This is a genomic window from Rhodothermales bacterium, from assembly GCA_039944855.1.
Classification (GTDB): domain Bacteria; phylum Bacteroidota; class Rhodothermia; order Rhodothermales; family JANQRZ01; genus JBBSMX01.
The window spans coordinates 1-47,908 of sequence record JBDUXZ010000035.1 but is presented as its reverse complement, the minus strand read 5'-3'; the positions used below and the strand labels follow the sequence as shown (position 1 = coordinate 47,908).

The 47,908-nt window shown below is 67.6% G+C and carries 37 protein-coding genes; 23 read left to right on the top strand and 14 right to left on the bottom strand.

The genetic code is table 11. The annotated features are described in order from the left end of the window. The coding region (locus ABJF88_17755) for a T9SS type A sorting domain-containing protein (protein ID MEP0548786.1) at positions 1-634 on the top strand (634 nt) is incomplete at its 5' end. A gap of 92 nt (positions 635-726) precedes the next feature. Here the strand turns inward: ABJF88_17755 and ABJF88_17750 are convergent. The 4 genes from ABJF88_17750 to bshA form a co-directional block, all read right to left on the bottom strand. Further along, a complete protein-coding gene (locus tag ABJF88_17750) occupies positions 727-1,089 on the bottom strand; it encodes a DUF5615 family PIN-like protein (protein ID MEP0548785.1) in 363 nt (120 codons plus the stop codon). A gap of 118 nt (positions 1,090-1,207) precedes the next feature. Next, positions 1,208-1,435: a DUF433 domain-containing protein gene (locus ABJF88_17745; GenBank protein ID MEP0548784.1), complete on the bottom strand. Its 228-nt coding sequence runs from the start codon at positions 1,433-1,435 to the stop codon at positions 1,208-1,210. 78 nt (positions 1,436-1,513) lie between these two features. Then, positions 1,514-2,659: a hypothetical protein gene (locus ABJF88_17740; protein MEP0548783.1), complete on the bottom strand. Its 1,146-nt coding sequence runs from the start codon at positions 2,657-2,659 to the stop codon at positions 1,514-1,516. 3 nt (positions 2,660-2,662) lie between these two features. After that, complete coding sequence (gene bshA, locus ABJF88_17735) at positions 2,663-3,841, bottom strand: N-acetyl-alpha-D-glucosaminyl L-malate synthase BshA (GenBank protein MEP0548782.1); 1,179 nt, start codon at positions 3,839-3,841, stop codon at positions 2,663-2,665. 164 nt (positions 3,842-4,005) lie between these two features. Between bshA and ABJF88_17730 the strand changes: the two genes are divergently transcribed. Both ABJF88_17730 and ABJF88_17725 read left to right on the top strand, forming a co-directional pair. After that, positions 4,006-4,584 (top strand): outer membrane beta-barrel protein, encoded by a 579-nt coding sequence (locus tag ABJF88_17730; protein MEP0548781.1) that lies wholly within the window; start codon positions 4,006-4,008, stop codon positions 4,582-4,584. Positions 4,585-4,666: 82 nt separating this feature from the next. Further along, a complete protein-coding gene (locus ABJF88_17725; protein ID MEP0548780.1) occupies positions 4,667-5,821 on the top strand; it encodes a hypothetical protein in 1,155 nt (384 codons plus the stop codon). A gap of 140 nt (positions 5,822-5,961) precedes the next feature. Here ABJF88_17725 and ABJF88_17720 read toward each other — a convergent pair whose 3' ends face one another. From ABJF88_17720 to ABJF88_17695, 6 genes are all read right to left on the bottom strand, one after another. Further along, positions 5,962-9,321, bottom strand: a complete 3,360-nt coding sequence (locus tag ABJF88_17720) for a two-component regulator propeller domain-containing protein (GenBank protein MEP0548779.1) — start codon at positions 9,319-9,321, stop codon at positions 5,962-5,964. A gap of 134 nt (positions 9,322-9,455) precedes the next feature. Continuing rightward, positions 9,456-11,558: a S8 family serine peptidase gene (locus ABJF88_17715; protein ID MEP0548778.1), complete on the bottom strand. Its 2,103-nt coding sequence runs from the start codon at positions 11,556-11,558 to the stop codon at positions 9,456-9,458. Positions 11,559-11,869: 311 nt separating this feature from the next. Beyond that, a complete protein-coding gene (locus ABJF88_17710) occupies positions 11,870-13,060 on the bottom strand; it encodes a peptide chain release factor 1 (protein MEP0548777.1) in 1,191 nt (396 codons plus the stop codon). Next, on the bottom strand, positions 13,057-13,866 hold the full coding sequence (locus tag ABJF88_17705) for an RNA polymerase sigma factor (GenBank protein ID MEP0548776.1): 810 nt from the start codon (positions 13,864-13,866) through the stop codon (positions 13,057-13,059). The genes ABJF88_17710 and ABJF88_17705 overlap by 4 nt, the downstream gene beginning before the upstream one ends. Positions 13,867-14,041: 175 nt before the next feature. Beyond that, complete coding sequence (locus tag ABJF88_17700; protein ID MEP0548775.1) at positions 14,042-15,094, bottom strand: endonuclease/exonuclease/phosphatase family protein; 1,053 nt, start codon at positions 15,092-15,094, stop codon at positions 14,042-14,044. A gap of 150 nt (positions 15,095-15,244) precedes the next feature. Beyond that, positions 15,245-15,868, bottom strand: coding sequence for a hypothetical protein (locus tag ABJF88_17695; protein ID MEP0548774.1), 624 nt, complete (start codon positions 15,866-15,868; stop codon positions 15,245-15,247). 377 nt (positions 15,869-16,245) lie between these two features. Here ABJF88_17695 and ABJF88_17690 point away from each other — a divergent pair, with 377 nt between their 5' ends. Then, complete coding sequence (locus tag ABJF88_17690; GenBank protein ID MEP0548773.1) at positions 16,246-17,415, top strand: 4-phosphoerythronate dehydrogenase; 1,170 nt, start codon at positions 16,246-16,248, stop codon at positions 17,413-17,415. A gap of 3 nt (positions 17,416-17,418) precedes the next feature. On the opposite strand, the gene era is transcribed toward ABJF88_17690, so the two are convergent. Further along, on the bottom strand, positions 17,419-18,417 hold the full coding sequence (gene era, locus ABJF88_17685; protein MEP0548772.1) for a GTPase Era: 999 nt from the start codon (positions 18,415-18,417) through the stop codon (positions 17,419-17,421). A 25-nt stretch (positions 18,418-18,442) separates the two neighbouring features. After that, entirely contained in the window at positions 18,443-19,231 is a 789-nt protein-coding gene (locus tag ABJF88_17680; protein ID MEP0548771.1) for a pyridoxine 5'-phosphate synthase, read from the bottom strand. A gap of 284 nt (positions 19,232-19,515) precedes the next feature. On the opposite strand from ABJF88_17680, the gene ABJF88_17675 reads away from it, so the two are divergent. The 9 genes from ABJF88_17675 (at position 19,516) to phoU (ending at position 27,701) form a co-directional block, all read left to right on the top strand. Next, the gene (locus ABJF88_17675) at positions 19,516-20,004 is read left to right on the top strand and encodes a hypothetical protein (protein ID MEP0548770.1); all 489 of its coding nucleotides are present in this window, start codon (positions 19,516-19,518) and stop codon (positions 20,002-20,004) included. A gap of 20 nt (positions 20,005-20,024) precedes the next feature. Further along, on the top strand, positions 20,025-20,981 hold the full coding sequence (locus ABJF88_17670) for a hypothetical protein (protein MEP0548769.1): 957 nt from the start codon (positions 20,025-20,027) through the stop codon (positions 20,979-20,981). 124 nt (positions 20,982-21,105) lie between these two features. Further along, positions 21,106-21,651 carry a 16S rRNA (guanine(966)-N(2))-methyltransferase RsmD gene (gene rsmD, locus ABJF88_17665; GenBank protein MEP0548768.1) on the top strand — a complete coding sequence of 182 codons (546 nt, stop codon included), beginning with the start codon at positions 21,106-21,108 and terminating at the stop codon, positions 21,649-21,651. 194 nt (positions 21,652-21,845) lie between these two features. After that, a complete protein-coding gene (locus tag ABJF88_17660) occupies positions 21,846-22,880 on the top strand; it encodes a hypothetical protein (protein MEP0548767.1) in 1,035 nt (344 codons plus the stop codon). Positions 22,881-22,932: 52 nt separating this feature from the next. After that, positions 22,933-24,030, top strand: a complete 1,098-nt coding sequence (locus tag ABJF88_17655) for a PstS family phosphate ABC transporter substrate-binding protein (GenBank protein MEP0548766.1) — start codon at positions 22,933-22,935, stop codon at positions 24,028-24,030. A gap of 98 nt (positions 24,031-24,128) precedes the next feature. Beyond that, positions 24,129-25,094: a phosphate ABC transporter permease subunit PstC gene (gene pstC, locus ABJF88_17650; GenBank protein MEP0548765.1), complete on the top strand. Its 966-nt coding sequence runs from the start codon at positions 24,129-24,131 to the stop codon at positions 25,092-25,094. Continuing rightward, positions 25,094-25,984, top strand: coding sequence for a phosphate ABC transporter permease PstA (pstA, locus tag ABJF88_17645; protein ID MEP0548764.1), 891 nt, complete (start codon positions 25,094-25,096; stop codon positions 25,982-25,984). Before pstC ends, pstA begins: the two co-directional genes overlap by 1 nt. A 23-nt stretch (positions 25,985-26,007) precedes the next feature. Beyond that, positions 26,008-26,889 carry a phosphate ABC transporter ATP-binding protein PstB gene (gene pstB, locus ABJF88_17640; protein ID MEP0548763.1) on the top strand — a complete coding sequence of 294 codons (882 nt, stop codon included), beginning with the start codon at positions 26,008-26,010 and terminating at the stop codon, positions 26,887-26,889. 131 nt (positions 26,890-27,020) lie between these two features. Further along, entirely contained in the window at positions 27,021-27,701 is a 681-nt protein-coding gene (gene phoU / locus ABJF88_17635) for a phosphate signaling complex protein PhoU (protein ID MEP0548762.1), read from the top strand. A gap of 97 nt (positions 27,702-27,798) precedes the next feature. On the opposite strand, the gene msrB is transcribed toward phoU, so the two are convergent. Together msrB and thrS are read right to left on the bottom strand one after the other, a co-directional pair. Continuing rightward, positions 27,799-28,275, bottom strand: coding sequence for a peptide-methionine (R)-S-oxide reductase MsrB (msrB, locus tag ABJF88_17630; GenBank protein ID MEP0548761.1), 477 nt, complete (start codon positions 28,273-28,275; stop codon positions 27,799-27,801). Positions 28,276-28,374: 99 nt separating this feature from the next. Next, complete coding sequence (thrS, locus tag ABJF88_17625; GenBank protein ID MEP0548760.1) at positions 28,375-30,363, bottom strand: threonine--tRNA ligase; 1,989 nt, start codon at positions 30,361-30,363, stop codon at positions 28,375-28,377. Positions 30,364-30,836: 473 nt separating this feature from the next. Between thrS and ABJF88_17620 the strand changes: the two genes are divergently transcribed. From ABJF88_17620 to ABJF88_17575, 10 genes are all read left to right on the top strand, one after another. Beyond that, positions 30,837-32,885, top strand: coding sequence for a multiheme c-type cytochrome (locus ABJF88_17620; protein MEP0548759.1), 2,049 nt, complete (start codon positions 30,837-30,839; stop codon positions 32,883-32,885). A gap of 51 nt (positions 32,886-32,936) precedes the next feature. Then, positions 32,937-34,451, top strand: coding sequence for a hypothetical protein (locus tag ABJF88_17615; GenBank protein ID MEP0548758.1), 1,515 nt, complete (start codon positions 32,937-32,939; stop codon positions 34,449-34,451). 57 nt (positions 34,452-34,508) lie between these two features. Continuing rightward, positions 34,509-37,241, top strand: a complete 2,733-nt coding sequence (locus ABJF88_17610; protein MEP0548757.1) for a multiheme c-type cytochrome — start codon at positions 34,509-34,511, stop codon at positions 37,239-37,241. A gap of 1 nt (position 37,242) precedes the next feature. Continuing rightward, entirely contained in the window at positions 37,243-38,919 is a 1,677-nt protein-coding gene (locus tag ABJF88_17605; protein MEP0548756.1) for a cyclic nucleotide-binding domain-containing protein, read from the top strand. Next, positions 38,916-39,791: a hypothetical protein gene (locus tag ABJF88_17600; protein MEP0548755.1), complete on the top strand. Its 876-nt coding sequence runs from the start codon at positions 38,916-38,918 to the stop codon at positions 39,789-39,791. Before ABJF88_17605 ends, ABJF88_17600 begins: the two co-directional genes overlap by 4 nt. Then, a complete protein-coding gene (locus ABJF88_17595; GenBank protein MEP0548754.1) occupies positions 39,791-41,356 on the top strand; it encodes a cytochrome c3 family protein in 1,566 nt (521 codons plus the stop codon). Before ABJF88_17600 ends, ABJF88_17595 begins: the two co-directional genes overlap by 1 nt. A 51-nt stretch (positions 41,357-41,407) precedes the next feature. Then, positions 41,408-42,352, top strand: coding sequence for an FHA domain-containing protein (locus ABJF88_17590; GenBank protein ID MEP0548753.1), 945 nt, complete (start codon positions 41,408-41,410; stop codon positions 42,350-42,352). Between the two features lie 118 nt (positions 42,353-42,470). Next, positions 42,471-44,918 carry an FHA domain-containing protein gene (locus ABJF88_17585; protein MEP0548752.1) on the top strand — a complete coding sequence of 816 codons (2,448 nt, stop codon included), beginning with the start codon at positions 42,471-42,473 and terminating at the stop codon, positions 44,916-44,918. Between the two features lie 168 nt (positions 44,919-45,086). Then, the gene (locus ABJF88_17580) at positions 45,087-47,147 is read left to right on the top strand and encodes a glycoside hydrolase family 97 protein (protein MEP0548751.1); all 2,061 of its coding nucleotides are present in this window, start codon (positions 45,087-45,089) and stop codon (positions 47,145-47,147) included. 338 nt (positions 47,148-47,485) lie between these two features. Then, positions 47,486-47,908: hypothetical protein (locus ABJF88_17575; GenBank protein MEP0548750.1), on the top strand; the 423-nt coding region annotated here is incomplete at its 3' end.

The following is a 47,908-nucleotide window of genomic DNA, read 5'->3' as shown; positions in this document are numbered from 1 at the left end:
CTACGACGGGGACTACGGCCTCCTCGAGCTCCCGGTGACGGTGGCGGCCGACGGGGTGTACACCCTCTCGCTGCTGCAGGAGAACGACGGGTCGGCGCCGGACCCCGACTTCATCAACTTCTTCATCGACGACGTCTCCCTCACGCCTGTGCCTCCGGGGCTCGCCGTCACGGTCTCGCCCGAGAGTGGCACCGTCGACGCAGATGGCTCGGAGAACCTGACCGTGACCGTCGACGCATCCGGCCTCGCGCCGGGGTTATACGAGTACGAGATCACGATCACGACGAACAGCACCGAGACGCCCACGCTCACGGTGCCCCTCTCGGTCGAGGTGCTCCCCACGGTAGCGAACGAGGGCGACGCCGTCCCGACGGCGTTCGCGCTGGAGCCGGCGTACCCGAACCCGTTTGCGGGCTCGACGACGATCCGGTACGCGCTGCCCGAAGCGGCTCGCGTGACGGTCGAGGTCTACGACGCCGTAGGCCGCCGCGTCGCCGTCCTCGTCGATGGTGAGATGGCCGCCGGCAGCCACGAAGCGGAGTGGGACGCCGCCTCGATGGCGAGCGGAGTCTACCTCTACCGGATGCAGGCCGGCGACTTCACGAAGACGCTGAAGGTGTCGCTCGTTCGCTAGCGAACCGTCTGTATTGTATTTGCAACGGAGCCCCGCCCGAGATGAGTTCGGGCGGGGCTCCGTTGGGTTATCCCGTTGCGCGCTCCCGAAGGCTATCGCGGCGGCAGCGGACGCTGGCGAACACGGCCGGGCTGGACGGTGCTGAAATAGCCCATGAGTTCGCGTTCCGGGCTCTGCACCACATCGAGAACCGCGTCGGCCACGGCTTGGGGGCTCGCCGTTCCCATGCGAACGTAGAGCACGCCAGCCGGTGCGTCCTGCCACTCCCCAAAGATTAGCGTGCCGAAGTCGCGGTCGGCGGTGATTAGCAGCCGCGCTTCCGCCCCGGCTTGCTGCAGAACCTGCGGATCTAAGATCCCCGGAGCCGTTTCAGTGATGTGAACAACGTCGAGGCCGGATTGGCGCAGCGCCTCGACTACGACAGCAGGAACGTTTTCGTCAGCGAGCAGGCGCATGGAAGGCATCGACTGGTGTAAGGCCAACCTACGCTAGATCTACCGCGCCCCGCCGAAGCGTGGCTTGACTCGTCCTCGTCCTTCGAAGCCAAGCTGATCGGTCTCGCGAGAAAGCAACTCAGGCAGCAGGGTGGACGGCTTCGTCCTGCACTGCTTCTGCTGCGTAAGCGAACGCCGCCTGTAGCATCTCGGGAGTAAGCGTCGGATAGTTTTCCAACACCTCCTCCTGCGTCCACCCCGCGCCGAGCAGTTCTAGGACGAGCTTGACCGAGATGCGCGTTCCCTTCAGCGTCGGCTTACCGACGAGGATGCGAGGGTCCGAAACGATGTAATCGCGCCAGTTCATGCTCCATGATACGACGTTGCATCCCTTCGGTGCCGCCGACCCACAACGGACCACGAACCACGGATTGCGGACCAATCCTCACCCCATCGGGTCGGTGGTGGGGACGGGGAAGTTGAGGAGGGAAGCCGAGGCGGGCTCGGCGCGCTGGAGGAGCCGTTCGAGCGAGGCGTGGACGAGCTCGCCCATCGTGTCGCAGGCGGCGAAGGCGTCGTCGTGGTAGTGCTCGGCGAGCTGGCGGCCGAGCTTCTGCACGTGCTCGGAGGGGGCGATGAGGTCCTCGCGCATCACGTCCATCACGGCCTGGTAGCGGCCGTGGCTCACGCGGAGCCGGTTCGCGATGAGGGCTCGCTCCTCGCGCTGGTACTGGTCGACCGTCGTCGGCCCCATGAACTCCATGCCGACGGCGATGATGGCGTTGTTCTGGGGGTAGAACTGCGGGAGGTAGACCTGCTTGCGCCAGTGGTGGCTCTGCTGGTCGAAGTCGAGCGGGCGCATCCGGTACTGCATCTTCTCGAAGTCCGGCGTGATGTCGATCACGAAGTTGCCCGAGTGCATATCGCCCAGCAGACGGACGAAGCAGCGCTCGTTGAACTTCACGAACTCCTTGGCGAGGCGGACCTGGTCGAACCGGTTCTCGGGCATCGTCTCGCGCATAAACGCGTCGCCGGGGATGCCGATGATGTGCTCCTCGATGAGCGTCTGCCCGGAGACGAAGTAGTTGATCCGGTTGGGCGAGAGGATGTGCTCGAGCTCGAGCCCGTAGACTCGGTTGGCGTCGACGCGCTTGACGTAGAAGTAGTCGAAGTTCTCGTTGAGCCGGTTGACGATGCGGACGCGGAACGGGAGGGTGTTCCCGTAGAGGCAGAGGTCGATCCGGTCGACGAAGAGGTGCTCGACGGTGGAGAGGTCGCCGTCGGACTTGAGGATGGCGTAGGTGAGGCGGAGGTGCTCGTTGATCTCGCGCATCTCGGCCGGGCCGTAGAACACCGTGCTCCAGAGCGTGTCGTTGCCGTGCTCGTCGTAGAGGGCGACGGCGTTGTCGTAGCGGAGGAGGTTCTCGTAGCGGACGCCGGATTCGTGGAGGCGGTCGTAGCGCTCGAGGTACTCGCCGAAGAAGTCGCTGATGGGGTAGATCTCTTTCTTCTTCGAGATCAGGTTGCGGACGGGCGACGGGCGGCGTCCGCCGCTGCCGTTCTCGCTGACGTGTCGGTCGGTCGTGCTCATGCTTCAGGCGCAGTCGCCGACTGGCTCGGGGCGGGCGAGGGCGGCGTCGACCATCTCCTGGTAGAAGGTCTCGTACTGCGGCACGATGCGGTCGATGTCGAACTCGTCGACGGCGCGGCGGCGGGCGGCGGCGCTCATCCGCTCGTGGAGGTCGTCGTCGCGGAGGATGCGGCGCGTGGCGTCGGTGAGGCAGTCGATGTCGGCGAGGGGGCAGAGGTAGCCGGTCTCGCCGTCGACGTTGAGCTCGGGCAACCCGCCGATGTCGGACGAGACGACGGGCACGCCGCACGCCATCGCTTCGAGCGCGGCGAGGCCGAACGTTTCGGAGCCGGAGGGGATGAGGAACACGTCGGCCACGGAGAGGATCTCCTCGACGGGCTCCTGCTTGCCGAGGAAGCGGACGTCGCCGTAGACGCCGAGCTCGCGGGCGAGCGTCTCGCACGCCGTCCGGTCCGGCCCGTCGCCGACGAGGAGGAGCTTGACGCCGGGCCCGCCGCTCCGGGCCTCCTCGTGGAGCCGGTGGAAGACGCGGACGACGTCGGTGGCGCGCTTGACCTCGCGGAAGTTGGAGACGTGGATGAGCAGCTTCTCGCCGTTCGGCGCGATCGCCTGCTTGAAGTGCCCCTTCTCCTGCCGGTTGAAGCGCTCGGTGTCGACGAAGTTGGGGATCACCTCGATGGGCCGCTCCACGTCGAAGGCGGCGTGCGTCTCGCGGCGGAGGTAGTCGCTCACGGCCGTGACACCGTCGCTCGCGTTGATGGCGTGGGTGACGACGGGGACGAACGAGGGGTCCTGCCCGACGATCGTGATGTCGGTGCCGTGGAGCGTCGTGGCGACGGGGATGTGGATGCCCTCGCAGGCGAGGATCTGCCGGGCGAGGACGGCGCTCGTGGCGTGGGGGATGGCGTAGTGGACGTGGAGGAGGTCGAGCTTCTCGTACTTCACCACGTCGATCATCTTGCTCGTGAGCGCGAGCGAGTACGGCGGGTATTCGAAGAGGGGATACGTGTTGACGCGGACCTCGTGGAAGTAGATGCGCTCGGTGAAGTGGGCGAGCCGCTGCGGCGGGGCGTAGGCGATGAAGTGGATCTCGTGGCCGCGCCGCGCGAGCGCTTTTCCAAGCTCGGTGGCGACGACGCCGGAGCCGCCGTACGTAGGGTAACAGGTGATGCCGATGCGCATGGGGAAGTCGGTCGCTGGGCGGGAGCAGGCCGCGGGGTGAGGGGCGTGGAAACTCCGGGGGGTCGGGATAAGTTGCCTGCACCGACGGTCGCCCCCGCTGCGGCGGGGCGCTGCGCTCCTCAGCCGTCGGCTCACCCATCCTCTCGCCATCCCCCCGTTCCCTCATGCGCTCCTTCCGCTACCTCCTCCTCGCCGCCGTCTTCGTGGCCGCGACGCCGCTCGCCCAGGCCCAGATCATCCCGAAGTTCGGCGTCGCCGGCGGGCTCAACTTCGGCTCCCTCACCGACGCCGCCGGCTTCGACCTCGACAGCTCGACGGGCTACCACGTCGGCGTCTTCGGCGACGTCGGTTTCGGGCCGCTCGCCGCGCGCGTGTCGCTGCTCTACGTCAAGGCCGGTGACATCGGGGAGGGGGATGATGCGGCGAACGTCACGTTCATCGCCGTGCCGGTGGACTTCAAGTTCCGTTTCCCCTCGCCCGTCGTGAAGCCCTACGCCCTCCTCGGTCCCGAGGCCCGCTTCGCCACAGGTGATCTCGCCGACGCCGAAGCTCGGAGCGTAAACCTCGCGCTCAACGCGGGCATCGGTGCTGAACTCAGCGCCATCGTCGGCCCGAGTGTGTTCGCCGAGCTTCGCTATTCCCTCGACGTGACCGGCTTCGCCGACGACGAGTTCTTCGATGTCCCGACCGACGAGTCGTTTAAGGTGAGCGTTTTTTACCTCCGCGTCGGCGTCGGGCTCTGAGCGGATGCCGGCAGTGTTTGAAAAGGGCGGGTCGATGAGCGTATCATCGGCCCGTTTCTTTTTCCGCCGGCCTCCGATACCCATGATCCCATCGCCTCTCCGCGTCGCGCTCGTCTTCGCCCTCCTCCTCGCAACGCCCCTCGCCGCGCAGGCCCAGAGCGATTTTCTGATGCCTCAGGGTCAGCTCCCGGCTGCATTCAGTGGGAGCGGCCTCTCGTCAGCGTTCGGCGTGACCGTGGCCGACGTGGGCGGGGCGAACCCGGCTGCGCTCGGCGGCTTCGAGCAAACGACCGTGGGGGTGTCGTACGGATTGGGAACGGCGGCGGAGGTCGCGAGCGATGTCGAGGTCGGTCCGGCGAACGGGCTGCGTCCGCAGAGCGCGGCCGTCGTCTTCCCGCGCGGCGCGTGGACGTTCGGGGTTAGCTACAGCCAGCGCTATGCGTCGAGCATGGACATGTGCATCCCACGCCAGACTCCATACAACCCCGATGTCGAGTCGTCGGGGTGGTGCGCGGAGCAGACGGCGCGGGCGGAGGTGCTCGCCTCACAGGTGGCTTACCGCACGATCGGCACCTCTGGCAGTACGTTCGATCTCGCTCTCCGGCTCGGCCTCGGGCGCGGTTCGATAAACAGTGAGATCGACAACGTCACCGGGATGTTCTCGGAGTGGGGCCTGCAATTCGCGGCCGGTGTGCGCTACCGCACCGACCGATACGGCCTCGCCGTTCACTACGAGCACGCGCTCCGCGTCGAGGGGGCAACGGATTACGAAGGAGGACTGGAAACGCCGGTCCCGACGACGGGACCGGACGGGCAGGGCGAGATCGCAGGCTTTATCGAAGACTTCTCGTTCAGTGTCGCTGCGATCCCTGCACGCCTCAGCCTCAGCACAACCGTCGATGCTACGCCGACGCTGGACATCGGGGCCGACCTCCACTACGCCTTCTGGCAGATGGAGGACGCCGATCGCTACGAGAACCAGATCGAGGCCGCCGCGTGGGCGCGGCTCGACCTCTCCGACCGCGCTTTGGCCTCGTTCGGCGTGTGGAGGCAGGGCGGGCACCCCTTCTCGCGCAGCGCCTTCGTGGACGACGGGCAGGCCATATACCTTACTCTCGGCGGTGCGCTCACCTTCGACCGACTCCGCCTCGACGCTGCCGTCGCCGACAGTCGCTTGCTCTCGGGTGCCGAGCAGCGGCAGACGCTCGTGAAGGTCGGCGCGAGCGTGCGGCTGTAAGCGGGCGGCTGTAAACGAACGCGGGGGCGACCGGCCGGTCGCCCCCGCGTGATTCCTGTACCGTGCCCTGAAGAACTGGAGCAAGCAGCGGCTTCGATAACCTGCTGCATCCGGTCATCGTGATACGGGAGGGAGGAGGCTTAGCCGATGTAGCTGAAGGTGGCGTCGAGCGCGGCATTAGGAGCCGGCTCGGCGGGCGGGGCAGAGGCAGGCTTCGCCTCGCTTTCCTCGAAGTCCGAGCCGAGGACGAGGGCGTCCTGATAGAGCCAGGCGTCGTCCTCGGCCGTGAGCGCCGCGTCCTCGGACGCGGCGGAGGCTACGGCGTCATCGTATGAGGGCTCGTCTGCGGTAGGGGCTGAGGGGGGAGCCGCGCCGGCGGCTTCGAATTCCACGATGAACGTGCTGCCAACGCCGACCTCGCTCTCCGCCCAAACGCTGCCGTTGTGTCGATTGACGATCCCCTTTACGATGGAGAGTCCGAGCCCCGTCGAGGATTCCTCGGCGGTAGGCTGGGCGGAGAGCTGCTGGAACCGCTCGAACAGCTTGTCCATGTCTTCGCTGGTGAGGCCCGGTCCCTCGTCCTGCACCTCGAAACGGACGTAGCGGCGGCCGTCTTCCTCCCGGTGGGCGACGCGAACGTGAATGCGTTTCCCGAGCGGCGTGTACTTCACGGCGTTGCTTACGAGGTTGTCGAACACCTCCTTGAGCCACGCCGGGTCGCCTTCGATGATATAATCGGCTGGGGACGGAGGCGCGAAGGTGAGCACCTGATCTTTACGCTGGGCTTGTCCCTGGAACCGCTCTACGGCTTCATGTGCGAGGTAGCACATGTCGATGCGTTCGATAGCGAGCAGGACGTTCCCCTGGCTGTCGAGAGCTTCCACGTCGAGGAAGCGGATGACCATCACTAGCATCTCCTCAGCGGCCTTCTCGATGAGGTGGACGAACTCTTGCAGTGGGAGGTCCGGCGGGAGCTCGTCCCGCAACACCTGGGCGAGTCCGTGGACGCCATTGAGCGGGTTCTTGAGGTCGTGGGCGACGACGTGCATGAGCTGCGTCTTCATCTCGCTCGTTGCAGCGAGTTGCTCGTTTGTCCGGCGGAGCTCGTCGGTGCGCGTTTCGACGAGGACTTCCAACTCGCGCTGGCGCGTCTTGAGGAAGCGGATCCGCGCCCCGTAGATCAGGCGCAGCAAGAGGAGCACGGTCAGCACGCACAACGCTCTGAACCACCCCGTTTCGTAGAAGTACGGCTCGATGCGGAGCGGGAGTGAGGCGATCGGGCCGGGGGTGCCGTCGGCGTTGAGGGCTTGGACGAGGAACGTGTAGTCCCCCGGCGCGAGGTTCGTATAGAACGCCTCGCGGCGTGCCCCGGCCCCGATCCACTGCTCGTCGACTCCCTCGAGTTGGTACCGATAGCGGATGCGCTCCGGGGCCAAGAAGCTCGGGGCGGCGTACCGGAAGGTGAGCCGCCGCCGATCCGGAGCCAGATGGTCCGCGCTGCCGAGGTCGACAGCGGCGCCGTTGGCGAGCAGCCCCTCGATGCGGGCAGACGCCAGCGGATAGTCCGGTACGTGCTCGGGGTAGATGGCGACGACGCCATCCGTGGTGGGGAACCAGAGGGCTCCGTCGTGCCCTTGCCAGCCGGCGGGCTGTACACCGCCGTTGAACTCCTCACTGCGGAGCCCGTCGGAGCGGCCGTAGAGCGTCGGCGTCACCTGGTTTCGCTCGCCCCCGGCGACGGCTTCGAAGTCACTGGTGTGGACGCGCGAGAGCCCCCGGTTGGAGCTCATCCAGAGCCAGCCGCGAGTGTCCTCCAGCAACTGGAGTACGGTGCTGCTCTGGAGCCCTTGGGTCGCGGTGAAGGTGTGGACCGCGAAGCCCTCGCCGGCGTCTACGATCCGGCTGAGCCCGTTCTGGGTGCCGGACCAGAGTACGCCGTCCGATCCGGCGTGGAGCGAGAGGATGAGGTTGCTCGGGAGACCGTCCTCAGTGGAAATGTGGGCTACGACCACGTCGCCTTCTAACACGTTGAGACCGCCCTCATAGGTACCCGCCCAGAGCCGGCCCCGTGCGTCCTCCGTCATCACGGTGATGAGGTCGTTCGAGAGCCCGTCGGCGGTCGTGAGCGTCGTAAAACGGCCGTCGCGATAGCGGCCGAGCCCGTTCGAGGTCCCGAACCACAGCGTGCCTGCGCGGTCTTCGTAGAGCGCGAAGACAGAGGCCGAGGGCAGGCCGTCGGCTACGGTGAATGTGGAGATCCGGTCGTTCTTGAGCCGGGCGAGACCGCCGCCATGTGTTCCGATCCAGAGGCTCCCATCCTGTGTCCCTCGTACGGCAAGGACGACGTCGCTAGGCAGCCCGTCGGCCGTCGTGAGCATCGTGATGCGGTTGCCATCGAGCCGCGCGAGGCCGCCGCCTTCCGTCCCCATCCAGACAGCGCCCTGAGCGTCCTCGTAGACGGAGAGCACGACGGGATGAGCCAAGCCTTCCGGCGTCGAGTAGGTGACTACCCGGCCGCCGTGCAGCCGCGCCAGCCCGCCGTCGGTGCCGATCCACAGGCTGCCCTCGAGGTCCTCGTAGAGGAGAGAGATGGCGTCGTGGGGGAGGCCCTCCGCTGCCGTCAGCCGTTCGGCTCGACCGTCGTGGAGCCGGACCAGGCCCTGTTGCTGTGTCCCGACCCAGAGGGTGCCCTCCGTGTCACTGAGGATGGTGCGTGGTGCGTCGTCGGCCAGCACGGCGGCCGGGGTAGCGACGATCTGGCCGCGCACGATGTGGTCGATCCCGTTCTCGGTCGCAACCCAGAGGCTCCCGTCCTCCGCGACGTGGAGCGAGCGGACCTCGTCGGCGCTCAGGCCATCGGCGGCGGTGGAGCGCGTGAAGCGCCCGTCGGCGAAGCGGACGAGACCTTCGGTCAACGTGCCGATCCAGACCGCTCCCGTTGCGTCCGTAGCGAGCGCCGTGATGCCGCTCGTCGGCGCGCCTTCGGCCGTTGCAAACGTCCTGGTCTGTTCGCCGGAGACCCGGACGAGCCCGCCTCCGAACGCCCCGACCCAGAGGCTCCCGTCGGCGGCCGACGCGATGGCGCTGATGTGGCCGTCCGGCACGCCGTCGATGGTCTGCGAGGTGAAGCGCCCATTTTCGTACCGAGCCAGCCCCCCGCCGTAGGTCCCGACCCAGAGGACCCCGGTGGCATCCTCGTGGAGCGCGGAGACGAAGGGGTTCGGGAGCTCCTGCGTGTAGGTCGTGAAGTGCAGCCCGTCGAAGCGGACGAGCCCTTCCTGCGTGCCCAGCCAGAGGTAGCCGTCCTGTGTCTGGGCCAGAGAAACGATGGTATTCTGCGGGAGCCCGTCGTCGGTCGTCCAGACGTCCAGCACGTACTGCGAGAGGGCCCGCCCGGGATCGAGGGTCGGTTGGTCCTGCGCATGGACCTGTACGGAGGCCCCCCACGCTACGACGACGACCCCGGCGACGAGCCAGGACAGGTGCCGGAGCGAGTTCACCGTACGAGGGATGCGATCCAGAACCGACACGAACATGGGGGAAGGTGAGGGAAGGGACCGCATGTGCGCACAGCCCCTTCCCTTGCTATCGGAATGCGAACCGGATGTCTTAACTCATTTCCGGGATTCGCCGATTAGTGCTGGCCCGCCATCGGCCAGAACGGTTCGGTGAGGGCAGGGGAAGCCGTGCGGTAGTGCACGACGGCCCCGGCCGTCTCCACCTGCACGTCGTCGCCGGCGGTCACGCTCCCGTAGATCGTGGTCGGGGCGCGGAGGATGATGTCGCCCGCGCTGAACACCTGCGCGGCTACGTTCGAGCTGGCAGCGGTGACGGTGATGTCTCCGTTGGCGTAGATGCCGAGGCGGGTGCTCCCGTCGGTGGGCGAGGTGATGCGGCTATTCACGTAGACGTTCCCGGTAACGAGCACGATGCCGTAGCCCGTGAAGTGCGCGGGGCCGCTTACGACGAGGTCGCCGTTGACGTACAGGATCGAAGGCTGCTCCGCCGTGCCCATCTGGAGCCGACCTGCGAGGTGGTACGTCCCCGTCGAGGCCGTCGCGAGGTGGGCGTAGTCCTGGGCGCGGAAAGCCGGCACGTCGATGGGCGGCTGTGCCATCGTCGTCGGGAGGCCGCTCGGGTTGTAGGCCGGGCGGAACGAGTAGGGCCGATCGGCGCTCGTTCCGTAATAGCCGAAGCCCTCGAACTCCGACCCTCGGAGCGGGAGGTGGAGCCGGTCGTTCGCGAACACGCTCGCGTTGGGAGCGCCCGAGCCACCCACGCGGACCGAGAGGTTCCCAGAGAGGACTTTCACGTCGTCGCCGGCCGTGAGGGCGTACTGGAAGAACGGGGGGACGCTCGCGCTCATGAGCCCGCGGGGCCCGGCGTACACCGATGCCGACGCCGTGCCGGCGGGGACCCCAGCGATCCCGGGCTGTGCGGTCCCGACGATCGACTGCGCCACGCGGTCGGGGGTGGCTGTGGGGTTGGCCGCGAGGAACGCCGCTGCGGCACCGGAGACGTGGGCCGCCGCCATCGACGTGCCGGACATGACCGCGAGGCCCGTCGACGACGGCGCCGTCGACACGATGTCCACGCCGGGGGCGAGGATGTCGAGGCGAGCGCCGTAGTTCGAGAACGAGGCGAACCGATCGTCCTGCCCGTAGGCGCCGACCGTGATGGCCTCAGCCACGTGGGCCGGCGTCACCGTCGAGGCGTCGATGCCATCGTTGCCCGCGGCGACGACGTAGACCACACCCACGGCCGTCGAGGCCACGATGGCTTCGTCGAGGGCGTTGTACGCCGTCGTGCCGATCTCGGCCCCGAGGCTGAAGTTCACCACGACGGGCCGGTTCGGGTTCGCGAGCTTGTAGGCCGTGACGTGCTCGACGGCCGCGATGGCACGGGAGAGGTCGACGGGGCTCTCGTTGTCGTCGACTTCGTGCCCGGTGAGCACGCGGAGGTCGTGGATGGTGGTGCCTGGGGCGATGCCCACGGAGCCCTGCCCGTTCACGAGGGCGGCGGCGGTGCCCGCGATGTGGGTGCCGTGCCCGTCGAGATCCTGCCCCGAGGCGTTGGCTTCATGGACGAAGTCGAACCCAGGCCCCGTCGTGACGTCCCCGCTGTCGATGCCCGTATCGATCACGAAGAGGTCGACCCCCGAGCCGTCGAGGCCGCCGCCGCCGATGCGGGCGACGCCCCACGGCGTCATCTCCGCGCCGCCTTCGGAGTACGTCATATTGCCGAGCGGCGTCGCGAGGATCTTGATGTCGGGCTCCACCCACGCGATCTCGTCGTCGGCGGCCATGTCATTGAGGAGGGCGTCGGCCTCGTCCTCGTCCACCCAGATGGCGAACCCGGCGAACACGTCGGAATACTGGTAGCGCTCGATGATCCGGTACGGATCCATGTCCTGGTAGCGCTCGATGATCCGGTACGGGTCGATCTCGCCGTAGCGCTCGATGATCCGGTACGGGTCGAGCCCGACGATGAGGCCGATGTAGCCCTCGGCCTCGCCGCCGCGTGCGGCCTCGCCGGTGCGCTTGGCCCGGTCGAGGAGGTGGCTGTGGCGGAGCTTGCTGGCGCCTTGGGGGGCACTGGCAGCGGCGAGGGGTTCCGCGCTGGGCGGACGGGCGTCATCGAGGACGGGGTCCGCGAGGTCGCAGGCGGCGAGGAGTACCGTCGCGAGGAGGAGGACGGCGAGGTGCCGAGTAGGAGTGGAGAGAGAGAAGCTGGGCATCGGGGCGTAGTAGTTGGTGTCACGCCCTGCTGCAGCAACAATGCAGCCCGTAGATAGAGCCGGGGGGTTGCCGTCTCACTCTGGAACGATATCGGCGCTTTGCGAGCGATGTTTGTAATCGCCCGAGGAGCGCCGATCATTGTGAAACAACCCCGATTCTCAATCCGACATCGGCCTTTTTGGGGTGGAGAAGGCGCCTTTTCTCCATCGTCGGGTAAGATCACCCCGCTGCGCACCCGGCCCAAGACAGACAGAGCGGGACGACCGGCAGTCGGTCGTCCCGCTCTGAAACCGTAGGGCGTGAGCCAGCGCTAGAAGCGCAGCAGGGCCGCGGCGGGCCCGAGGTCCTGCATCCGGGCGCGGGCCGCCTCGCTGCGGATGAGCTCGAGCGAGGCGCCCTGTTCGAGCGCGCGCTCCAGCATGATCTCAAAGAGGTCGCTCTCGGGGAAGACCTCGTTGCCCGTCGCGTCGAGCGTGCCCTCGGTCTGCGTCGTGAGCATGCCCGTCTCGCGGTCGAGCCCGCCCGGGATCTGGTGCTCGTCGTCGAGGAGGAGGGTCATCACGCGCTGCTGGTTCAGCATGTCCAGCGTGTCGTCGAGCCCGGCGACGGCGCGGGTCGTGAGGAGGGACTGCACCTTGTCGAGGGTTTCGAGCTCTTCACGCTCCTCCACCTCGCGCTGGATCGGCTCGGCCTTCTCTGCGATCTCCGCCGAGGTGGCGTTGATGTCGCACTGGAAGCTGGCCGCGATCCGCGTCCGCGTACGCTGGTCGAGGCTGTCGAGGAACGGGGCCTCCATGTCGGTCGGGCAGGCGTAGATGAGGTGGCGGATGTCGAGCTTCTGCGCGAGGAGTTCGAAGGCGTGGGCGGCGCGCTTGGCCTGCTCCTTCCGATACTCCGTCTGCTTGTCCTGCCGCTGGTCCTTGCTCTGGTAGTCGGAGGTGAGGATCTCACGGCCCTCGAGCTCGAACACCTCTTCGACGAGGCCGATCTGGCTGAAGAAGAACCGGGTCTGCTTCTGGCTCAGGAGGGCGATGCCGAAGCGGTCGTGCTCGTCGCGGACGCGGACGAGGGGGCGGACGTAGGGCCGCCGGTCCACGTACACCGTGTTCGGGAGCGTGATGGCGACGCCGAACTGCCGGAAGAGGCCGATGTCCTCGCAGGCGTAGAACACGAGCCCGCGCCCCGTGCGTGGGATGCCCTGCCGCAACGCCGCTTCGACGCGGTCGAGCTCCCGCTGCACGGTCTTATCATCGTAGTGGCCATTGGAGTGGGCGAGGGCCTGCCGGGCGAGGTCTTTGAACGTGATCGTCCACGAGTCGTTCACCCGCATCTCCGGCGTGAGCTCCATAAAGAAGGAGAGCACGGGGGCCTCCGCGCTCTCGATCGCGGCGAGTTCGGTGAGGTGGGCGGCGTCGAGGTAGTGGAAGCCGGGGGAGGTCGTGCGCTCTTCGAGTTCAGCGATGAGGGAGTCGCGGAGTTCGGGGGTCAGGGCGTTGCTCATGCTCGGGTCGCGGTGTCGTTGTCGGAGTCAGTGGAGGTGTCGGGGTAGGACGGGTTCTGGCGGATGGGCTCGCCGGTGTAGCTGTCGATGGGCTCGTCTTCGGCCACGTCGTCCACGTCCGTCGAGCCGATGTAGTGGCGGACGTGCATGCGGGCTTCGCCGAGGGCCTCGGCCGTGTCGCGCAGCGAGTACTCCATGATCTGCGCGACCTCGGAGAGCGAGAGCTCGAACTCGTCGTGGAACTCGACGAGGTGGCGGTGCTCGGGGGGGAGCCCGCTGGCGTCGAGGTAGTCCCGCTCCTGCTGCGTGAGCGCCTGGTTGCGCGGGTCGATCTCGACGTCACCCGGCTGCCGGCTCGGGATCATCTCGGCGTAGGTCGTCACGTCGAAGGGCTGGCGGAACTCGTAGAAGCTCTCCTCGACGGCGTCGTAGTCGTCGTTCGTCGGGACCTCGGCGTCGAGCGAGAGCGCCTTCTGGTCGTCGTAGCTGTGCTCGTCGCGGATGAGCCGGTTCAGCGTCCGGTACTGGATGCCGACGAGCCACGCGCGGAAGCTCATCTGGTCGGGCTCGAAGTTCTCGCGGTGGTCGAACGCGCGGATCATCGTCTCGCCGACGAGCTCCTCCGGGGTGAGGGCGCCCTCGCGGAGCTCGCCCGCGTCGATGCGCGCGGCGACCTTGCGGCGCGCGGCCTCCATCAGCGTGTCGTGGTGCGGAGCGATGGCTTCTTCGAACGCGTCTCGGTCCCCGTCAATCGCGCGGGCCCAGAGGTCGTCCGGTTGGGAGGTCGTGTTGGGAGGGTTGGCCATAGGGGGAGGGGCAGGCTGCGAGAGAAGAGATGGGACGGGTTAAATGATCCCGCGCCGCGATGGGTCCCACTCCCCACGGCGGCGGCACTAAATCGTCCCGAGCCGTGCCTGCGCGTCGCTCCCTGCCCGGCCGTTCAGAGCGGCGCGCGTCGAACCGGCAGGCTAGGGTGCGTGCTCAGCGCGTCCCAAGCCCGCCCGCGAGGTCGAGCGTGACGACGATGGGGAAGTGGTCGGAGACGAAGCGCGGGTCGTGGATGTGCGCGAAGGTGACGGTGCGCAGCGCGTCGTAGAGGCGAGGGGAGAGGAGGATGTGGTCGAGCGACGAGAACTCGCCGGGGTCGATCGTGTCGTTCCGGTTCCGGTCCCAGAACGCGGTGTAGCGGTCCCGCTGCGGGACTTCGGCGGCGACATTGCGGAGGTCGTCCTGAGTGCCGGGCCCGGCGTCCTTGATGGTCGCGAGCACGTTCGTAATCGGCGAGCTGCCGGCGCGGTCGGGCGTGGCGTCGTCGAAGTCGTTGAAGTCGCCGAGGACAGCGACGGCGCGGCCGGACATCATCTCTTGGACGACGAGTTGGCGGATGACCTCGGCCTGCGCCTCGCGGCGCGGCTTCCGCTCGACGTCGTCCGGCCGCGCGAGGAAGTGCACGCCGATGAGCGTCGTCGGGACGCCGCCGAGGTCGAGCCGGGCCCAGAGGTTCTTGCTGACGCCGTACTGCTGCGCCGTCGTCCCGACCTTGACCCGCTCGTTCGTCCGGCCGACCTCGTCGACGGGGAGGCGGGAGAGGAGCCCCACGTCCTGCCCGGTGAAGTTGTCCTGCCCGTTGACGAGGTACGCCGTGTAGCCGAGGTCGGCGAGAGACTCGCTGATCAGCATCTCCAGCGTCTCCAAGTTCTCGACTTCTTGAAGCATCAGCACGTCGGCGTCGATCGCGCGGATCACGCGGGCGACGGAGTCGCGGTGCGCGCGGGCGAGGGCCGGATCGCCCTTCCACGCGAAGCTAGCCTGCCCCTCCTTGTCGAGCCCGTCGAACAGGAACTCCGTGTTGAAGGTGGCGATGCGGAGGCCCTCCGCCTGCGGGAGCTCCCCGCTCTGCTCTATGCTGGGCACAGGGCCCGAGACCGAGGTCCCCCCGGTCCGTTCCGTCGTGCGGAGGCATCCGGCCACGAGGACGACCGTGAGTGCGACGAAGCCGAGGGCGAGCAGGAACGTGAGTAAGCGGCGCGGCATGGGAGCGGGGAGTAAGCGAGGGAGGGGGGAAGATACCGCCCGGCCGCGCCCGTGGTCCCTATGCGATCGGTCCCCGTAAAACAGCGCAGGGCGCGCCGGAGGAGGCGCGCCCTGCGAAGAAAATCGGGCTAACGAACGGGGCGATCCGTTTTAGGAAACGCCGGCGTAGAATCGGAACCGCCTGGGGTCGATCTCGCGGTCGAGAGAGACGGGCCGCTTGCCGCCGGCCCAGTCTGGCTTGAGCGTGCCCTTCATCGAGCGCTCGCTGTAGAAGTGGCGCGTCTTGTTGGAGAAGGGGCGCTCGTAAGCCGGGGCGTGCAGCACGTCATACGCGATGAAAAGAGCCGTTTTCCACCCCTTCGGCTTCGAGTCGAAGTCGAGGTTGGAGTAGTAGCCCCGCTTCGGACTGTTGCTATTGAAGGCGCTGAACTGCCACGGGTCGAGGACGGCGTCGCGGTAGCTGCGGCGGCCCCGGTAGCCGGTCTCGACGCGGTTGCGGACGACCCACGCGACGAGCTCCTGCTCGTCGGGCCGCTTCGTCTCGGAGAAGATGCAGCGCGCCAGCCACAGCACGTCGTCTTTTACGGCTTCGCTTGCGAACTCCGCGCTTCGGACGGAGACCTCTTGGGTGAGCGGGGCCGCATCTACAGCGGGCATCGACTCGGCCAGGACATCCCGGTCCACGGTGTTGAAAACGAACGAGAGCGCGAGGAGCAACACGGAAAGGACGACGCCGGCGGCACCGATCACTTTCTTGTTAGCGAAAGGCTCCATAGTAGCGATTCAGGTTGGTCAGAGAGAACGGCGAGCGTTCGCGGCCCCTGCTGCAGGTGGGGGGCGGACCGCCGCCGACGGACTAAAGATTAAAAACAACTCAAAGCCAATACCCTGCCAAAAAACGTGCGGCGAAAAATGGGAGGCGCACTGGCTCAAGGAATCGGGGCTAAACGCATCGTTTAGACGGTCGCGCCCCGTATCAGTACCCAAAGTAGGGTGCATCCCTCGGATCCGTGTGTGAAAACGAGAGAACCCCGATTGATATTTGATTAAGCCGAGAGGTGTACTCTTCTGTGATGCCAAAAGTTACGGGGTGTACGGGCTCGGCGTAGCTTCAGCAGGCCCATCCTTCCCTTGCAATCCGCCATCTCCCCGTGCCCTTTCGCATTATCGCCGACGCTAACATCCCGCACGCCGAGGAGGTCTTCGGGCGGATCGGCCGCGTGACCCTCCTCCCAGGCCAGCAGATCGATTCGCGGGCGGTCACCGAGGCGGACGCGCTGCTCGTGCGAAGCGTCACGCGCGTCGACGAAACCTTGCTGCACGGCAGTCCGGTCCGCTTCGTCGGGAGCGCGACGATCGGGACCGACCACGTCGATCACGCCTACCTGAAGGAGCGCGGAATCGCGTTCGCGCACGCCCCCGGCTCGAACGCGCAGTCGGTCGTGGAGTATGTGTGCGCGGCGTTGCTGGCGGTGTATACCGAGAGCGACAGCGCGCTGCGCGATAGGACAGTCGGCGTCGTCGGGTGTGGACACATCGGGGGGCGGCTCGCGGCCCGGCTGCCGGCCCTCGGCGTCCGCGTGCTCCGGTGCGACCCGCCCCTCGCCGAAGCGGCAGAGGCGGCGGGGCGGGCGCACGACTTCGTGCCGATGCGCACCGTGCTCGCGGAGGCGGACGTGGTGACGCTACACACGCCGCTCACGCGGTTGGGTCCGCACTCGACGCATCATCTCATCGGGCTGGACGAGCTGGCCGCGATGCGGTCGGGCGCGTTCCTCTTCAACGCCTCGCGCGGGGCCGTCGTAGACAACGCCGCGCTGCGCGACGCGCTCGAAGCCGACGCCATCGGTGGAGCGGTGCTCGACGTGTGGGAGAACGAGCCGACGCCCGACGACGCGCTCCTCCGTTCTACCGAGATTGCCACGCCGCACATCGCGGGCTACTCGTTCGACGGGAAAGTGCGCGGCACGGCGATGCTCTACGATGCCCTCACCGACTGGCTCGGCGCGCCGCCGACGTGGGATGCCGACGTGGTGCTCGCCGCCGATGGCCCGGTCGCGCTTCGCCCTCCCGACCCCGGCCTCGGGGAGACGGCGTGGCTCGACGCGGTCGCCCGGCAGGCCTATGACCTCCGCGCCGACGACGCCCGGATGCGCGCCTTCCTCGACCAACCGGCCGAAGAGCGGGGCGCATATTTCCACCGTCTCCGCAAGACCTATCCCAAGCGCCGCGCGTGGGAGCACCACACGATCGCCGCGAGCGACGTGCCGGCGGCGTACCGGACCGCCGTCGCAGAAGGGCTCTGTTTTACGCTCGCATGAGCGCTACACGTTGTAGCCGTACGAGCGGAGGAAGCCCTCGCGGTTGCGCCAGTCGGCGCGCGCTTTGACGTGGAGTTGGAGGTAGACCGGCTTGCCGACGAACGCCTCGATGTCCCGTCGCGCCGTCTGCCCGAGCCGCTTCAGCCCGCTCCCGCCCTTCCCGATGATGATGCCCTTCTGCGTGTCGCGCTCGACCACGATCTCGGCGTCGATGAAGTCCTTGTTGCCGGGCCGCTCCTCGTAGGTCACGATGTTCACCTGCGTCGAGTACGGGATCTCCTCGCGGTAGAGATCGAAGATCTTCTCGCGGATGATCTCGGAGACGAAGAACCGCTCTGGGTGCTCGGAGAGCTGGTCTTTCGGGTAGTACGGCGGGCCCTGCGGGAGCCGCTGCAGGATCTGCTCCAGGAGGGTGTCGAGGTTGAACCCCTTCTGGGCCGAGATCGGGATGACGGCGTCGAAGGCGCGCAGCGCGGTGAACCGCTCGACGAGCGGGAGCGCCTCCTCCTGAGCGATGAGGTCGATCTTGTTCAGCAGCAGGAGCGCGGGCCGCTCGGCAATCTTTTCGAGCGCCTTGTCGGGCACGCCGTGGTGCGAGGCGTCCACCATAAAGAGCAGCACGTCGGCGTCGGCGACGGCGAAGTCGACGGCGTGCATCATCGCGTCGTGGAGCCGGTACTGCGGGCGGACGATCCCGGGCGTGTCGAGGAACACGACCTGGTAGTCGTCGCCGGAGAGGATGCCGAGGACGCGGTGGCGCGTCGTGCTCGGCTTGGCCGTGACGATGGAGAGCTTCTGCCCGACGAGCGCGTTCATCAGCGTCGACTTCCCCACGTTCGGCGGGCCGACGAGCGCGACGTAGCCGCTCCGGTGCGTCGCCGGGTCGAAGGCGAACGCGGGCTCAGCGTCGGGCAACTCGGGCGTCGCGTCGGTTGCCTGCTCGGCTGCGTCGGGCTCGGCGTCGGGGAGGTCGTCGGGGAGGGCGGGGGATTCGTCGGACATGGCGGGGGAGGGGAGAGGCGGGAGGTCAGGCGGCGACGGCGACGTCGCGGAGGACGCGCTGGTACGCGCGAACGGCGGCGTCGAGCCCGAGCCAGAGGGCGTCGGCCGTGAGGGCGTGGCCAATCGACACTTCGAGCACGTGCGGGACGGCGGCGACGAACGGGCCGAGGTTGTCGAGGCTGAGGTCGTGCCCGGCGTTGACGCCGAGCCCGGCTGCGTGGGCGGCCTCGGCGGCGGCGGCGAACCGCGCGAGCGAGGCCGAGGCGTCGCCGTCCGCGAAGGCTTGGGCGTAGGGCTCGGTGTAGAGTTCGATGCGGTCGGCTCCGACGGCAGCGGCAGCGGCCATCGCGTCGGCGTCGGCGTCCATGAAGAGGCTGATGCGGCAGCCGTAGCCTTTGAGCCGCTCGACGAGCGGGCGGAGGCGGTCGCCGTCGCGGCCGAGGTCCCACCCGTGGTCCGAGGTCCGCTGGCCGGGCGCGTCCGGAACGAGCGTGCACTGCGCCACACCGCCGGCGTCGCTCGCGCGAGCCACGAGTTCGACGAAGCCCGGATACCCGCTCTCTGCCCCGGCGAACGGGTTGCCCTCAATGTTGAACTCGGCGTCGGTGTCCGCGAGGAGTTCGGCCAACGCGACGACATCGGACGGACGGATGTGGCGGCGGTCCGGACGCGGGTGCACCGTCAGCCCGTCGGCGCCCGCGTCGAGGCAGGTGCGGGCGGCGCGCTCCACGCTCGGCACGTCGAGGTCGCGGGCGTTGCGGAGGAGCGCCACCTTATTCAGGTTGACGCTCAGCGCTGTTTTGGCGGCGTGCATCGGGCCGGATCGTGTGAATGTATAGTGCGGCGCGCGGCGAGTTCGGCGCGGTGGGGCAAGATACGAGCGGCAAATCCCGGCTCGGGGGCAACCTGCGACGGCGGGGCGTGTCTTCACGGGTAGGCGTGCCGGAAGACGCTCTGGCGTTCGGCGGCGTCCGGTTGCTTTTTGCGAAAGCCGCCGAGTATTTTGCGCCGGCGCTCCTGCGATACCCTACCCACCCGGACCGCTCCTTTCCTCCCCGCTTCGGGGTTCACCCACACCCAACAAGGGCTCCTCGCGCAATGGCAATTCTGGCGAATGACACGGTCCGCACCGTCCTTCAGATCGTTCTCGCGATCGTGATCGTCGTGCTCGGCTACCTGCTCTACCGCAGCATCCGGGGACCGCAGGAGATCTTCGAGCGCGAGCAGGAGCTCACCGAGGTTACCCGCGAGCGGATGGGGTACATCCGCGACGCGATGCGGAGCTACGAGCGGGAGTACGGCCGCTTCCCGACCACGCTCGACTCCGTCGTGACCATCATCAAGACGGACTCGCTCTTCGTCGCGAAGCGCGACAGCATCTTCGAGTTCGCCGAGGGCGAGTCGTTCATCGCCGACTCCCTCCCGTTCTCGCCGCGCAGCGGGGAGCGCTTCGACCTCACCGTCGCCCGCGACGACAGCACGGGCGTCGCGGTCTACCTCCTCCAAGACCCCGCCTCGAGCGACTTCATCGGCACCGACGACCCGACGCGCGCGGCGGGCATGCTCAACGCCGCGAGTTGGGAGTAGGGCGCAACGACCGAGGGGGCATGGACCGACCGACTTTCCGCGCCGGCATCGAGCTCTACGGCGGGGTCATGCGCTACGCCGAGATCGAAGTCGGCCCGCGCGGCCCCAACGGCGGAGCGCCGCCGCGCCGGCTCGTCCGCCTCGGCGCGTGCGACTTCGACTTCGACGTCGCCGAAGCGCTCCTCAGCCTCGTCGGGCCGATGCACCTCGACACGGTGACGACGGCCGTCCGCGAGATCTTCGACGGGTCGGAGGCTGAGGTGCTCCGCGCCGTCGTCCACCCGTGGAACTGCACGTCGTTCTTCTCGCCGCTCCCGGCGGGGATGCCGCCGTCGGAGCGGTTCGAGCAGCTCCGGCAGGAGGCCGCGATGCTTTCCGATGCGAGCGTCGCGCGGCCCGTCCGCGTGAAGGCGACGCCGGTGCGGATCGAGGCGCTGCCCGACGGGCGGGAGACGCACTGGCACCACGTCCTCCGGCTTCCCGATGCCGTCCATGCCCGCGTCGAGCACGTGGCGCGGGACTTCAGCGCGGCCTCGGAGGAAGGCGCACGCGCGCACGAGTTCGTCGATTCGACGGGCGCCGCGGCGGCCGTCGTGGGGCACTTCCTGCGGAATCACACCGAAGCAGAGCCGGCGTTCGCGCTCGCGCTCGGCGTCTACGGTGACCGGACGGAGTACGCCCTGTGCCGGGGCGAGACGTGGCACTTCGGCCACCACGCCGAGGCCGGGGCGCTCGAAGACGGCGCCTACTTCGGGGCGGTGCTGCTCGACCGGCTCGGCGTCGCGCCCGACGACGTCCAGCACCTCTTTCTCTACGGCGACGACGCGGACCCCGCGACGCTCTCGGGCGTCGAGGACCTGCTCGGTATCGAAGCGCAGGCGCTGAACCCGCTCGCCGTGTTCCGCCAGGCCCACGGCGGGTCGGACCCGTTCGCGCTCGCCGCCTACGCCCCCGTCATCGGCTCCCTGCTGCGGTAGCACAGGGCGCGTGTAGAACTGCGGGGGTTCGGGAGATTGAGGGCGTCGCCGGCCGCAGCGTCGAAGCCACTCCGGGCCCCGTCTCTCCCACGCACCCAGCCTCTCACCCCATCCTGCTCCCCTCATGCGCATCATCGGCGGGACGTTTCGGGGGCACCGGCTCCGCGCGCCGAAAGGTCCGACGCGGCCGACGACGGACCGCACGCGCGAGGCCATCTTCAACCTCCTCCAGAGCCGGGTCGCGCTGCACGATGTCCGCGTGCTCGACCTCTTCGCCGGGAGCGGGGCGCTGGGGCTTGAAGCCCTGAGCCGGGGCGCGGCCTCGGCCACGTTCGTCGAGCAGGGCGGCGCGGCGCTCGGCACGATCCGGCAGAACGCCGACGCGCTCGGCGTCGCCGCGCGCTGCTCGCTCCACCGCGCCGACGCCCTCCGCTTCCTGGCGGTGGAGCCTGCCATGCGGTACGACCTCGTCCTCGCCGACCCGCCGTACGACCTCGACGCGCTGGAGCGTTTGCCGGACCTCATCCTCCCGCACGTCGCCGCCGAAGGCCTCCTCGTCCTCGAGCACGGAGACAACGTCGGCTTCGATGCGCACCCGGCGCTGGAGATGAGCCGGGCGTACGGGCAGACCGTCGTGAGCCTCTTTCGTCCCGTCGTGGAATCGGCGTGAAGGGCTGTTTGGAGGGCGTAGGGAGGGGTGGGACGACGGAGGCTTAACGTACCGGTAACATGCACCTCAGCGCGGCCTCCTAGTTTGTGCACGTTGGTCGTGTGTCGTATCCGCACGGCCACCCTGGTGAGGCCGGGCAGTATTGGCCGTCCGACTTCTCCCTCCCACAACCAGGTCGCCAAACTCTCCCACGTATGACGAATGCAACGATCGGGCGCACGCGCCTGGCCGGGCTCGCGGCGTGCGCCCTCCTCGGGTGTGCGCTCCTCGGATCGGTCCGCCCTGCGCACGCGCAGACGGAGATCCGCATCAGCGGGCAGGCCTTCATCGACTACTACTACCAGATCGCCTCGCCCGACGAGGAGGAGGAGGGTCTGAACGGGTTCACCTACCGCCGCTTCCGCGTCACCACCGATGCCAAGATCTCGGACGCGTTCAGCGCCCGCGCCCGGCTCGACGCGGAGGCCGGCACCTTCGGGCCGAAGGGGCCTCAGCCCTACGTCAAAGACCTCTTCCTCAACTGGAAGGTCGGTGGCGGGCATTCCCTGCGGATGGGTGTCACGCCGCCGCCCGCGTTCCAGGTGGCCGAGGAAGTCTGGGTCTACCGCGGCCTCGAAAAGACGATCCTGGACCTCAACAGGGTGGTCTCGTCCCGCGACTTCGGCGTCCGCGCGAACGGCCCGCTCGGCTCCGACAAGGTCCGGTACGGCGTCATGGTCGGCAACAACAGCACCGTGTTCCCCGAGGACGACGAGTACAAGCGCGTCTACGGCCAGCTCGAATTCTACCCGACCGAGAACATCATCGCCGCGGTCGCGAGCAACTGGGCAGCGTACGACGGGCCGCGCGAGAACCAGCTCGTCTTCTCGGCCGTGGCCGGCTACCTCACCGACGGGTGGCGGATCGGCGCGGAGGGCTTCTACGAGCTCGCCACGTTCGAGCGTGTCGACGACGCCGTATCGTTCGGCGGCAGCCTCTTCGGCGACGTCTGGTTCACGCCGGAGTGGGGCGTCGTCGGGCGCGTCGATCTCGTCCAGCGCGAGGGGCTCGTCGAGCCCGAGGGCGGCCTGCCGCGCATCGGCACGGCGAACACGACGCTCGGCCTCGCAGCCGTGGTATTCCGCCCCCACGAAGGCGTCCGCATGATGCCCAACGTGCTCCTCGTCAAAGACGACGACGTCGACACGGCCGACGTGCAGGGCCGCTTCACCCTCCGCTTCGATTTCTAGCTCCTCCGCGCCGCCCGCGGTGCCCGTCTCTCCCACCTTTCCGACTCCTCCCATGACCCGTTCCTCCCGCTTTCCCTCTCTGGTCTTCACGTGCGCCGTCGCGCTCGGCCTGCTGGCCGGCTGCGGCAGCGAGCCCCGCGAAGGCGCCGACGGCGACGCGCTCTCCGGCGCCGTCCGCGTCGACGGCTCCAGCACGGTCTTCCCCATCACCGAGGCCGTGGCCGAGGAGTTCATGCAGACCGAGCCCCGCGTCCGCGTCACGGTCGGCGTGAGCGGCACCGGCGGCGGCTTCGCGAAGTTTATCCGCGACGAGACCGACATCAACGACGCCTCGCGTCCGATCAAGCCCTCCGAGCTCGAAGAGGCCCGCGCGGCCGGTATCGAGTTCATCGAGCTCCCCGTGGCGTATGACGGCATCGCCGTCGTCACGAACCCCGGCAACGACTGGGTGGACTGCCTGACCATCGACGAGCTCCGGCGGATCTGGGCGCCCGGCTCCGAGATCGACAACTGGAGCGAGGTCCGCGCGGGCTTCCCCGACCAGGAGATCGCGCTCTACGGGCCCGGCACCGACAGCGGGACGTACGACTACTTCACCGAGGCCGTCGGCGGCGAGAGCGGGGCCAGCCGCTCCGACTTCACCGCGAGCGAGGACGACAACGTGCTCGTCCAAGGCATCGCCGGCGACGCCAAGGCCCTCGGCTTCTTCGGCCTCGCCTACTACGAGGAGAACGCCAGCCGCCTCAAGCTCCTCGGCCTCGACGACGGCGATCCGTCGAACGGTGAGGGCTGCGTCCAGCCCACGCTCGAGACCGTCGGCAACGGGACGTACCAGCCGCTCGCCCGCCCCGAGTTCATCTACGTCAACGCCGCCCGTGCGAACGACCCGGCCATCAACGCCTTCGTCGAGTTCTACCTCGAGAACGCGCCCGAACTCGTCCGCGAAGTCGGCTACGTCCCGCTCACCGACGCAGCGTACGAACTCGCGCTCGAGCGCTTCCGCACGGGCACGACGGGGACCCTCTTCGAGAACGGCGCGCCCGTCGGGATCACGCTCGAAGAGCTCCTCCGCCGTGAGCAGGGCGATGCGATGCCGATGGACGACGCGATGCCCGCCGACACGACGATGGCCGACACGACCGCGATGTGAAAGAGCGTGTGGGAGTTTGTGGGGTATGGACGTGTGAGAGTCTCTCAAGCCTGAACCCCAATCACTCCCATATCCCCACACTCCCGCACTCCCGACCGATGGACCCTGCTCAGCAACAGAATCCCCTCGCCGGCCTCGACCCAGCCCGGCCCGACGCGACACCGCCGGTCGGGCTGAAGGCGAACCTCTTCCGCAGCCCGAAGGAGCGCGCCATTGAGTACGTGCTCGGGTTCTGCGCGCTCATCAGCGTGTTCACCACGCTCGGGATCGCAGGCGTCCTCGTGTGGGAGTCGATCGGGTTCTTCGCCGAGGTGTCGTTCGTGGAGTTCTTCACGGACACGGAGTGGACGCCGCAGTTCGTCGACAAAAACTTCGGCATCTGGCCCCTCCTCTCGGGGACGCTCCTCGTGACCGTCATCGCGGCGCTCCTCGCCCTCCCGGTCGGGCTCGCGAGCGCGGTCTACATCGCGGAGTACGCGCCCGACGCCGTGCGGAAGTGGCTCAAGCCGAGCCTCGAACTGCTCGCCGGCGTGCCGACCGTCGTCTACGGCTACTTCGCGCTCACGTTCGTGACGCCGCTCTTGCAGACCTTCGTGCCGGGGCTCAGCGTGTACAACGCGCTCTCGGCCGGGCTCGTCGTCGGCGTGATGATCATCCCGATGGTGGCGTCGCTGAGCGAGGACGCCCTCCGCGCCGTCCCGCGCTCGCTCGCCGACGGGGCCTACGCCCTCGGCGCGACGAAGGTGGAGGTCGTGACGCGGGTGATGGTGCCCGGCGCCGTCAGCGGCATCATCGCCTCGTTCATCCTCGCCGTCAGCCGCGCGATCGGGGAGACGATGATCGTAACGCTCGCCGCCGGCGCGACGCCCCGCCTCACGCTCAACCCCGTCGACTCGATCCAGACGATGACGGCGTTCATCGTGCAGGTCTCGCTCGGCGACACGGCGCAGGGGAGCATCGTCTATAAGAGCATCTTCGCCGTCGGGCTCGTCCTCTTCCTCATCACGTTCGCGATGAACCTCGCCGCGAACGCGGTCATCCGGAAATACCAGGAGCGCTACTGATGGCTACGCTGACACAGCCGGAACTGGAGTTCAACGAGCGCGTCGGCGCGCGGCGCCGGACGGGGCTCGTCGTGTCATCGCTGCTCTTCGCGGCGACGCTCTTCGGCATCGTCGTGCTCGTGACACTCCTCGTCGATATCGTCGTGACGGGGTGGCCGTGGCTGAGCGGGTCGTTTCTCACGAACTACCCGTCGCGCTTCCCGGCGGAGGCGGGCGTGAAGTCGGCGCTCGTCGGCTCGCTGTGGATGATCGGGCTGACGGCGCTGCTCTCGGTGCCGATCGGGATCGCGAGCGCGGTGTACTTGGAGGAGTACGCGCCGCGGCACTGGTTCTTCCGCTTCGTGCAGATCAACATCGCCAACCTCGCGGGCGTGCCGTCGGTGCTCTACGGGATCCTCGGGCTCGCGCTCTTCGTGCGCTTCCTCGCGCTCGGCCGGAGCCTGATGGCGGGGTCGATGACGATGGCGCTGCTGATCCTGCCCGTCGTGATCATCGGGACGCAGGAGGCGCTGCGGGCCGTGCCGCAGGGCGTCCGCGAGAGCGCCTACGCCCTCGGCGCCACGCGGTGGCAGGTGATCTGGAGCCACCTCCTGCCGATCGCCGCGCCGGGCATCCTGACGGGCGTCATCCTCTCGCTCAGCCGCGCGATCGGCGAGACGGCCCCGCTCATCATGATCGGCGCCCTCACGTTCGTGGCGTTCCTGCCGGAGTCCGTGATGGACTCGTTCACCGTGCTGCCCATCCAGATTTTTAACTGGACCTCGCGCCCGCAGGCCGAGTTTCAGGAGCTCGCCGCGGCGGGCATCATCGTGCTGATGGTGCTGCTCCTCGTGATGAACCTCAGCGCCATCCTCCTCCGCAACCGCTTCGAGCGCTACCGCGCGCAGTAGCCGCGCCGCTGCTTCCCGATCCCATGACCGAATCCCCCCTCATGCCTGACAAGACGAGCACGCCCGAGACGATCCGCGAGGAAGCGGAGGCGCAGCCCGCCGCGAACGGCGCTGCCCCCGTCCAGCGCGCCGCGAAGTCCGCCGACCGCACGGCCACCGTGGACCCGAAAATCAAGATCGAGGACGTCGAGTTCTGGTACGGCGAGAAGAGGGTGCTCAAGGGCATCTCGCTCGACATCCCCACGAACGAGGTGACGGCCTTCATCGGCCCCTCCGGCTGCGGCAAGAGCACACTCCTCCGCTGCATCAACCGGATGAACGAGCTGATCCCCGACACCCGGCTCGAAGGCGTCGTGGCGATCGACGGGCAGGACATCTACCACGACGCCGACCCCGTCGTCGTCCGCCGCCGGATCGGGATGGTGTTCCAGAAGCCGAATCCGTTCCCCAAGACGATCTACCAGAATGTGGCGTGGGGCGCGAAGATCAACGGGTTCAAGGGCGACATGGATCAGCGCGTCGAGGAGAGCCTCCGCCAGGCCGCCCTCTGGGACGAGGTGAAGGACCGGCTCGACGAGCAGGCCTACGGCCTCTCCGGCGGCCAGCAGCAGCGGCTCTGCATCGCACGGACGCTCGCCGTCAAGCCCGAGGTCGTGCTGATGGACGAGCCCGCGAGCGCGCTCGACCCGATTGCCACGGCGAAGCTCGAAGAGACGATCCGCGAGCTGAAGAAGGACTACACCATCATCATCGTCACGCACAACATGCAGCAGGCGTCGCGCGTGAGCGATGAGACGGCGTTCTTCTACATGGGCGAGCTGATCGAGGCCAACCGGACCGACGAGCTCTTCACGCGCCCCCACAACCAGCGGACCGAGGACTACATCACCGGGCGCTTCGGCTGAGCCGGCTCCGGCTGATTTATTCGGATAGGCCGGCGGCAGTTGGACACTTTTCCCCTCACGCGGTGTACCCTGTGGACCGGCCCCGCCCGAGCGCATCTCTCCCTCCCACACGCAAGCGCTACGCCGAACTTATGAAGACCCATCGCCCCCTGGACGATGAACTCCAGCTCCTCTGGGACCTCCTCGTCCAGATGTCCAACGTCGTCGACGAGCAGCTCGCCGACGCCATCAACGCCCTGAGCACGTGCGACCTCGACCTCGCCCAGCGCGTCCGCGAGCGCGACGATGAGGTGGACGCGCTGGAGCTTCGGATCGACCACCAGTGCGAGCGGATCCTCGCCCTCCACACGCCCGTCGCCGTCGACCTCCGGCTCATCATCACGGCCGTTAAGGTCAACACCGACCTCGAACGGATCGGCGACCACGCGAAGAACCTCGCGAAGAACACCCCGTTTGTCTCGGGCTGCTCGGACCTCCTGGACCGGACGAAAATCGCAGAGATGGCCGACACCGCCCGCCGCATCCTCCACGAGGTGCAGGACGCCTTCGTGAAGCGCGACCGCGTGCTCGCCCGCAAGGTCATCGCGCACGACCTCGAGATCGACCGGCTCCACGAGGAGACGATCGACACCCTCGTCGAGCTCGCGAAAGAGAACCCGGACAATACCGAGGCCCTCGTCCACCTCGTGACGATGAGCAAGGGGATCGAACGCGTGGCCGATCACGCGAAGAACATCGCGGAGTCCGTGGTCTTCCTCATCGAAGGCGTGGACATCCGCCACCGCAAGCTCTCGCCGACGGACCGGCCGTAAGTGGGCGTTGATACCCGGTACAAGGCGTAGGGGCACAGCATGCTGCGCCCCTACGTTGTTTCTGCCCGATTGGCTCGGCGATCTCGGTGCGGCCGGGCTAGCCGGTGGGGGCGTCGGCGGTGCGCTGCTCGGGCTCGGTGCCTTCGGGGAAAAACTCCAGCGCGGCCGAGTTCATGCAGTAGCGATTCCCGGTCGGCGGGGGGCCGTCGGGGAAGACGTGGCCGAGGTGGCCGTCGCACCGTGCGCAGCGCGTCTCGGTGCGGACCATGAAGTGCGAGACATCGCGGATCGCGCGGACGTGGGTGGGGTGGACGGGCTGGAAGAAGCTGGGCCAGCCGGTGCCGGACTCGAATTTCGAACCGCTCTCGAAGAGCGGGAGGCCGCACAGCCGACAGGCGTAGAGGCCGTCTTCTTTGTTGTCGAGGAGGAGGCCGCAGCCGGGGCGTTCGGTGCCGTGATCGAGGAGGATGCGGCGCTCCTCGGCGTCGAGGCCGGCGGCGTCGGCGGCGCGGTCGCGCGCCTCGCCGCGGAGCGGGGTGAGGTCGTAGGTGGAGGTCGGGGCGGCGTCGGGCATGGGGGCAGGGGCAGGTGGGTTCGGGGCAGAAACGCAGCGGGGCGCCACGGGTTCGGCCGAACCCGTGGCGCCCCGCCGCCGGCATCCCTTCGCCCGGTCCTACTGGCCGAGCTGCTCGGCGATCTCGGCGCGGACGGAGTCCACGAAGTCCGCGGTCGGGAGGGCGCCGCGGTCGCCTTCGCCGTGGCGGCGGACGCCGACGGCCCTGGCCTCGCGCTCCTTCGCCCCGACGATGAGCATGTACGGCGTCTTCTGCACCTCGGCGTCGCGGATCTTCCGCCCGACCTTCTCGCTCCGGTCGTCGACCTCCACGCGGAGATCGGCGGAGCGGAGCGTCGCGGCGACGTCGCGGGCGTAGCCGTTGTACTCGTCCGAGATGGGGAGGACGGCGACTTGCACGGGCGCGAGCCACGTCGGGAAGTTGCCGCCGCAGTGCTCGATGAGAACGCCGATGAACCGCTCCAGGCTGCCGAACGGGGCGCGGTGGATCATCACCGGACGGCGCTTCGCGTCGTCGGCGTCGGTGTACGTCAGGTCGAAGCGCTCGGGGAGGTTGTAGTCCACCTGCACCGTGCCGAGCTGCCACTCTCGCCCCAGCGCGTCCTTCACCATGAAGTCGAGCTTCGGCCCGTAGAACGCGGCCTCGCCGATCTCCTCGACGGTGTCGAGCCCCATCTCGGCGGCGGCCTCGCGGATCGACTGCTCGGCGCTGTCCCAGAGCTCGTCGCCGCCGATGTACTTCTCGGTGTTGGCCGGGTCGCGGAGCGAGACCTGCGCTTTGTAGTCGTGGAAGTCGAGCGCGTTGAACACCTTCAGCGTGAGCTCGATCACGTCCTTCAGCTCGGCCTTCACCTGCTCGGGCGTGCAGAAGATGTGGGCGTCGTCGACGGTGAAGCCGCGCACGCGCGTCAGCCCGCCGAGCTCGCCGGACTGCTCGAAGCGGTAGACCTGCCCGAACTCGGCGAGGCGGACGGGGAGGTCGCGGTACGAGTGGGGGACGTGGTCGTAGATCTGCGTGTGGTGCGGGCAGTTCATCGGCTTGAGGAGGTAGCCCTCACGCCCGTCGTCGGCGACGAGAGCATTCGCGTCCTGGGGTCGGGCCTCGGCGCGATCCTCGAACATCGGGGGGAACTGGCTCTCGGCGTAGTACGGGTAGTGCCCGCTCGTCTTGTAGAGTTCCAGCCGCCCGATGTGCGGGGTGATGACGGGCTGGTAGCCGCGCCGGAGCTGCTCCTCTTTGAGGAAGTCCACGAGCGTCTCGCGCAGCGTCGTCCCCTTCGGCAGCCACATCGGCAGGCCGGGGCCGACCTTGTTCGAGAACATGAACAGGCCGAGTTCGCGCCCCAGCTTGCGGTGGTCGCGCTGCTTCGCCAGCTCCAGTCGTTCGAGGTGTTCTTCGAGCATCGAGAGCTTCGGGAAGCTCACGCCGTAAATGCGCGTGAGCTGCGGGCGCGACTCGTCGCCGCGCCAGTACGCCCCGGCGATGTTGAGCAGTTTGGGGTACTTGATCGGCTTCGTGCTCGGGATGTGCGGTCCGCGGCAGAGGTCGACGAAGCCGCCCTGCTGGTAGAACGTGATCGTCCCGTCCTCCAACTCCTCGATGAGTTCGAGCTTGTAGCCATCGCCCTTCTCGGTGAAGTAGTCGAGCGCTTCAGCTTTCGAGACGTCGCGGCGCTCGTAGCGGTTGTCCTGCTTCGCGAGCTCCTTCATCTTCGCCTCGATCTGCTCCAGGTCGGCAGAGGAGAGCGTCGGGTGATCGGTGCCGCTGAGGTCCACGTCGTAATAGAACCCGTTCTCGATCGCCGGACCGATGCCGAACTGCACGCCGGGGTAAAGCGCTTCGAGCGCTTCGGCGAGGAGGTGGGCAGAGGAATGCCAGAATGCGGCTTTGCCTTCGGGATCGTCCCACGTGAGGATGGAGACCGTCGCGCCGTCGGGGAGGGGACGGTGGAGGTCGCGCACCTCGCCGTCCACCTTCACGGCGAGGGCGGCGCGGGCGAGGCCGGACGAGATGGACTGGGCGAGGTCGAAGCCGGAGGCGTCCACGGGGAGGTCGCGGGCGGAGCCGTCGGGGAGCGTAATCGTCATCGGGTCGGAAAGGAGGGCGGGCAAGGAAGAGGTCGCCGTGTTCACCGGGAGTCGTGCCGGTGGAAAAGGAGTCGGGGCGATCGGAGTCTACCCGTCATCTACGACAATAGCACCCCGCCGGGTGGCGAAGTGCTATTGAAAAGTGGGCTGGGACGCGGTGGAGTGGATTTTGTCTGTCTTTCTTCGCCGGATGGGAGGTTTGTGGGGGTTAGGTATGATTGGGTGGCGTAGGCTCGATCCCCAGAGCGCTTTGTTTGCGTTTACCTAAAGGGAGGAGGCAGCGTTATTGCCTTTTGTTCCTACTTAATTTTGCAAAGAAGTTGAAAAGTCCACTCTTTTACCACATATTTGCCTGTGGCTTCCCAAGCGTTAACGGCGGAAAGACAACAGATTGGAGGTGGCTTCAATAACCTCTGTTTTAGCCGATCCCGTAGCTCCGTGACGCACAGTTTTCAGCACCCACGCTTGCTCCAATGAAACGAACGTTCGATAGCCTGAGCCGATGGCTCTCCGCCTCCTCCTTGCTCCTCCTCGCTGGCATCCCGGCCTTAGTCCTCCTCTGGGCTTTCGTCGCGCCACAGCCTGTTGAGCTCGTGTCCAACACGGCGGGGTCCGGCGAAGTCCAGGCGCTCCTCGTGTCAGACGTCGTCCCGGCGCGTGCTACTGCCTCGGGCGTCGAGACGCGTCTCCTTCGAGGAGGGGACGACGACGAGCCGATGCCGTCGAGCTTGCTGCGGGCGTGGTTGGACGCCGAGTCGGGATCAATCCGGGGCCGGGCGCTCGTGCAGCAGATCGCGGACTCCGCGCACAACGTGCTCCTGCTCGAAGAGCGCTTCCCGTCGGCGAACGCATGCCAGACCTGCCACCCAGACCAGTACCGCGAGTGGTCCGTCTCGTCGCACGCCTACGCCCAGCTCAGCCCCGTCTTCAACGCGATGCACGGGACGATCGTGAAACTCACGAACGGGACGAACGGTGACTTCTGCATCCGCTGCCACACGCAGGTGGGCATGAACCTCGGTGAGGACGTGTTCATGTCGAACATGGACCGGAATCCGACCTCGCGCGAGGGCATCACCTGCATCGTCTGCCACCGCGTCAAGAACGCCTACAGCAAGATCAGCGGGCGCTTCGCGATTGTCGAGGGTGACATCTTCGATCCGGTCTTTGGACCCGACGGCGAGGCGGAACTCGACCGGGTGATCGGCGATCCGGACTTCAACGTGAACACGCAGCGCGGTGCCTCCGGCCGGGCCATCCACACGGGAGCCATCCAGTTCGAGCAGATCGGGGAGTCCTCGTTCTGTGGGGCGTGCCACGACGTGAACCTCGTCAACGGGTTCCGGCTCGAGGAGGCCTTCAGTGAATACAAAGCCACGCCGGCCTCGAAGCGCGGCGTTTCGTGCCAGGACTGTCACATGGGCAGCGTGCCCGGCGAGGACAAAGGCTACGACCAGGGGCCGGCGGCGATTGTCGGTGGCAAGCCTACGGCCATTGACAAGCGGACCAACCACCGCTTCGCCGGCCCGGACCACTCCATCATACACCCGGGCCTGTTCCCGCAGAACGTGCGGGCGAACGACCTCGCGACCATGCGCGAGTGGCTCACCTTCGACGTAGCGGCCGGGTGGGGGACAGACGAGTTCGAGGACAACGTGCCAGAGGGCTATGAATTCCCGCCCCGCTGGTCCACGGCGGACGACCGCTACGACGCGCGCGAAGTCCTGGAAGAGAACTTCGCCGCGCTCGCCGAGATCAACGTGGAACGCTACGCCGTGCTCCGCGCTGGCTACGTCCTGGGTGATGTGGAGGTGGATCGGGCCGGGCCGGATGGGATCGCCTTCAACGTCGAGTTTCGCAACGGCACTGACGGACACAACGTCCCCACCGGCTTCGACGCCGAGCGGCTCGTCTTCCTCCAGGTTACCGTCACCGACGCCGACGACCGCGTAGTCTTCCAGTCCGGCGACCGCGACCCCAACGGGGACGTCCGCGACCTCCACTCGATCTACGTCCACAACGGCGAACTCCCGCTCGACAAGTACCTCTTCAACCTGCAGTCGAAGTTCGTCACGAAGATGATCCGGGGCGGCGATCGCGAGCAGGTGCTGGCCGTCAACTACTCCCCGAGCCCGCTCCCCTTCCTGCGGCCCTCGACGAGCTCGACGGTGCTGCTGGGCCGGCCTACGAACGTGCGGAAGCACCGACAAACACTGCCCCCCAATCACAGCGAATGGCCGGAGTACGTGGTGAGCCGCTCTGAGCTCGCCGGGAGCCGGCCTCCCTACAAGGCCAACGTAAAGCTGATCGCGCAGATGGTCCCGGTCAACCTCATCGACGAGATCCAGCACGTGGGGTTCGACTACTTCATGTCGCCGAGGACGGTCGCGGATCGGATCGTCGAAGGGGCGCTGACGCTGTACGACCGCGACGTGGAGCTACGCCCGTCGGCGACGTGGTCCGAGCAGCGGCTTCCGGGGCCGACGATCACCTCACGGGGCAACGACGCGGTATCGAACTGAGTCGAGGCAGAACCAGGTTAATCAACGATTCGGAGTAAGGAGCGTAGATCTATGAACAAAGGCATTCGATTCGGGTGGGTATTTCTGGCATCCTTACTCGTCGTGGGCCCGGCGTGGGCACAGTACGGTGAGGACGATCACGGCGACGGGCACGGCGACAGCAACAGCCGCTTCTCGGACGAGCCGATTCCGCTCGCTGACATCCCTGACCGGCCCCGGCCCCTCCTCGAACTCGGACCGAAGTTCCTCGGCACCGGCAACATCAACCAGGGCTTCACGCTTCCGACGGGCGCGGTGTGGACGCCGGCCTTCATGCTCTTCGGCACCATTCGCACCGCCACTCAGGGGATCGAAAATGGGGTCGCAGATCGGCAGGTAGCCGAGGCCGTAGCCCGGTTCGACCTCTTTGGCAACCTCTACCTGACGCCGACTGAGCGGATCGTCGCGGGGGTCTCACCGCTCAATCAGGAGGGCCGCTTCACGAGTTTCACCCTTGTCAATGAGGTCGGCGGGGCTCCGGTCCTCGTGAACGGGGAGGAGCCGGACGACTTCCAGGAAGAGCTGAACTTCCGCATCAACACCCTCTTCTTCGAGGGCGACATCGCCGAGATCTTCCCCAAAATCGACTGGGATGACAGCAGCCCCCTCGACTACTATCTCTCCGTTGGTCGGCAGCCACTCAGCTTCCAGGACGGCCTCCTCATCAACGAGGACGCCCTCGACATGGTCGGGCTGACGCGAGCCAACATGCGGATGGGCGGGCTCATCAACACCCGCGCCGCCGCGGTCTTCGGCTGGGGCGACGTCAACCGCCACTCGAGTCTCGGCGGTGGGTTCGGCGACTGCGACGAGCTATTCGCGGCGGGTGCTGCCGCGTTTGGGAACTGTATGGACGACTCGGCCCTTCTCTTCGGCCTGTTCACCGAGACCGACACCCGCAAGCGGACGATCGAGATCGACGCGATGTACGTCTTGGCCGATGACTCGACCGGCGACGGGGTGTACGCCGGGATCGGGTCGACGCAGCGGATCGGGGAGTACAATAACACTTTCCGCATCGTAGGCTCGTATCCCGTCGGGAAAGAGACCGTGTTTAACCAAGCGGGCGTGGTCATCCACAACCAGTTCGGCTTCACCCCGCACCACACCCACAACTGGGTCTACGTAAACCTCTTCGGCGGGATCGGCCAGTTTCGCTCAGCGGCGCGCGGTCCCGGTGCCGGCGGGCCCCTCGGCCAGACCGGATTGCTCTTCGCCGCCGTCGGCCTCGGCCGCTACGGCGCCGCGCTCGGCAACCAGGCCGACGAGTCGGTCGGCGGCGGCATCGGCTACCAGATGTTCTTCGGCACGGCGCGTCGGCAGCAGTTGATCCTCGAAGCAGGCGGCCGATACACGTACGGCAGCGGGCCCGACATCTTCACGCAGGACATCGCAGCGGGCGCCGTTCGCTACTCGTTCGCCGTAGGCCGGCGCGGGACCATCATACTTGATGGCTTTGGGGCCTATGATCTTAACGCGAGCCAGCCTAACTTCGGCACGCGCGTTGAACTCGCCATCCAACTCTAACACCCTCAAGCACCGTACTGCGGAGATCGTTTGAGACCCTGGTACTCCCCATCCTACGTGCAATCCTGGCCGCTCCTGTTCCTGGGCAGCCTCCTCGGCTTAGGGCTCGTCCTGCCGATCACGGCCTTCTTTCAGGACGAGACGAACCTCTCGGATTCGCCGTACCTCCGGATCGACCCGGAGAAGATCGTCATCGACGACAAGGACCCGCGCATCCCGTGCGGGGAGTGTCACAACCTCGAGTTCGAGACGTGGCGGGAGACGAAGCACGCGACGGGCTTCGACAACCTCCATCGCACGGACCGGGCTCAGGCGATCCTCGACAACATGGATCTCAGCCAGTCCAAGCGCGAGAGCCTCTGCCTGAAGTGCCACTACACGGCGAACATCAAGCGCGACAAGGTGCAGGCCGTCGCCGGCGTCTCGTGCGAGTCCTGCCATGGAGCCGCGCGCGACTGGGTCAACATCCACCAGGATTATGGCGGAGCGACACGCGAGACCGAGTCCGAGGAGCACAAGGCGATGCGGGTCAACCAGGCCATCACGAATGGGATGCTCCGGCCCTCGTCGAACCTCTACGCCGTGACGGCCAACTGCTTCGAGTGCCACACGGTCCCCGAGGAGAAGCTGGTCAACACGGGCGGCCACCTCGTCGGGCGGGCCGACTTCGACCTGATCGCGCGCGTCGACCTGATCCGGCACAACTTCGTCGCGGCGCAATGGGGGGGGAGTGAGGCGAACCGCCCGATCTCGCCCGAGCGGAAGCGGCTGATGTACGTCGTCGGGAAGGCGCTGAGCTACGAGTACAGCATCCGCGGCGCGGCGCAGGCGACGACCGAGGGCAACTACGCGAAGGGGATGGAGAGCCTCGTGAAGAAGGCCCGCCGCGACCTCGACGAGATCCTCCGCGTCGTTTCGATCCCGGAGATCGCGCAGATCGTCAGCATTGGCAAGGACCTTCGCATCGTCCCGAACAACGAGCGCGCGCTCCTCGCCGCCGCCGACCGCATCAGCGAGCAGGGACAGGCGTTCGTCCGCGAGCACGACGGCAGTGCTTTCGCCGCCCTCGATCCGCTCGTCCGAGGCGAGCGGGCGGCCCCGGCCGAGGCCGAAGCCGAGGTGGTGGTGGCCGAGGTCGAAGGCAACGACTACGAGCGCCGGACGCGTCCGGCGTGGTTCCCCACGCTGAACGAAGCCACGGTCGCTCCCGGCGGCTGTAGCTGCCACGGGTCGGGTGACACGGTGAGTGGGATCGACAAGCTTGCGTGGCACGCCAATGACAAGCACAGCCAGGCGGCTGACCCGCTCCTGACCGAGAGCGTGCGGGCCGTACAGATCGCGAGTGCCTACGGGCTGAGCCCGACGCAGATGAAACAGGGCAACCAGCTCTGCATGAACTGCCACGGCACGATCGTCACCGGTGATGAGGCGTTCGAGGTGGACGCGGGCGTGGACTGCCAGAACTGCCACGGCCCGGCCGGCGAGTACCAGTTCCAGCACCAGTCGGGCGGCTACGAGCAGGGCGCCGAGCACGGCATGGTCCGGCTCGAAGACGCCAGCGTCCGCGCCACCAACTGCGCCCGCTGCCACCACATCACCGACGAGCGGCTCCTCGCCGCCGGCCACTCGACCGGCGCGTCGTTCCGCCTCGGCGAGCGCAACGGTCGAATCCAGCACTGGGCCGAGCCGACGATCAGCACCGCCAGTCTCAACGACGCATACACGGCGGCGATCAGCTCGCGCCCGGTTCCGGACGTGGAGGTCATCGACCCGCCGCCTCCGCCACCGGCCGACGAGCGCCCCACGCCTCCTGCGCCGACGCCTGATGCCGAGGCGGCTGACGAGCCCGTAGCCGGAACTCCGGAGGTGCGGCCGACACGGCAGCCGGCGCCGCCCCCGGCGAACGTGGTCGTGGCAAGCGTGGTGGGGGAGAGGCGGCAGCAGCCGTCGTGGTTCCCCACATTCCGCCAGTCCACGCTGGCGCCGCTGCAGAACTGCGGGTGCCACGGGGGCCAACTCAGCTGGCACCGGGGCGACAAGCACAGCGCGTCGGCCGAGCCGCTTCTCAACGCCAGCCCGCGCGCGGTGCAGATCGCGCAGAACTACGGGCTGAGCACGTCGCAGATGAAGCAGGGCAATCAGCTATGTATGAGCTGCCACGGCAGCGTCGAGACGGGCCAGGAGTCTGAAGAGGTGTTCGACGGCGTGAGCTGCCAGAGCTGCCACGGACCCGCGAGCGAGTACCTCAGCTCGCACCCGCGCGATAAGTACGCCGGCTCCGCTTCAAAGGGCATGGTCCAGCTCGAACAGGCGGCGGCCCGTGCGAACAACTGCGCCCGCTGCCACCACATCACCGACGAGCGGCTGCTCTCCGCTGGCCACTCCGACGGCAGCTCGTTCCAACTCGCCAGCCGCAACGACGCGATCAAGCACTGGGAAGGGCCCACCTTGAGCGCGAGTGCGCTCAACTCCGCTTACGCCTCTGCCATCGGGTCGCGGCCGGTCCCGACCGTCGCGCGGGCCGACCTCCCGCCGGTCACCACCACGTCGTCGCGGCCACGCAGGGCATCGAGTGGCTCGGCATCCTCGTCGTCGGGGAGCAGCGTGAGCCGGCCGCAGCCGCCTCGTCCCCGCCCCGTCCAGGGCTTCGAGCCGCCGCCGGCCGGTGGGTCGGGCGTGGCGACCTCGTCGGGCACGGCCGTCAGCGACACCACCTCGACCGAGGACATCCTGCTGCTCATCAAACGACGGCTCGAATCGCTTCACCGAAGACTAGGCCAGGGCCAGTAATATGAGTGTAGACGCAGCGGACTCTTCGGCGACCGTCCTCCAGCAACAGCGCTTGTACGAGGACCGGTGGTCAGCGTACGGCGCGAACGCCGGGCTCCTCCACCTCTCCTCGAAACCCTCCGCGAGCGAGCTCAAGCGGTTCGACCTCTTCAAGCCGTACGACGACCAACTCCTCGACCAGCTCTCGCCGGACATCTCGATCGCTAAGTGGGAGAAGGGGGCGATCCTCTTCGAGGAAGGCAGCTATCTTGACGTGGCGTTCTACATCGTCGAGGGTACAGTAAGCCTCTTCCTCGACAAGCACGCCACTTCCGCTTCGCAGCCCATCTTCGATACGAAGCTGGTGGAGGCCGTGGCGAGTGAGCCCTCGCAGGGCGATGGGGCGGCGCAGACCGCCTTCGTCCAGCCCTACCAACCGCCGAAAGAGAAGAAGGAGGCGAAAGGCAAGAAGAAGGGCGACGGGGCGAACATCACCTACCTCGCCTCGATGGACTTCGACCTCGCGCACGGGGAGGAGCACCAACTCGGACGCGGCGACATCTTCGGCGAGATCGGGGCGCTCAACGGGTGGCCGCAGTCGGTGACGGCGCGGACCGCGACGGACTGCACGCTCGTCCAGATCCGGCTGCCCGCCCTGCAGAAGCTCAAGCTCCGCTCCAGCGATTTCAAGGAGTGGGTCGACAAGCTGTACCGGGAGCGAACGCTCTCGCAGCAACTCAAGACCACGCCGCTCTTCCGAGGCACCGACGACCGGTTCGTCGAGCAACTGGCGAACCGCGTGGAGCTGATCTCGTGCTCGCCCGGCGACGTGGTGACCGAGGAGGGCGCGGCGGTCGATGCGTTCTACCTCGTGCGCTCCGGCTTCCTGCGCGTCTCGCAGAAGGTGGGGGACGGCGAAGTGGCCGTCACGTACCTCCGCAAAGGGATGACGCTGGGCGAGGTCGAACTCCTCATCGACGGCCTCGACGGGTGGCAGACGACGGTGACGTCGGTGGGCTTTACCGAACTCGTCCGCATCCCGCGCGCCGACTTCGAAAGCATCCTCCGGGACGATCCTGCCGTCCGGCAGCACCTCTGGGCGGCCGCCATCAATCGGATCAAGGAGACCGGCTACACCAAGCAGAATCCCGAGCAGCCCGACCTGATCGAGTTCTCGCTCGCCAAAGGGCTCGTGCAGGGCAACAGCATCCTCGTCATCGACCTCGACGTGTGCACGCGGTGCGACGATTGCGTGCGGGGCTGCGCCAGCACGCACGACGGCCGGCCCCGTTTCGTCCGCGAAGGCGACCGCTACGACAATTTCCTCATCGCCCGGTCCTGCTACCACTGCGAAGACCCGGTCTGCCTGATCGGCTGCCCGACGGGCGCGATCCGGCGCACGAACGTGGGCGAGGTCGTCGCGGTGGACGACAACATCTGCATCGGGTGTGGCAACTGCGCCAACAAGTGCCCCTACGACGCGATCGTGATGCACGACACCGAAGAGGTCTGGCCCGACACCGCCCTGCCGGAGTTCCTGCGCGGGCGGGACCGGCGCGTGGCGAGCAAGTGCGACCTCTGCTACGAGTCCGATGCGGGTCCGGCGTGCGTGAACAACTGCCCCCACGCCTGCGCCTTCCGCATCAACTCCATCGAGGACTTCCAGCAGCTTCAAGCCGTAGATCACGCGCAACGATGAAGACAGCGGTACAAAAAACGGCGATCTACCAGAAGAAGCGCCCCGGCGCGTCGCGCTGGGCGAACAAGTGGATCCAGTCGCCGCAGTGGTTCCTGGGGTTCGGGATCGCCGTGGCGGTGTGCCTCGTCGTGTTCGTGCTCAACGTCGTGTTTGGTCGGGTTCATCCGGGCAGCACGTGGGGGCTCGGCTACGGGATCGCTGCGGCGGTGCTCTTCGTCGGCGTGTTCTTCTACGGGGTCAAGCGGCGGACGATGAAGGTCCGCGCGCTCGGCCGGGCGTGGTACTACCTCCAGTTCCACGTCTACGGCGGCACGCTCTTCCTCTTGCTCATGCTGATGCACGTCGGATTCCAAGTGCCGCACGGGGTGCTGACGTGGTGGCTCTGGGCGCTGAGTCTCTGGGTCGTTGGCAGTGGGCTCTTCGGGATCGTGCTGCAGAAGTGGATCCCCACGCTCCTCGCCGGCGGGGTGCGGACCGAGGTGAACTACGACCGGATCCCCGAACTCGTCGCCGACCTCCAGAAGCGGGGCGACGCCGTGGCGGAATCGGCCGACTTCGCTGTGCAAGACTTCTACCGGAAGCAGATCGCCCCGGCCCTCGCCGCGCCGCAGTTCCGCCCGATCTACTTCCTCGGCATCCCGAGCGGGATGGGGGGGAAGGCGAAGCTCTTCGCCTCGCTCCGCGAGATGCAGCCGGCCGAGGAGCGGATCAAGTTGGATGAACTGGAGGAGTTGTACGCCGCCAAAATGGATATCGACGCCCACTTTACCTTACAGCGTGCGCTGCGCGGGTGGCTCTACCTCCACGTGCCCGTGTCCGTCATCGCCCTCGCCCTGCTCGGGTTCCACATCTTCGCCGTCCTGTACTACTGATGCAGTTCGACCGATTCCGTACCAAAGGCTTCTTTAGCTGGCTCAAGCTGCCGGTAGCGAAGGAGTACATCTATCCCACGTCGCGGAACATGATGTTCTTCGTGGGCGGGATCGGAGCGCTCCTCGTGCTCGGCCTCTTCGCGTTCAACGCCACGGTGCAGCAGGGGCAACTCGTCTCGAACGGCCCGCTCTCGTCCAATCACGCGGCCTTCGGCGGCGACTGCTCGACGTGCCACACGCCGTTCCAGGACGTCACGAGCGAGAAGTGCTCGACGTGCCACGAGAAGTTCGGCGACGAGGTTGGCGTCCACACCTTCGCCTCGCACTACCTCTACCGCTCCGACGACTTTACGCGCGTCGTCGCCGACCCCAACGAGCCCGCCTGCTTCGGCTGCCACACCGAGCACGTCGGCCGCGACAACCCGATCACGGCCGTCGCGGACGACAACTGCCTCCAGTGCCACGCCTTCGACTCGTTCAACACCGAGCACCCCGAGTTCGACTTCGCGGCGGACAGCCTCCTCGACGACGGCAACCTCAAATTCCCCCACACCCTCCACGTCAACCAGGTCCGCGACCGGGAGAACCTCGGCGACCTCGAGCAGACGTGCCTTTACTGCCACAACGCCACGCCCGACGGCACAGGCTTTCAGCCGATCTCGTTCGAGGACCACTGCGATACGTGCCACCTCACCACGAGCGATGCGACGCCGTGGATCGCTACGGCCTCAGCGGAGGGGCCGGGTGTGCTGACGCTGGAGACGCTCCGCGCACAGCAGCGGCCGGGCTCGCTCTGGACGTACTACACCAACCCCAACGAATTCCAGAGCCGGGGCGCGACCGTCCGCAAGACGCCGGTTTATCACCGCGACCCGTGGGTGCTGGAGAACCTCCGCCGTGTGCGCCAGATCATCTACCCCTCGCGGAACGGCCTCGCCGACCTGCTGCGGGCGTCGGGCGACGTGGACCCGCGCGAGGTGCGCACGCTCTACGAAGAAGCCATCGCCACGCTCGACACCTACGCCGATGAACTCCGCGCCTCACCGGAGCGCGAGGTGCAGCAGGAACTCGCTGAGATCGAAGGCCTTCTCAAGGTGGTCCGCCGCCGGCTCCGCGACCCCTACGCTCCGCTCGACGAGACGAAGTTCCTCGTCTCCCCGGCCGAGCGCGACACCTCGCTTACAGACGCCGACATCCGAGCTTACCAGCGCGTCGTGGATCAGCTGACGCAGGCGTGTCAGAAGTGCCACTACGTCGAGGACGCCACGATCGTCCGCGTGCAGGCGGATCAGGGCAACCTTATCCGGGCCGAGTTCGACCACGGCGCCCACATCATCCACACGCGCTGCCTCGACTGCCACACCGCGATCCCGATCCGGGAGAGCGCGGCCACGAACACGCCGGCCGAGTGGGCGGAGGACAACGCGGGCATCCAGAACCTCCCGTCTATCGCAAAATGTCAGACGTGCCACGACGACGGCAAGGCGTCGAACACGTGCGTCACGTGCCACGATTTCCACCCGGACAAGTCGCAGCACTCCAACCTCCTGCAGTACCTCGAATAGGGCTCGGCCCCGCGCGCCCGCTCGACATCCATCCCCATCCCGACCTGAATCATGCCAGCGCATTTCTTCTGCCAGACGGGTGAGTTCGCCGGGTCCTCGTTCGAGATCGGGAACGAGGCCGTCATCGGGCGGGGAGAGGAGGCGATCCGGCTGCCCGCCGACGTGGTCTCAGGTCGCCATGCGCGGATCTATTTCGACGCCGAGCGGAAGGGCTACTTCCTCGAAGACCTCCAGAGCCGCAACGGGACGAAGCTCGACGGGATGCCCGTCACCGAGCCTGTCAAGCTCGGCCGGCTCCACGTGGTCACCCTCGCCGATCAGATCGACTTCATCTACCACGAGAGCGCGAAGGCAGCGGCGCCGAAGAAAGTCGCGGCGCGTGAGGCCGAGCACACGCAGCCGGCGGGCTTCGTGACTCCGGTGCCGCCCCCCGCCGCGCCGCCGGTAACTCCGCCGCCAGCAGCTCAGAACGAGGCGGACAGCGGGACCCGGACCCAGTTCTCGCCGGCGTTCACGCCTACGCCGCAGATTGGCGACGACGAGTCCAAAAACGACCTGACGATCCGCACGCAGGCATTCGGCTCCGGCCCGCTGCCCACCGCACCGGAAGAGGGGGCGCAGCACACGCACATCGGCCCGGCGTACACGCCGACGCCGAACATCCCCGGCGTCGGTGGCGGAGCGGCCCCGGCGGCTACGCCCATCCGCTACTCGCTGCAGGTCACGAAGGGCGGGCGTGGCGAGACGCATCCCCTGATGGAAGGGGAGAACGTGGTGGGCCGGGCCGCGAACTGCGCCGTCGTCCTCGACGACACCTCCGTTTCGCGGCAGCACGCGGCAGTGACGGTGCGCGGTGGCAAGGTCACGCTCCAGGACATGGGGAGCCGGAACCACACCTTCCTCAATGGGGAGCGCGTGGTCACGCCGGTCGACGTGCCGCCCGGCGCGGTGATCCGCTTCGGCGTGGAGATCGAAGCGACGCTGAGGCGGGCCTGACCCTACGCTCGCCGACGGCGCACGAGGCGGGCCGCAGGGCGCAGGACTCCGCAGGACGCTGGGCCACCGAGAAACGAACGGTGCGACGACGTAATCCGAAGGCTAAGCCGATGGTAAGATGCAAGTAGACGACCGAAAATCCCCCGACGGCCTCTCCGGGCTCCCGGACGTGCTAGACGTGCTCATCGTAGGCGGTGGGCCGGCGGGCACCGCGGCGGCGTTCCGCGCGCACGAGCTCGGCCTCAGCGCCCTCGTCATCGACTACGATGACCTGATGAAGCGCATCCGCGACTACGCCAAAGACAAGCAGATCCTCCCGCACTTCGGCGGCGGCGACAAGATGCAGTTCCCCGAGGGCGGCGAGCTCGTCAAGAAGCTGCACTTCTCGCCCATCGACAAAGACGACATGTGCGTCGAGTGGAAGGGGTTTTACAAGACGTTCAACGTGCCCGCCCAGAGCGGCGTCGAGCTCACCGGCTTGGAGCGCCAGCCCGATGGCGTGTGGCAAGTTAACACGTGGAACCATCGCACGAAGACCGACCAGCCGTTCAAGGCCCGCCACGTCGTCCTCGCGATCGGGCGCGGCGTGCCCCGCCGCTTCGACATCCCCGGCTCGACTGACGGCATCGCTTACAAGCTCGAGGACGCGACGCAGTACCTCGGCCACCCCGTCCTCGTCGTCGGCGGCGGGACCTCGGCGGCCGAGGCCGTCATCGCCCTCTCCGAAGCCAAGGCCGAGGCGGGCGACGAGTGTGCCGTCTACTGGTCGTACCGCGGTGACAAGCTGCCGAAGGTATCGCGTGCCCTCGCCGATGCGTTCTTCAACGCCTACCTCGGCAACGGTAACATCCGCTACTGCCCCGGCAGCGAGCCCGTCGCGATCGTGACGACGCCGGAGAAGGAGGAGCGCCTCTCCATCCGCGTGGACCGCAAAACGCCGACGGGCCGGCCCAGTGAGACGGTTCACCTCGAGTTCAGCAAGAACCACTGCGTCGCCTGCATCGGCGAGGACATCCCGGAGGCGCTGCTGAACTCGCTCGGGGTCTACATGGTGACGGGCGGGCCGGACGCGAAGAAGCGGATGGCCGTCACGCCGCTCCTCGAAACGCAGCAGCCCAACGTCTACCTCATCGGCGACCTGCTGAGCCAGGCGTACCTCGAAACCGACGACTTCAATGCGGACCCGTCCGGCTTCCGCGACATCAAGCACCGGGGCAACATCAAGTCGGCCCTGCGCGACGGCGTGTTCGTGGCCGAGGTCATCAAGCAGAAGCTCGAAGGCCGCGACGTCATCGAGGTCAACCTCGAGTTTGCGGAGGACGCGCCCGTGCAGACGATGCCCGCGCAGGAGGAAAACGCGACCCCTGCAGCGAGCGACACGCCGGTCCCCCCGATGCCTGCCCGCGAGCCCGTGGATCGCGGGGAGATGACGATGGTGCTGGGGGGCACCGCCTATGCAGAGGGTCCCCCCCAAGAGAGCATCGCGCCGGACCGCGCCGTCGAGGCCCACCTCGTGCGTGTGACGGCGGGCGGAATCGAGGAGGACGAGTTCGCCCTCCGCGCTCACGGCGTCACCACGATCGGCCGGCACGAGTGCACGATCTCATTCCCCGAAGACAGCACGCTCTCCCCGAGCCACGCCTCCGTCCTCCACAGCCACGACGGCTATTTCCTGCGCGACGATGGCAGCGAGACGGGCACGTTTCTGATCCTGCGCCCCGGCAAGTCGTACCCGATCGAGTCGGGCGATCTGTTGCGCCTCGGCCAGCGGTTCCTGCTGTTCCACGCGCAGGGTGGGGAGTTCGGCTTCGTCCAGTACGACCAGGCGGGGCAGCCCATCCAGCGCCACGCGCTCTCGGAGGGCACCGTCGTGTTGGGCCGTCAGGCCCCCGACATCACCCTCGACGAGCGCGACATGGTGCTCTCGCGCCGCCACCTCTCGCTCACGCTCAAAGAGGGGACGCTGCTCGCAAAGGACCTCAACAGCCTCAACGGGACCTATCTCCGGGTGCGGAACCCCGTCGAACTCGGCGACGAGGACTCGTTCCGGGCCGGCCAGCAGATGTTCAGGATGAGGCTGCAGGAGGAGGTCAAAGAGAGCAGCACCACGTTCCGCGTATCGCCGTACCCCGCTTCGGCTCCGCCCGCCGAAGCGCCTACCCCGTCCCCCGCGCCGTACCGTGCACCGGCCGCGTCGCCGGCCGAGTCGCCGGCCGCGGCACCCTCTGCTCCGGCGGCTCCTGCTCCAGCTGCCGCTCCCGCGGGGGAACCCGCTGTGACGTTCCAGGGCTTGGGTAAAACCGTCACGTTGCAGCCGGGGCAGACGCTCTGCGACGCCGCCGAAGCGAACGGGATCGACATGCAGGCGGAGTGTCACGTCGGGATCTGCGGGAGCGATGCCGTGCGCATCGTATCCGGCGGCGAGTTCCTGAGCGACGTGGGCGACGAGGAGGCGGACACACTCGACGCCATCTGCGGGCTGCCCGCGGGCAACGAGCCCGGTAAGTGCCGCCTCGCGTGCGTGATGCGGGCGAAGGGCCCCGTCGTCGTCGAGCGGGTTACGTAAGGGCTGCGCCGTGGCGATCGGCGTGCACGGGGACGACCGCTTCAGGTCGTCCCCACTGCAGGACGTAAGGGCGGAGTTTTCTCGCTTCCATCGGGGCTCAGGCTCGGCGGATCTGTCGGATATTATTCCCACACCCATCGCCGACTGATCCGAATCCCGTCCCTGCCAATGCGCCTCTCCCTGCTCGCGCTCCTCCTCGCGTCTGCCCTTCCCGCCATCGCGCAACCCGCTCCGACCGTGCCCGACGCCGCGACCGTCTCGTCCCCCGATGGCCGGATCGACGTGGCCGTCGCGCTCGACGCGCGCGGCGTGCCGAGCTACCGCGTCGAGCGCGACGGCCACGTGCTCGTCCTCCCGTCGCGGCTCGGCGTCGTCATCGGCGGCGGCGACACGCTCGGCGTCGGAATGCGGATCGCGGAGGCGACGACGACCGAGCACGACGAGACGTGGACGCAGCCGTGGGGCGAGGTCGAGACCATCCGCGATCACCACCGTGAACTCCGGCTCGCATTGCAGGAAACCGTCGGGGCCGAGCGGCGGATGGACGTCGTCGTCCGCGTGTTCGACGACGGCGTCGGGTTCCGGTACGAGTGGCCCGAGCAGCCCGGCCTCGGCGCGTTCGAGATCCGCGACGAGCTGACCGAGTTCCGCTTCGCGGCCGACCCGCAGGCGTGGTGGATTCGGGCGTACGAGTGGAACCGCTACGAATACCTCTACGAGCAGTCCGCGCTCTCGGGCGCGGGCTACGTGCTCCACACGCCGCTCACGCTCGCCTTCCCCGACGGCCCGTTCGTCGCGCTCCACGAGGCCGCGCTCGTCGACTACGCCGCGATGGCGCTCCGCCGCATCGGCCCGACGGCACTCCAGGCCGACCTCGCCCCGTGGTCGACGGGCGTTCGCGTCTACGCCACAGCCCCCGCACGCTCGCCGTGGCGGACGATCCTCATCGGCGATACTGCCGGCGACCTTGTCACGAACTACGTCGGGCTCAACCTTAACGAGCCGAACGCGCTCGGCGACGTGTCGTGGGTCGAGCCCGGCAAGTACATCGGCATCTGGTGGGCGATGCACCTCGGGACATGGTCGTGGAACAGCGGCCCCGACCACGGCGCCACGACCGAGCACACGAAGCGCTACATCGACTTCGCGGCCGAGCACGGGTTCGACGGCGTGCTCGTCGAGGGCTGGAACCGGGGGTGGGACGGGAACTGGGCGGGCAACGGCTCCGACTTCTCGTTCACCGAGCCGTACCCGGACTACGACTTCGAGGCGCTCGCGACCTATGCCCAAGAGCGCGGGACGCGGCTCATCGGCCACCACGAGACGGGCGGCGGCATCCCGAACTACGAGGCGCAGATGGACGAGGCGTTCGCGCTCATGAACCGCCGCGGCGTAAAGGCCATCAAGACCGGGTACGTGGACTGGGGCATGCACTTCCCCCGCGTCGACGGGCCGGGCGTCGCTGGGGGCGAGACGGCGCGCGAGTGGAACACCGGGCAGTACATGGTCGGCCACTATCAGCGCTCCGTCGAAGCCGCCGCGCGGCACCGCATCGCCCTCAACATCCACGAGCCGATCAAAGACACCGGGCTCCGCCGGACGTACCCCAACCTGCTGACGCGCGAGGGCGCGCGCGGGCAGGAGTTCAACTCGTCGTGGGGCGGCGGCAACGGCCCCGACCACATCCCGACACTCGTCTTCACGCGGCTGCTCGCCGGCCCAATGGACTTCACGCCCGGCATCTTCGACCTCGCCGCCGAAGACGAAGGCGCAAACAATGTCCCGACGACGCTCGCCGGCCAACTCGCGCTCTACGTCGTGCTCTACAGCCCGCTCCAGATGGCGGCCGACCTCCCGGAGAACTACGAGCCGCACCTCGACGCCTTCCAGTTCATCAAAGACGTCCCCGTCGATTGGGCCGACACCCGCGTGCTCGAAGCCGCGATCGGCGACTTCGTCACGATCGCCCGGAAAGACCGCCACTCCGACGACTGGTACCTCGGGGCCAAGACCGACGCCTCGGCTCGCACCGTGGACGTCGTGCTCGACTTTCTGGAGCCGGGACGGACGTACACCGCCGAGGTCTACCGCGACGCCGCCGACGCGGATTGGGAGACGAACCCGGTGGCGTACGAGATCGAGACGCGGGAGGTGAAGGCCGGGGGGCGGCTCCGCGTCGCGCTCGCGCCCGGTGGCGGCCTCGCCGTCCGCTTTCACCCCGTCGAGTAGCGCGCGGTCGAGGGGCCGGCCCCCGGTCGGGCGCGGGGGAAGCCGGTCGGGCGCGGGGGGAAGAGAACACCGTGTTTGCGTGGGGGGAAGCGATTTCATACTTTATGAAAACCTTTTCATAGAAATGGCAACCCCTTGAGTCGAGGCGATTTGTGGGAGCCCTCGGCCTTCCGTTGCCACTCTCTGATTCTCCTCTGGAGAACGCCGGCATCGAGCCAGGATGCGATGCCTCTCTTTTGCACCGAGCGTGTAACGGGGACCGCCAGAGTTGGTGTTATGTCCCTTCGGCCGCGCATCCAGCGCGGTTGACTTCCGCCCCGTACAAACTCGATGCGACCATGAGAACTGCTTTACTCTGCGCCCTCCTCGTGCTGATAGCCCCGCTATCGCACGCTCAAATCAGCCTTCCGGTGACGTTCGAGGAGGGGATCAACTACGAGCTCACCGACTTCGGCGGCACCATGTCGCAGCTCGTCGCCGACCCCGAGGACGCCGAGAACACCGTCGTCGCGTCGAACCGCACGGCGGCCGCGGAGTGCTTCGCCGGCACGACCGTCGCCGAGAACTCCGGCTTCACCCCGCCCATCCCGTTCTCTGAGGGCAACCTCACGATGAGCGTCCGCGTGTGGTCGCCGGAGGCCGGCGTCCGCGTCCTCTTCAAGGTCGAGGAGGTCGGCGTCCCCGAGATCAACGCGGAGACCTTCACGTTCACGACGGTGGCGATGGCGTGGGAGACGCTCGTGTTCGACTTCGGCAACCCG

Excerpts from the sequence above, each read along its gene's own strand:
- ABJF88_17750 (MEP0548785.1), bottom strand. The coding sequence starts at position 1,089 with ATGCGCCTGCTCGCTGACGAAAACGTTCCTGCTGTCGTAGTCGAGGCG.
- ABJF88_17745 (MEP0548784.1), bottom strand. The coding sequence starts at position 1,435 with ATGAACTGGCGCGATTACATCGTTTCGGACCCTCGCATCCTCGTCGGT.
- ABJF88_17740 (MEP0548783.1), bottom strand. The coding sequence starts at position 2,659 with ATGAGCACGACCGACCGACACGTCAGCGAGAACGGCAGCGGCGGACGC.
- bshA (MEP0548782.1), bottom strand. The coding sequence starts at position 3,841 with ATGCGCATCGGCATCACCTGTTACCCTACGTACGGCGGCTCCGGCGTC.
- ABJF88_17730 (MEP0548781.1), top strand. The coding sequence starts at position 4,006 with ATGCGCTCCTTCCGCTACCTCCTCCTCGCCGCCGTCTTCGTGGCCGCG.
- ABJF88_17725 (MEP0548780.1), top strand. The coding sequence starts at position 4,667 with ATGATCCCATCGCCTCTCCGCGTCGCGCTCGTCTTCGCCCTCCTCCTC.
- ABJF88_17715 (MEP0548778.1), bottom strand. The coding sequence starts at position 11,558 with ATGCCCAGCTTCTCTCTCTCCACTCCTACTCGGCACCTCGCCGTCCTC.
- ABJF88_17710 (MEP0548777.1), bottom strand. The coding sequence starts at position 13,060 with ATGAGCAACGCCCTGACCCCCGAACTCCGCGACTCCCTCATCGCTGAA.
- ABJF88_17705 (MEP0548776.1), bottom strand. The coding sequence starts at position 13,866 with ATGGCCAACCCTCCCAACACGACCTCCCAACCGGACGACCTCTGGGCC.
- ABJF88_17700 (MEP0548775.1), bottom strand. The coding sequence starts at position 15,094 with ATGCCGCGCCGCTTACTCACGTTCCTGCTCGCCCTCGGCTTCGTCGCA.
- ABJF88_17695 (MEP0548774.1), bottom strand. The coding sequence starts at position 15,868 with ATGGAGCCTTTCGCTAACAAGAAAGTGATCGGTGCCGCCGGCGTCGTC.
- era (MEP0548772.1), bottom strand. The coding sequence starts at position 18,417 with ATGTCCGACGAATCCCCCGCCCTCCCCGACGACCTCCCCGACGCCGAG.
- ABJF88_17680 (MEP0548771.1), bottom strand. The coding sequence starts at position 19,231 with ATGCACGCCGCCAAAACAGCGCTGAGCGTCAACCTGAATAAGGTGGCG.
- ABJF88_17675 (MEP0548770.1), top strand. The coding sequence starts at position 19,516 with ATGGCAATTCTGGCGAATGACACGGTCCGCACCGTCCTTCAGATCGTT.
- ABJF88_17670 (MEP0548769.1), top strand. The coding sequence starts at position 20,025 with ATGGACCGACCGACTTTCCGCGCCGGCATCGAGCTCTACGGCGGGGTC.
- rsmD (MEP0548768.1), top strand. The coding sequence starts at position 21,106 with ATGCGCATCATCGGCGGGACGTTTCGGGGGCACCGGCTCCGCGCGCCG.
- ABJF88_17660 (MEP0548767.1), top strand. The coding sequence starts at position 21,846 with ATGACGAATGCAACGATCGGGCGCACGCGCCTGGCCGGGCTCGCGGCG.
- ABJF88_17655 (MEP0548766.1), top strand. The coding sequence starts at position 22,933 with ATGACCCGTTCCTCCCGCTTTCCCTCTCTGGTCTTCACGTGCGCCGTC.
- pstC (MEP0548765.1), top strand. The coding sequence starts at position 24,129 with ATGGACCCTGCTCAGCAACAGAATCCCCTCGCCGGCCTCGACCCAGCC.
- pstA (MEP0548764.1), top strand. The coding sequence starts at position 25,094 with ATGGCTACGCTGACACAGCCGGAACTGGAGTTCAACGAGCGCGTCGGC.
- pstB (MEP0548763.1), top strand. The coding sequence starts at position 26,008 with ATGACCGAATCCCCCCTCATGCCTGACAAGACGAGCACGCCCGAGACG.
- phoU (MEP0548762.1), top strand. The coding sequence starts at position 27,021 with ATGAAGACCCATCGCCCCCTGGACGATGAACTCCAGCTCCTCTGGGAC.
- msrB (MEP0548761.1), bottom strand. The coding sequence starts at position 28,275 with ATGCCCGACGCCGCCCCGACCTCCACCTACGACCTCACCCCGCTCCGC.
- thrS (MEP0548760.1), bottom strand. The coding sequence starts at position 30,363 with ATGACGATTACGCTCCCCGACGGCTCCGCCCGCGACCTCCCCGTGGAC.
- ABJF88_17620 (MEP0548759.1), top strand. The coding sequence starts at position 30,837 with ATGAAACGAACGTTCGATAGCCTGAGCCGATGGCTCTCCGCCTCCTCC.
- ABJF88_17615 (MEP0548758.1), top strand. The coding sequence starts at position 32,937 with ATGAACAAAGGCATTCGATTCGGGTGGGTATTTCTGGCATCCTTACTC.
- ABJF88_17605 (MEP0548756.1), top strand. The coding sequence starts at position 37,243 with ATGAGTGTAGACGCAGCGGACTCTTCGGCGACCGTCCTCCAGCAACAG.
- ABJF88_17600 (MEP0548755.1), top strand. The coding sequence starts at position 38,916 with ATGAAGACAGCGGTACAAAAAACGGCGATCTACCAGAAGAAGCGCCCC.
- ABJF88_17595 (MEP0548754.1), top strand. The coding sequence starts at position 39,791 with ATGCAGTTCGACCGATTCCGTACCAAAGGCTTCTTTAGCTGGCTCAAG.
- ABJF88_17590 (MEP0548753.1), top strand. The coding sequence starts at position 41,408 with ATGCCAGCGCATTTCTTCTGCCAGACGGGTGAGTTCGCCGGGTCCTCG.
- ABJF88_17585 (MEP0548752.1), top strand. The coding sequence starts at position 42,471 with ATGCAAGTAGACGACCGAAAATCCCCCGACGGCCTCTCCGGGCTCCCG.
- ABJF88_17580 (MEP0548751.1), top strand. The coding sequence starts at position 45,087 with ATGCGCCTCTCCCTGCTCGCGCTCCTCCTCGCGTCTGCCCTTCCCGCC.